The 57395-nt window shown below is 67.4% G+C and carries 52 protein-coding genes, 1 tRNA gene and 2 pseudogenes (1 of these 55 running past the window's edge); 29 read left to right on the forward strand and 26 right to left on the reverse strand.

Annotation, left to right across the window (positions count from 1 at the left end):
* Positions 1–767: the 3' portion of an MFS transporter gene (locus Pth03_RS03845; RefSeq protein ID WP_203942687.1), read on the forward strand. Its footprint begins 475 nt before the window's first position; 767 of the gene's 1242 nt are visible here — the last part of the coding sequence; its start codon lies off the left edge, out of view; it ends in the stop codon at positions 765–767.
* On the opposite strand, the gene Pth03_RS03850 is transcribed toward Pth03_RS03845, so the two are convergent.
* Together Pth03_RS03850 and Pth03_RS03855 are read right to left on the reverse strand one after the other, a co-directional pair.
* A complete protein-coding gene (locus Pth03_RS03850) occupies positions 764–2746 on the reverse strand; it encodes a tetratricopeptide repeat protein (RefSeq protein ID WP_203942688.1) in 1983 nt (660 codons plus the stop codon). The two genes, Pth03_RS03845 and Pth03_RS03850, sit on opposite strands and share 4 nt — an antisense overlap.
* 284 nt (positions 2747–3030) lie before the next feature.
* Positions 3031–3174, reverse strand: coding sequence for a hypothetical protein (locus tag Pth03_RS03855; RefSeq protein WP_203942689.1), 144 nt, complete (start codon positions 3172–3174; stop codon positions 3031–3033).
* Between the two features lie 203 nt (positions 3175–3377).
* On the opposite strand from Pth03_RS03855, the gene fxsT reads away from it, so the two are divergent.
* A complete protein-coding gene (gene fxsT, locus Pth03_RS03860) occupies positions 3378–5909 on the forward strand; it encodes an FxSxx-COOH system tetratricopeptide repeat protein (RefSeq protein WP_239118734.1) in 2532 nt (843 codons plus the stop codon).
* Between the two features lie 13 nt (positions 5910–5922).
* Here the strand turns inward: fxsT and Pth03_RS03865 are convergent, their stop codons facing one another.
* The 5 genes from Pth03_RS03865 to Pth03_RS03885 form a co-directional block, all read right to left on the reverse strand.
* Positions 5923–7266, reverse strand: a complete 1344-nt coding sequence (locus tag Pth03_RS03865) for an HEXXH motif domain-containing protein (protein ID WP_203942690.1) — start codon at positions 7264–7266, stop codon at positions 5923–5925.
* Complete coding sequence (locus tag Pth03_RS03870; RefSeq protein ID WP_239118735.1) at positions 7238–8494, reverse strand: FxsB family cyclophane-forming radical SAM/SPASM peptide maturase; 1257 nt, start codon at positions 8492–8494, stop codon at positions 7238–7240. The genes Pth03_RS03865 and Pth03_RS03870 overlap by 29 nt, the downstream gene beginning before the upstream one ends.
* Before the next feature lie 138 nt (positions 8495–8632).
* A complete protein-coding gene (locus Pth03_RS03875; protein WP_203942691.1) occupies positions 8633–11419 on the reverse strand; it encodes a hypothetical protein in 2787 nt (928 codons plus the stop codon).
* Positions 11412–12407 carry a P-loop NTPase family protein gene (locus tag Pth03_RS03880; protein WP_203942692.1) on the reverse strand — a complete coding sequence of 332 codons (996 nt, stop codon included), beginning with the start codon at positions 12405–12407 and terminating at the stop codon, positions 11412–11414. Before Pth03_RS03880 ends, Pth03_RS03875 begins: the two co-directional genes overlap by 8 nt.
* A 1-nt stretch (position 12408) precedes the next feature.
* Positions 12409–13665: a KAP family P-loop NTPase fold protein gene (locus Pth03_RS03885; RefSeq protein WP_203942693.1), complete on the reverse strand. Its 1257-nt coding sequence runs from the start codon at positions 13663–13665 to the stop codon at positions 12409–12411.
* Between the two features lie 328 nt (positions 13666–13993).
* Here Pth03_RS03885 and Pth03_RS03890 point away from each other — a divergent pair, with 328 nt between their 5' ends.
* The 4 genes from Pth03_RS03890 (at position 13994) to Pth03_RS03905 (ending at position 18591) form a co-directional block, all read left to right on the forward strand.
* On the forward strand, positions 13994–15586 hold the full coding sequence (locus Pth03_RS03890) for an alpha/beta hydrolase (RefSeq protein WP_239118736.1): 1593 nt from the start codon (positions 13994–13996) through the stop codon (positions 15584–15586).
* A 77-nt stretch (positions 15587–15663) separates the two neighbouring features.
* Positions 15664–15740: transfer RNA gene (locus Pth03_RS03895), tRNA-Thr, on the forward strand.
* Between the two features lie 174 nt (positions 15741–15914).
* Entirely contained in the window at positions 15915–16250 is a 336-nt protein-coding gene (locus Pth03_RS03900) for a hypothetical protein (protein WP_203942694.1), read from the forward strand.
* A gap of 718 nt (positions 16251–16968) precedes the next feature.
* Entirely contained in the window at positions 16969–18591 is a 1623-nt protein-coding gene (locus tag Pth03_RS03905) for a purple acid phosphatase family protein (RefSeq protein ID WP_203942695.1), read from the forward strand.
* A 491-nt stretch (positions 18592–19082) separates the two neighbouring features.
* On the opposite strand, the gene Pth03_RS03910 is transcribed toward Pth03_RS03905, so the two are convergent.
* Both Pth03_RS03910 and Pth03_RS03915 read right to left on the reverse strand, forming a co-directional pair.
* On the reverse strand, positions 19083–20801 hold the full coding sequence (locus Pth03_RS03910) for a hypothetical protein (protein ID WP_203942696.1): 1719 nt from the start codon (positions 20799–20801) through the stop codon (positions 19083–19085).
* Positions 20802–20880: 79 nt separating this feature from the next.
* Entirely contained in the window at positions 20881–21672 is a 792-nt protein-coding gene (locus tag Pth03_RS03915; RefSeq protein WP_203942697.1) for an alpha/beta fold hydrolase, read from the reverse strand.
* Positions 21673–21814: 142 nt separating this feature from the next.
* Here Pth03_RS03915 and Pth03_RS03920 point away from each other — a divergent pair.
* The 3 genes and pseudogenes from Pth03_RS03920 to Pth03_RS03925 all read left to right on the forward strand — a co-directional run.
* Positions 21815–22417: pseudogene (locus tag Pth03_RS03920) on the forward strand (helix-turn-helix transcriptional regulator); the annotation flags it as partial.
* 82 nt (positions 22418–22499) lie between these two features.
* Positions 22500–22679 (forward strand): MmyB family transcriptional regulator, encoded by a 180-nt coding sequence (locus Pth03_RS41970; RefSeq protein ID WP_275413021.1) that lies wholly within the window; start codon positions 22500–22502, stop codon positions 22677–22679.
* A gap of 221 nt (positions 22680–22900) precedes the next feature.
* Positions 22901–24157 carry a lipase/acyltransferase domain-containing protein gene (locus tag Pth03_RS03925; protein WP_203942698.1) on the forward strand — a complete coding sequence of 419 codons (1257 nt, stop codon included), beginning with the start codon at positions 22901–22903 and terminating at the stop codon, positions 24155–24157.
* Between the two features lie 72 nt (positions 24158–24229).
* On the opposite strand, the gene Pth03_RS03930 is transcribed toward Pth03_RS03925, so the two are convergent.
* Positions 24230–24469, reverse strand: coding sequence for a hypothetical protein (locus Pth03_RS03930; RefSeq protein WP_203942699.1), 240 nt, complete (start codon positions 24467–24469; stop codon positions 24230–24232).
* A gap of 117 nt (positions 24470–24586) precedes the next feature.
* Here Pth03_RS03930 and Pth03_RS03935 point away from each other — a divergent pair, with 117 nt between their 5' ends.
* A complete protein-coding gene (locus Pth03_RS03935) occupies positions 24587–26128 on the forward strand; it encodes a M28 family metallopeptidase (protein WP_203942700.1) in 1542 nt (513 codons plus the stop codon).
* A 498-nt stretch (positions 26129–26626) separates the two neighbouring features.
* The gene (locus Pth03_RS03940) at positions 26627–28048 is read left to right on the forward strand and encodes a pyridoxal phosphate-dependent decarboxylase family protein (protein ID WP_203942701.1); all 1422 of its coding nucleotides are present in this window, start codon (positions 26627–26629) and stop codon (positions 28046–28048) included.
* A 9-nt stretch (positions 28049–28057) separates the two neighbouring features.
* Here Pth03_RS03940 and Pth03_RS03945 read toward each other — a convergent pair whose 3' ends face one another.
* Entirely contained in the window at positions 28058–29218 is a 1161-nt protein-coding gene (locus tag Pth03_RS03945; RefSeq protein WP_203942702.1) for an MFS transporter, read from the reverse strand.
* A 188-nt stretch (positions 29219–29406) separates the two neighbouring features.
* Here Pth03_RS03945 and Pth03_RS03950 point away from each other — a divergent pair, with 188 nt between their 5' ends.
* The gene (locus tag Pth03_RS03950) at positions 29407–30024 is read left to right on the forward strand and encodes a suppressor of fused domain protein (protein WP_203942703.1); all 618 of its coding nucleotides are present in this window, start codon (positions 29407–29409) and stop codon (positions 30022–30024) included.
* 15 nt (positions 30025–30039) lie between these two features.
* On the opposite strand, the gene Pth03_RS03955 is transcribed toward Pth03_RS03950, so the two are convergent.
* Positions 30040–31095, reverse strand: coding sequence for an LLM class flavin-dependent oxidoreductase (locus Pth03_RS03955; protein ID WP_203942704.1), 1056 nt, complete (start codon positions 31093–31095; stop codon positions 30040–30042).
* A gap of 127 nt (positions 31096–31222) precedes the next feature.
* On the opposite strand from Pth03_RS03955, the gene Pth03_RS03960 reads away from it, so the two are divergent.
* The gene (locus Pth03_RS03960; protein WP_203942705.1) at positions 31223–32275 is read left to right on the forward strand and encodes an LLM class flavin-dependent oxidoreductase; all 1053 of its coding nucleotides are present in this window, start codon (positions 31223–31225) and stop codon (positions 32273–32275) included.
* Positions 32276–32297: 22 nt separating this feature from the next.
* On the opposite strand, the gene Pth03_RS03965 is transcribed toward Pth03_RS03960, so the two are convergent.
* The gene (locus tag Pth03_RS03965; protein ID WP_203942706.1) at positions 32298–32909 is read right to left on the reverse strand and encodes a TetR/AcrR family transcriptional regulator; all 612 of its coding nucleotides are present in this window, start codon (positions 32907–32909) and stop codon (positions 32298–32300) included.
* Between the two features lie 300 nt (positions 32910–33209).
* Between Pth03_RS03965 and Pth03_RS03970 the strand changes: the two genes are divergently transcribed.
* Positions 33210–33731 carry a cupin domain-containing protein gene (locus Pth03_RS03970; RefSeq protein ID WP_203942707.1) on the forward strand — a complete coding sequence of 174 codons (522 nt, stop codon included), beginning with the start codon at positions 33210–33212 and terminating at the stop codon, positions 33729–33731.
* A gap of 113 nt (positions 33732–33844) precedes the next feature.
* Here Pth03_RS03970 and Pth03_RS03975 read toward each other — a convergent pair whose 3' ends face one another.
* On the reverse strand, positions 33845–34432 hold the full coding sequence (locus Pth03_RS03975; RefSeq protein WP_203942708.1) for a CGNR zinc finger domain-containing protein: 588 nt from the start codon (positions 34430–34432) through the stop codon (positions 33845–33847).
* Between the two features lie 25 nt (positions 34433–34457).
* Positions 34458–35315 (reverse strand): MBL fold metallo-hydrolase, encoded by an 858-nt coding sequence (locus Pth03_RS03980; RefSeq protein ID WP_203942709.1) that lies wholly within the window; start codon positions 35313–35315, stop codon positions 34458–34460.
* A 117-nt stretch (positions 35316–35432) separates the two neighbouring features.
* On the opposite strand from Pth03_RS03980, the gene Pth03_RS03985 reads away from it, so the two are divergent.
* A complete protein-coding gene (locus tag Pth03_RS03985; protein ID WP_203942710.1) occupies positions 35433–36245 on the forward strand; it encodes a MerR family transcriptional regulator in 813 nt (270 codons plus the stop codon).
* 132 nt (positions 36246–36377) lie between these two features.
* Here Pth03_RS03985 and Pth03_RS03990 read toward each other — a convergent pair whose 3' ends face one another.
* The 5 genes from Pth03_RS03990 to Pth03_RS04010 all read right to left on the reverse strand — a co-directional run bounded on the left by Pth03_RS03990 (position 36378) and on the right by Pth03_RS04010 (position 39470).
* Complete coding sequence (locus tag Pth03_RS03990; RefSeq protein ID WP_203942711.1) at positions 36378–36677, reverse strand: hypothetical protein; 300 nt, start codon at positions 36675–36677, stop codon at positions 36378–36380.
* Positions 36678–36806: 129 nt separating this feature from the next.
* Entirely contained in the window at positions 36807–37109 is a 303-nt protein-coding gene (locus tag Pth03_RS03995) for a hypothetical protein (protein ID WP_203942712.1), read from the reverse strand.
* A gap of 48 nt (positions 37110–37157) precedes the next feature.
* Positions 37158–37892, reverse strand: a complete 735-nt coding sequence (locus tag Pth03_RS04000) for an SDR family oxidoreductase (RefSeq protein WP_203942713.1) — start codon at positions 37890–37892, stop codon at positions 37158–37160.
* A 149-nt stretch (positions 37893–38041) separates the two neighbouring features.
* Positions 38042–38869 (reverse strand): helix-turn-helix transcriptional regulator, encoded by an 828-nt coding sequence (locus Pth03_RS04005; RefSeq protein WP_203942714.1) that lies wholly within the window; start codon positions 38867–38869, stop codon positions 38042–38044.
* A gap of 265 nt (positions 38870–39134) precedes the next feature.
* A complete protein-coding gene (locus Pth03_RS04010; RefSeq protein ID WP_203942715.1) occupies positions 39135–39470 on the reverse strand; it encodes a hypothetical protein in 336 nt (111 codons plus the stop codon).
* Here Pth03_RS04010 and Pth03_RS04015 point away from each other — a divergent pair.
* The gene (locus Pth03_RS04015; RefSeq protein ID WP_203942716.1) at positions 39469–40185 is read left to right on the forward strand and encodes a hypothetical protein; all 717 of its coding nucleotides are present in this window, start codon (positions 39469–39471) and stop codon (positions 40183–40185) included. The genes Pth03_RS04010 and Pth03_RS04015 overlap by 2 nt on opposite strands.
* A gap of 26 nt (positions 40186–40211) precedes the next feature.
* Here the strand turns inward: Pth03_RS04015 and Pth03_RS42420 are convergent, their stop codons facing one another.
* From Pth03_RS42420 to Pth03_RS04030, 4 genes and pseudogenes are all read right to left on the reverse strand, one after another.
* Positions 40212–40679 (reverse strand): MmyB family transcriptional regulator, encoded by a 468-nt coding sequence (locus tag Pth03_RS42420; RefSeq protein WP_373318487.1) that lies wholly within the window; start codon positions 40677–40679, stop codon positions 40212–40214.
* Positions 40609–40776 (reverse strand): annotated as a pseudogene (locus Pth03_RS42425) (transcriptional regulator); the annotation flags it as partial. The pseudogene Pth03_RS42425 and the gene Pth03_RS42420, both read right to left, overlap by 71 nt.
* Before the next feature lie 53 nt (positions 40777–40829).
* Entirely contained in the window at positions 40830–41648 is an 819-nt protein-coding gene (locus Pth03_RS04025) for an N-formylglutamate amidohydrolase (RefSeq protein WP_203942717.1), read from the reverse strand.
* 55 nt (positions 41649–41703) lie between these two features.
* Positions 41704–42213: an NUDIX hydrolase gene (locus Pth03_RS04030; RefSeq protein WP_203942718.1), complete on the reverse strand. Its 510-nt coding sequence runs from the start codon at positions 42211–42213 to the stop codon at positions 41704–41706.
* A gap of 84 nt (positions 42214–42297) precedes the next feature.
* Between Pth03_RS04030 and Pth03_RS04035 the strand changes: the two genes are divergently transcribed.
* The 8 genes from Pth03_RS04035 (at position 42298) to Pth03_RS04070 (ending at position 49164) form a co-directional block, all read left to right on the forward strand.
* Entirely contained in the window at positions 42298–42900 is a 603-nt protein-coding gene (locus tag Pth03_RS04035; protein WP_203942719.1) for a hypothetical protein, read from the forward strand.
* A 115-nt stretch (positions 42901–43015) separates the two neighbouring features.
* The gene (locus Pth03_RS04040; protein WP_203942720.1) at positions 43016–44578 is read left to right on the forward strand and encodes a sensor histidine kinase; all 1563 of its coding nucleotides are present in this window, start codon (positions 43016–43018) and stop codon (positions 44576–44578) included.
* Positions 44569–45216 (forward strand): response regulator transcription factor, encoded by a 648-nt coding sequence (locus Pth03_RS04045; RefSeq protein WP_203942721.1) that lies wholly within the window; start codon positions 44569–44571, stop codon positions 45214–45216. The genes Pth03_RS04040 and Pth03_RS04045 overlap by 10 nt, the downstream gene beginning before the upstream one ends.
* Positions 45217–45349: 133 nt before the next feature.
* On the forward strand, positions 45350–45733 hold the full coding sequence (locus Pth03_RS04050) for a hypothetical protein (protein ID WP_203942722.1): 384 nt from the start codon (positions 45350–45352) through the stop codon (positions 45731–45733).
* A 186-nt stretch (positions 45734–45919) separates the two neighbouring features.
* Positions 45920–47002, forward strand: coding sequence for a GRAS family protein (locus tag Pth03_RS04055; RefSeq protein ID WP_203942723.1), 1083 nt, complete (start codon positions 45920–45922; stop codon positions 47000–47002).
* 161 nt (positions 47003–47163) lie between these two features.
* The gene (locus tag Pth03_RS04060; protein WP_203942724.1) at positions 47164–48135 is read left to right on the forward strand and encodes a hypothetical protein; all 972 of its coding nucleotides are present in this window, start codon (positions 47164–47166) and stop codon (positions 48133–48135) included.
* An 80-nt stretch (positions 48136–48215) separates the two neighbouring features.
* Positions 48216–48761 (forward strand): DinB family protein, encoded by a 546-nt coding sequence (locus Pth03_RS04065; RefSeq protein ID WP_203942725.1) that lies wholly within the window; start codon positions 48216–48218, stop codon positions 48759–48761.
* 16 nt (positions 48762–48777) lie between these two features.
* A complete protein-coding gene (locus tag Pth03_RS04070) occupies positions 48778–49164 on the forward strand; it encodes a VOC family protein (protein ID WP_203942726.1) in 387 nt (128 codons plus the stop codon).
* Between the two features lie 2 nt (positions 49165–49166).
* Here the strand turns inward: Pth03_RS04070 and Pth03_RS04075 are convergent, their stop codons facing one another.
* Positions 49167–49991: a helix-turn-helix transcriptional regulator gene (locus tag Pth03_RS04075; RefSeq protein WP_203942727.1), complete on the reverse strand. Its 825-nt coding sequence runs from the start codon at positions 49989–49991 to the stop codon at positions 49167–49169.
* Positions 49992–50110: 119 nt separating this feature from the next.
* Between Pth03_RS04075 and Pth03_RS04080 the strand changes: the two genes are divergently transcribed.
* On the forward strand, positions 50111–50830 hold the full coding sequence (locus Pth03_RS04080) for a GNAT family N-acetyltransferase (RefSeq protein WP_203942728.1): 720 nt from the start codon (positions 50111–50113) through the stop codon (positions 50828–50830).
* Between the two features lie 32 nt (positions 50831–50862).
* On the opposite strand, the gene Pth03_RS04085 is transcribed toward Pth03_RS04080, so the two are convergent.
* Positions 50863–51978, reverse strand: a complete 1116-nt coding sequence (locus Pth03_RS04085; RefSeq protein ID WP_203942729.1) for an alpha/beta hydrolase — start codon at positions 51976–51978, stop codon at positions 50863–50865.
* A 137-nt stretch (positions 51979–52115) separates the two neighbouring features.
* Here Pth03_RS04085 and Pth03_RS04090 point away from each other — a divergent pair, with 137 nt between their 5' ends.
* The 4 genes from Pth03_RS04090 to Pth03_RS04105 all read left to right on the forward strand — a co-directional run bounded on the left by Pth03_RS04090 (position 52116) and on the right by Pth03_RS04105 (position 57321).
* Positions 52116–52952 (forward strand): alpha/beta hydrolase, encoded by an 837-nt coding sequence (locus tag Pth03_RS04090; RefSeq protein ID WP_203942730.1) that lies wholly within the window; start codon positions 52116–52118, stop codon positions 52950–52952.
* A 163-nt stretch (positions 52953–53115) separates the two neighbouring features.
* Positions 53116–54729, forward strand: coding sequence for an ABC-F family ATP-binding cassette domain-containing protein (locus tag Pth03_RS04095; RefSeq protein WP_203942754.1), 1614 nt, complete (start codon positions 53116–53118; stop codon positions 54727–54729).
* Positions 54730–55370: 641 nt separating this feature from the next.
* Entirely contained in the window at positions 55371–56162 is a 792-nt protein-coding gene (locus tag Pth03_RS04100; protein WP_203942731.1) for a hypothetical protein, read from the forward strand.
* Between the two features lie 61 nt (positions 56163–56223).
* Positions 56224–57321, forward strand: a complete 1098-nt coding sequence (locus tag Pth03_RS04105) for a saccharopine dehydrogenase family protein (protein WP_203942732.1) — start codon at positions 56224–56226, stop codon at positions 57319–57321.
* Positions 57322–57395 lie beyond the last annotated feature (74 nt).

Raw genomic sequence — 57395 nt, forward strand, 5'->3', positions numbered from 1 at the left:
CCGCGCTGACGGGAAGGCCGCTCGGCGGCTATCTCGTCGGGTGCGGTCACCTTGTTCTGTTCCTGGTCAACGCCGTCCTCTTCTTCGGTTCCTGGGGCACCCTCCTCGGCATCAAACGGCCTTTGGCGCGTAAGGCGGAAACGCCGCTCTTCCACCAACTCTCCGACGGCTTGCGAATTCTGCTGAACCAGCCGTTTCTTCGCTCCGCGATTGCGCTGGTCACCGTCACCAACCTCATGGTCAACGCGACGATCATGATCTTCATCGCGGGTTCCAGTGGGTTGTCCTCAGCGACCGTCGGTCTCGTTCTCGCGGCCGGCGGAGTCGGAGGAGTGATCGGGTCGAGCGTGGCCGTGTACCGTCCACCGCCGCGATCCATGCTGATCATTCACATGTGGGTGTGGGTGGCCGCACTGCTGCTGGCCGCCGTCGGCTCGAATCTCGGCGAAAGACCGGTGTTCTTCGGCATGGCTTTGTTCGTCACCGGTTTCGTCGGAGCGCTCAGCAACGTGGTGATCCGGACGGCGGAGGTGCGCCACATCGCGTCAGAGATGCTCGCAAGGGTGGTGAGCGTCTCCCGGCTCTCCGCGCACGGAGCCGTCTGCCTGGCGGCCCCCCTGGGTGGTCTCCTGGTGGACGGCTACGGAGTGAACGGCGCGTCGTCGGTGCTGTTCGTCATCATGTTCGGCATAGCCGCGCTCAGCACGCTTCCCGTGTTGTTCAGGCGCGAACACGTCCCGGCGCTGCTGATGCACACAGGCGACTAACGCGTCTTGGTGAGCTGCCCCGCCCTCTCCCTGAGATGGAGGGGCAGCGGCAGGCTTGAGGCGTCGAGGGCACGTTGGGCGAGACCGGCCGCCGACGCCGCGTCGCCGACTGCTTCCTTGACGACGGCTGCATAAAGATAGAACGGCGCGTGGTCGGCCGCGTCGCGCAAGGACCCGTCAATCTCCGCTGAGGCCTCGTCAAGCCGGTTGAGCGCCGCCAGCGCCAGGGCGCGGGCTGCGCGGGCCGACGGCGACTGCAACGGCCGTAGTCTGTCCAGGTCGTTGAGCGCCTCCGTCATAAGGCCGAGACTCGCGTGAATCTCCCCTCGCGCTCGCAGCGCGCCTGCGGCGTTGCCCTCTCTCCCCAGTACGTCGTTGAGCACATGGAGAGCGGTCCTCGGGTGGCCGTCGTACCAGAGAGCCCAGGCCAATTCCACACGGACGGAGGGATTATGGGGCACGCGGCTGATCGCGGTGTTCAGTTCCTCGACGGCGGCCGACGGCTGTCCTTGGAGAAGGCGTATGCGGCCGATGGCGGTGAACAGCATCCCGACTCTGGTGGGGTCTCCCAGGGCCTCGAACAGGGACGCCGCCGCCTGGTAGTGGGCGATCGCCTCGTCGAATCTGTGTTGGGCGTGAAAGACGTCGCCGAGCAGAGTGGTGGCGGCGCCGGCGATTTCGAGGTCGCCGCCCCGATGGGCCAGCACTTTCCGCGCGTGCTTCGCCGAAGCCGGAAGGTCGCTGTAGCTCAGGGCCTGTTCGGCGGCATGCAGATGATCGACGGGTCCGAAACGGTCGGCCACCGGAAGCGAGGCGTGGAAATTCGCTCTCATCGGCTGTATGAGGCGGTCGTGCGAAAGTTCACACCAACGCACGTCGCCATGCGGATCAAGCCGGATGCTGAGTATGTGCTTGTCGGCCAGTGACCTCATCACGGAGTTCTGAACGCCTGCCGTCGTCCCTCTGCCCTGGCGTACGGTGCGACGCCTGCCGTCCATGACGAAGGTCTTCCGAATCCAGTCCTTGAGTTTGGCGGCGTCTCCATCAAGTTGGATCATGGCGACGTCTCCGATGACCTGATCGCAGAACTCCGCGAGGGCACGGTCCGCCCCGGCGAACGCCTCCAAGTCGCGGGCAGTGATCATTCGTCTGTCGTCGGGCAAAGAACGCCAGAGTGCGGAGCAGATCACCTGGAGATGAACCGGCTCGACGAGTTTCGCCTCGTAACCGGTTTCCCGGCCACAACCGTTGTTAACTGCGATCTTCCGAAGCTCCTCCACCAGGTCTCGTGCCAGTCCCGCGTCGAATGCTTTTCCCGTGTCGTTCAGCGGACCTGCGACAGCCTGGATCGCGCCGTTCACATCAAGCGGCTCGAGGGGGAACTTGTGCGCGTGTGTTCCCGTGAGCCGTGGCTCATAGGGAGCGATCGCGTCCAGGTATTCGTCGCGAATGGACAGCAGCAGACGCAGATGCGGATTCTCCGAGAGCGCCTGCGCCAGTTGGTCGATGAACCATTCCCGGTGAGGATCCCGTCGGGTGGATTCGGCGAACAGTTCCTCGGCCTGGTCGATGGCCAACAGGGTGACGGCCGGACGAGGACCGGGATCCCGGTAGGCCCGCCTCCGCCGGAAGAAATCCGGCAACGTCATGTGTGCCAGGCGGGTGGGGTCCTCCATCGGCGAACAGGACGTAAGGAGAGCCAGGACGTACGGATTGTGATCGGGCAACGCGGCGGAAGGGGCGAAGGTGCTGCGTGAAAGCCGGCCCAGGGGAAGAGCCTCGGTCGCCCGCGGATCCAGATGCGGCATGACGCCGGCCTGGAGAAGCGAGGTCTTCCCCGAGGCGGGCGGGCCGTAGAGGATCGTCAGTCTGTTCGTCCGCCAGGTTTCGGACAGGTCGAGTGATTCATCGTCGCGCGCGAAGAACTTGTGGCTTTCTTCGCGGCGGAAGGCCCGTGGACCCACGTAGGGTTCAAGCACGGCCTTTCGATGGATCTGCTCAGAAATCACGTGACCGGTCCTATCTGCCGATGGCAGCTCACCGTGGACCTTTGAAGTACCTTCCGGAAAATTGAAATGCATGAACTATATTCATGAATTCCCGCCACGGTTCACTCGGGGTTTCAGCGGCTCGGCGCGGTGCCGAACCGTTGCATTCATACACCGGTGGCGGCACGCCCGCCGGGGAACGCCTCGTTCGGGACCGTCCGCCACGGGGCTCGACGAGAACGCCGCACCGGCATCATGATGCGGACAGGCGTGCCTCAGATCGAGCTCTGGAAGCGGGCGATGGACTCGACGTCGTCGTGGAGAGACGCCCACAGGGCGTTCCGCAGCTGCGCGTTGTCGATTTTCTCGAGCGCCTGCAGAGACAGTCCTGTCACATCAATGCACGGAGACTCGGACATATGCCCTCCTCGTGTACTTGTGGCTGCCCGAAATCAGGATCTAACGTCGACCGATATTCACGACCACCATTAGCGGGGTTCGCTCAAGGTTCGGTGGTGGAATCCGGTCTTATTATGATTCTGTGATATTCATCGCCACCAGGCAACCTCTACGATGTTCACAGGTTGGACAAGCATGACGGCATGACGGAGTGGAGGTCAACGTGGAGCCTTATTCACAGGTGGCGAACTCGGTCCCGGCCAGGGAGCCCGCTATTTGGGAGGGCGTGCCGTCCCGCAATCCGAACTTCACCGGGCGCGATGAACTGCTGGTTCAGCTGCGGCAAAGTATGAACACTGTCACCGCCGTGGTCGCCCAACCGCAGACCCTGCAGGGTCTGGGTGGTGTGGGGAAGACGCAACTGGCCATCGAATACGCGTGGCAATACCGGTCACATTACGACCTGGTGTGGTGGATCTCCGCCGAGCAGCACATGCTCGTACCGTCGTCGTTGGCCGGGTTGGCGCGTCCGCTCGGGCTGCCCTCGGTGGCCGCCACCGGAGTGGAGCAGGCCACGCAGAACGTGCTCCGGGCGTTGCAGAGCGGTGTCCCTTACCGCCGATGGCTGGTGATCTTCGACAACGCCGAGGAACCCGATTTCATCCTCAAGCTGATTCCGCGTGGTCCCGGCCATGTCCTCATAACGTCGCGTAACTCAAGCTGGAGTGATCACGAATCCACCATCGAGGTCGACGTCTTCTCCCGGGTGGAAAGCGTGGCGTTCCTCCGGAAGCGGCTCGGACGCGAGGTCGAGGATTCCGAGGCTGAGCAGCTCGCCGAGAAACTCGGCGACCTGCCTTTGGCGCTGGAGCAGGCCGGCGCCTTGCAACGGCAGACCGCGATGTCCGTCGACGAATACGTGGACCTTCTGGACAAGCAGACGAACAGGCTTCTCAATCTGAACAAGCCCGCGTCGTACCCGCAGTCGATGACCGCCGCCTGGCGGTTGTCGGTCTCGCAGCTTGAGGATCGTCTTCCCGAGGCCGTCGATCTGCTCCGGTGTTGTGCGTTCTTCGGGCCCGAACCGATTCCCCGCGACGTGTTCCGCCGGGGGAACAAGGTGGTGGGCCCGCGGTTGGGCAAGATCCTCGCCGACCCCATCCTGCTGACCACGGCGCTGAGCACGCTGGAGCGCTTCGCGCTGGTGAAGGTCGAGCCCTCCAGCAGGACCCTCCAGGTGCACCGCCTCAATCAGGCGCTGCTGCGAGACGAGCTTTCTCCGCAGGAGCGCGAGGAGCTTCGGCATGAGGTACATCAGCTTCTCGCCGGCAGCGCGCCCGCTGACCCCGACGATCCGGCCATGTGGCCGAGATTCGAAGGCCTGGCCGCTCACGTCGGACCTTCCGGACTCGTGGAATCCACCGATCCGAATGTCCGCGCGTTCGCCCTCAACGTCGTCCGCTACCTGTACGTCAGCGGGAACTACCGGTCGGCGTTCACCCTCGTGCAGGAGCTGATCGAGGAGTGGACCAGGGCGAGCGGGGCACTGCATCTCGACGTGCTCGTCGCCCGCAAGCATCTCGGCAACATCCACAGGGAGCTCACCGAGTACGGCAAGGCCTACGAGGTCACCCGCGAGACCCTCGATCTCATGGGGGAGGTGCTCGGCCCGGACCACTCGGAGACCTTGTGGACGTCCGCCAGTTACGGCGCGACGCTCCGGGCGCGTGGCGAGTTCCTGCCGGCACGGCAACTCGACGAGCAACTCGTGGAGACGATCGGGCAGACCTTCGGCGACGACCGCCTGCGTGTATTGCGCGCCAAGAACAACCTCGCTCTCGACTATGCCTTGACCAGCGCCTACGACCAATCCAGAGACCTGCTCCAGGAGGTCTATCTCGACCTGAGCGACGCGGCCGTCCGCGTGCCGCAGACCACCTTGCTCCGCACGTGGAACAACATGGCCAGAGCCGTGCGGCTGAGCGGGCAGCCCGCGGAGGCGTGCGACCTCGGCACCGACATCTGCGCGTACGGCCGTGCGGAGCTGGGCCTGGAGAACATCGACACGCTACTCGCCCTGAAAGACCTGTCGGTCGCCCTGCGGCGGACCGGGAAGGTCGAGGACAGCCTGAAGCAGGCGTCGGACGCCCACTCCCGGCTGCAGCGCCTCTTCGGCGACGATCACGCGGACACCATGGCCGCGGCGATGACACTGTCGAATGTGCTGCGGGCCGCCGGCCAGCTCGATGAGGCATTCGGCATCGCCCAGCAGACGGTCCTTCGCTATCCCGCGGTCTTCGGCGCGGATCATCCGTTCACCCACGCATGCAACGTCGACCTCGCCCTGCTCCATCGTCTACGCGGTGAGGTGGCCGTGGCGAGGGAGATCGACGAGAAGGCGCTGGCCGGTCTGAGCGAACGCGTGAGCCGGAGCCATGATTACTCGCTCACCTGCGCGATCAACCTCCAGAACGACCTGGCCCTGCTGGGAGAGGCGGAGAAGGCGCGCGAACTGGGCGAGCAGACGTACCGGCATGCGCAGGTGTACTTCTCTCCGGACCACTTCATCAGCCTGGCCTGTGCCAACAACCTGTCGCATGATCTGAGGGCGACAGGTGACGAGGAGGAGGCCAAGCGGCTTCACGCCGAGACGATCGAACGCTATGAGCGGGCTTTGGGTCCCGAGCATCCCGATGCCGTCCTCGCCCTCAGAGGCGAACGGGTGAACACCGACTTCGACCCGCCACCCATCTGATGCCGGCGGCGTCTCACCGCCGCCGATCTGGACGGCCGGGTGCGGCCGTGGCGCCGTTGCGGCGGGTCCAGGCGTCGAGATGCGCCTCCGACTCCCGGCGGGCCGCGGCCGCCGCGGCCGGCTCGACCGGTTCCGCCTGCCACGCCTCGAGCGTGCGGTGCGTTTCGCCCACGAAGGCTTTGCCGGCGTCGGTGAGGCCGGCGCTGCCGAGGAGTGTCTCCGTCACCAGGTAGGCCGCCTCCCTCCAGCGGGCGAATTCGACCTGTGCCCGGAACGCGCTCTCTCCCCGTTGCCGGTGATGCTGGCGGCGCCAGAACCCCGCCACGCCGAGGAATGCGTACGCGCCGTGGATGAGGCCGTTGACCGGGCGCGGATCCGGGCGCCAGGGCGCGTAATAGCGCCGTCCGTCGTCGGGCAGGCTGAGCCGTACCACGTCGGTGAGCGCGTGCAGCTTGGCGTGCTGGAGCTCGTGAGCGAGTGTGGCCGCCAGCGTCAGACCGTCCAGCGGATCGGACAGGGCGATCGTGCCGAAGAGCTCACGGGACGACGCGCTCCGTTGCGTGGTCGACGAGGAGGTGATGGGGGTCAGCACCGAGATGATCGCGGCGGCTTCCTCCGCGACGCTCCAGTGTTCCGCCGTCAGGATGCGCCAGGCGTCGGCCAGGTGCGACTCCCAGGATTTGAGCTGACTCCCGGTCAACGGGCTTGGGGCCACGTCCTCCTGCGGCCATCGATACGGGTCGAGGTCGTCGATCAGCGGACTGAACTCGTCGGCGATGTGAACCCGGTGAATGGCGTGCCACAGCCCGGCGTCAGATGCCGAATCCATCCAGACGGTGGACCCGCCGACGTCGAGCCTGACGCTCCCTCCAGAGGATCGCACTGTGGCGTCGACAAGGCCGTGGACGCCGCCGGGAAGGGCGACCCGTCCCAGCCCGGGCAGGATGATCGTGCCCTCGTGCGCGGGTATGGAGGTGTGGCAGTCGACGCCGAGGGAGGCGGCGACCCCGACCGCGAGAGCCGCGAGCCGCCCGGGGTCCTCACCGGAACCGTCCTGACCCGAGAGCAACGACCGGCAGGTCCGCAGGGCCCACGCTCCTACGGCCGGATGGCACAGGAAGCGGTCCACGTCCTTCGGAGCGCGCTCTTCGATTTCCGACAAGAGCCCGTAGGCCTGCGCCGCCAACCCTGCGTGCGGGTGGCGGGCCGCTCGCGCCTCCTCGACGAGCGCCCGGATGAGGAGCCGGTGTTTGCTCCGCTGCGCCGCCGAGAGTTCCAGTACCGCCGATCTTCCTCCTCCACCGGCGGCCAGCCGAGAGAACGCCTGGTCAGATATTCGATGGGTGGAGAGGTTCATCGGTTCCCCTCAGCCGCGCGACGTCACGCGCGAATCTGTCGCGGATGTACGTGATGAGCCGGTACAGGTCGGGACAGTAGACGGAAGGCTCGGAGAATCCCGTGGTGGCGCGGTATCGATGCGCGTAGAGCCCTCCGCCGCAGACCGACTTGATATCGCATCGCCGGCATATCGGGGACAGGGCCCGGTCGCCGATCTGTCTCGCGACGATCGCCGGATGCACCATCGCGCGGTCGAGAGGGTCCCGGAGGAGGTGCAGGCTGGTCGCCGCCGCGCCGTGATAACTGGATTTCAGAATGTCCGACTGTTCGATGCTGCCGTCCGTCTCGATGACGACCATCCGGGCGGGGGACAGGCCGACCTTTTCTGTCTGCGATCCGCGACCGGTGAGCAGTCGCATGATCTGGCTGAACAGCCGAACGTCGGCGTGAACGGTGGCCGAGCCGTACCAGCGATCGAAGATGGGAATGAGCCAATCCGCGTACGGCGTGGCAGACGAGTCCGGATTGCGAAATGGCGGCGGCTCCGACCAGTTTCCATGGGGGAGGAGAAAGTCGATAGCAGGCGGGTCGAACGCGAGCAATGCCTCATAGGTGCGTATGGGGTCGTTGCGGATGTCGATCGTGCACAACAAACCACTGAACAAGTGGTGAAAGGGGCCTTCGGTGAGCCGGCGGAGGGATTCGCTCACCAGCGCGTGGCTTCCCTTGCCGTTCGCGAAGCGCCGGTGACGATCCTGGGCCTCCTCGTCGCCGTCCAGGCTCACTCCGATGCGGACACCCAGGCGGTCGAAAAGCCGCAAGTAGGCCTCGTCCAACTGGATGGCGTTGGTCTGGATGCTGACGTTGACGCGAGTGCCCGGGTCCACCGCGCCGCGGACTGCTCGCACGACGTGGGAGATGAGCTCCGGCCCGGCAAGGAGCGGCTCCCCGCCGTGCAGGATGATGTCGATTTCTGCTAGGTCGTGGAACCCGGCGTGCTCGGCGATTCTCTGGGCGACGCGGTCCACGACGGCCGGAGACATGCGTCGTGGCTGCGCCTTCCAACTTTGGTCCGCCATTTCGTATATGTAACAGTGGCGGCAGGCCAGGTCGCATCGACTATGGATCTTCAAGATGAACTGCTGGAATGCCAGAGGTTTCCAACCCGAAGCGAGGAGCTCGCTGACGTCAAGGGAATCGGGGAACATGAGCGTTGCGGGCGGCTCCGGATCGACGTTCCCTGGCAAGCGGCTACCTCTTACGTATCGTCGCCCCGTCGCGCCGGCACCTGTCGTGCACCTTCGATACCGCCGGGCGTGTTATGCACCGTTATCTATCTCACACGAGTTTCACCAACAGTCAAGTTTGTTGCCGAAATGTACTGATCAGTGCTCTTCGCGCCTGAAGATCAATTCCTCGAAGAAAAGATACAGTTCGTCGATCTCGCGTATTACCGGGAGTCGGTCATAGGTGCCGAGGCCGTCCTGGTTGAAGGGCGACAGCAGGTGGGCGGCGGACCGAAGCTCATTGAGCGGCATCTCCATGACCGTGGTGGGTCCCGGCCCCTCACGGAACGCTCGCGCCAGCGGGTGCCCTGTTCCGTGGAAACCGAGCGCCGCGAGGATCGTTTCGGCGGGCTGTCTCACCGGCGAACCTCCCCAAAGATCGCGCAGTTCGGGATTGGCGACGGCCAGGATGACGCGGATCGCGCCGGGAAGCTCTCTGAACAGCCGGCCGTCCATTGATTCCACCTCGGCCCTGCGCTGCCGGCGGGCGGCGAGGGACGCGACCTCCCGGATGCCCTCGCGCATGCCTTCACGCACGATCTTGACGGTCTCGTGGAAAGGCGTCTCCGACAGAGCCAGCCGGTCGGCCAGCGCCTGTCGCACGATCACGAGGGGCTCCCGGAACAGGGCGAAGACCAACTCGTCATGCCGGCCGTCCGGATCCGCGTTCACCGCGGCCACGTATCGGGCGACGGGGTCCTTCCCCCTGAGGCGCGGGACCGGACCGAGTTCTTTGGCCACCTGATCGAGATCGCGGAGGGAACGGGCCGCACGTGAACGCCGCGACCATAGGGGCAGGAAACGCTCCGCGGCCTGGACGGCCGCCACGGCCACGAGGCCGGAGCCCGCCAGGCCCAGGGTGACCGACCAGGCTCCCAGATGCCTGGTGAAGAACAGAGCGCCGATGACGGCCAACGCCAGCACGACTCCGGTCGCGCCCACCGCGGTCGAACGCCGTTCCCGGATCAGCCGCTTCGCGTCCGCCGCGAAGTCGGCCCAGTTCGAGTCCGCGCGGTCTTCGCGTACGGAATCGATGCGTTGTGTGAGCTCCCGGCGCTGCGCGGGCCAGTTGGAGGTGCGGCCGCGCGGCGTGGCCGTACTGCTGCCCTGCCTGTCGAGCTGGTCGGCCAACTGGGTGAGACTCTGGGTGAGCGCGCGCGACTCCGTGCGCCGCTCGGAGTCGAGAGACTCCAGATAGGCGAGCATCTGGCGCAGGGTCCCGTCGAGCTGGCGCCGGTCGTCGGCCGACTCCTTCGGCGGCTCGGAGGCGAGCCTGCCGACGAGGGCCATCAAGTCGCGAAGGAAGGTGCTCGGGTCCTCTGCGACGAGAACCTCATGTACGGCACCGCGCAGGAGAGACAGGACGGGGGGACTGGCGTATCCGGTGATCACCAGAGCGGTCAGCACGGGGCGCTCGCGGTCCTGGAGCCTTCTTCGCAGCGTGACCACCTCGGCCGCCTTGGTCGCCTCGTCGTCGAAGAAGACGGCCTCGGTCAGGCCGATGACGGCGCGAGGGCGCTCCGCGTCGGGGATCAGGAAACACAGTGGCTGGCCGGGAAGCTGTGAACGTTCGATGGCCAGCCCCGCCGACAGCAGCGCCTTCTCCACGGTGAGCGCCAGATTGCGCAGGGACAACGAACTGCGCTGCTGCGCCGATCCCTGGGCGACGACGGCGACGTCGATGATCTCCCGGGTCGGGGAGGCGATCTCGAAACACTCCCAGCAGAGCTGGAGCAGCCGGCGAATGTTGCCGCCGCTCCCTCGCAGCAGCTCGAAGACCGCGTCGTCCGTGAAAGGCCAGATGGCACCCCGGTCGGAGTCGCCGCCGATCATGTCACGGCCGAGAGACCGAGCCGGATGGAGGTACGTGCGCACGACCAGGCGCGCCTCGCCGGGATCGAGCGGCAACAGCTGGAAGGCGTTACGCCCGAGACGTTGCCTCAGGTCGACCGGGATGCAGTCCCACCCGGCGTCGCTGCACACCAGCATGAGCATGCCGTTCTCGCGGGAGATGACCTCCGCCAGGCCCTGGAGCAGGCCGATGTTGGCCGGGACGGGCTCGCCGTCGTTGAGGATGAACTTCTCGCACTGGTCCAGAACGAGCATGAATGCCCGGTCCGCGCGAGTCACCAGCGTGGCCAGCAACTGCAGGCCGTACCTGCACATCTCGGGATCGTTGATCTGGGAGCTGACGCCGAGCGCCCGCGCCGCGGCGGGTTCGATCTCCCGGCCGCAGAGCCAGTCGTAGGCGTGCGTGGAGAACTCCGGCCGCAGAAGGAACGAAAGCGCCCGTTGAAAATGCACGCCGTTGCCGGCCACGGCCGCGATCTGGCGGGCTTGGGCTTCCAGAACCTCGCCGGCCTCGACCTGGTGCGCGCTGAAAAGCTCGAGCACCCGGGCGGGGTCCCTCCTGACCTCGCTCATGACCTCGCCCTGCCATCCGGGCCCGACGTCTTCCGCGGCACGGTCGCCCGCGAGCGCCCCGAGATAGCGAAGGCTCAGGTCGGTGAAGGTCGGCTGGGACACCTGAGAGACGAGCCGGCGATATTCGGCGACGAAGTCGGACTCCTGCAGCCGGAGATACAGCTGGACCGGAGCGGAGGAGGAATCGTCATGGTCGGCCGCACGGGCCATCATGTAGCGGACGGCGTGCGTCTTCCCCGAGCCGTGCGCACCCCGCAGGCACGCGAGGGTGCCGTCGCGAGAGACCGGTGACGTGAAGGCCTCGACGTAGTTCGTGGCCAGTTCGACGACCCGGCGGACGCCCGGCAGGAGCGCGGTCGGATTGTGCTTCTCCCAGCCACGGAGATAGCCCGGCAGCGAGGTCTCTTCCGCGCTGGAGACGCCCCGGGCCGGAAACGGGTTGCGTCCCGGATAATCAGCCATTGGGATCGTCCAATCTCGCCCAGTTCTCCCCCTGCCACATTTTCGTCTGCAACCAGTCCTCGTGGAGGCGAAGCTCTGCCGTCGGCCAGGGCTCGGCGTCGTGATACTCGCTGAGCCGGAAATCGAGCAGCATCGCGAGATATCGCATGGCCTGGCCGATCGTGTATCGGCGCCGGGTGAAGGCGGACTCCACGCCCCCGGGGTCGAAAGGCGACGGTTGCGTGCCGTTCCATCGCTTTAAGGCCAGCATTGAGATCTGTGCCGGTGTCAAAGCCTCAAGGTGGATCACATGGCCGAGTTTGGCGAACTCCTGCTTGTCGGACTCGGTCAGCTGCGGGGTGCCGGCGTGGTCATAGGCGTCCACGGTGAGGACCATGACCGCCTGTGTGTTCTCGAACACGCGCGGGGCCAAGGCAAGCAACTCTTTGGTGGCCACTCCCTCATAGTGAATCCCCAATCCGCTTCCTCGTGTGGCCACATCGCTGGAAACCAGTTCCGCGATCTCCTGCAGGTCGTAGTCGCTCAGCGGCCCGCTCGCCTGGCTCCTGCTCAGGTCACGGAAACTCGTCTTCAGGTCGTCCGATATCTCGATGTGCCTGCGTTTCATGTTGTTCCGCAGTGACAGGAGGGTGTCGGTCAGCTGCCGATACGGGTCGTGCGTCATCGTCGTCCGCGGAGAGCGATGGACGCAGAGGTTGTCACCCTCTTGCCCCGGCCACCGTCGATCCTGGTAGGAGCGCATCACATGGTTGGACAGCGACGTTCTGCCACTGCCGCCCGCTCCGATGATCAGGAAAAAGGCCGGACGGCCCTCCCGTACCGCCCGATCGACGGCCGCCTCTATTCCCGCGAGCTGGATGAACCCTTCGAGTTCGAGCAGCAGATCCTGGTCGGACGAGTCGGTCAGCGCGTCCAGCGGCCTGTTGACGTACGGATTCTTTTTATCCGGAAGTCCGTAGAGCTCGTATCGGACGTTGTCCGGCGGCATTTCAGCCTCCGATCATCGTCAGGTAGAGGGGTAGGTCGTCGGCGGCCGCGTCGAACGCGGAATCGGCGAAGAGAGGTACGAAGAAGTCATACTTGCCGCGATATCCGCGAGTCAGCTCCTGGATTTCCTTCGCCTCCGTCTTGAAGCGGTCCTGGAATCCCTTCAGAACATCGGTGACCAGCTTCTCCTGGTAGACGAGTTCAAGCGCACACAGGAGCGCGGGTCTGCGCACCACGTCGGCGAACAGGTCCGGGCTTTGCACGCGGAGCACGACCAGGCGGACAACGAGGTCGTGCTGTAAGGATTCGAGGCCGGGGGTCGAGGCGATGATCGCCTCGGTCACCGTCAGAAGATTGAGGACGCGCTTGATCTTCCGGGGGTTGGCCGCGACCACGCGTTCGAGCGTCTTCACGTGAGGTTTCACCAGTTCGGCCGTGGTGGCCGACAGGATGAAGTTGCTTATCTCCGTGGTGGCGAGAGGGAAGAGATGAAGCGGCAGCTGGATCATCTTGTCGAGGTATTCGTCGCCGATGACCGCCTGATAGGGCTCAGGAAAGCCGAACGGACGGTATTTCACGGAGATGCCGCGATCGACGACTTCCTTGGCGAGGGCGATCATCACGAAGACGTTCCGTAGATCAAGGAAGAGTTTGACGGACTCGAGGAGATCGATGATCTGGTCGGGCTCGCACCGGTCCAGGTCGTCGATGAAGAAGACGATCTTCTTTCCCTGCTCCGCCAGGGCGTCCGCCTCATCCTGCAGGGCTTTGCGCAGCCGGCTCGTCTGGCTGTCGACCAGTCCACGCGTTTCCGCGTACTGCTGGGAAAGCTTGCCGATCTTCTCCATGCTGACGGACGCGACGTTGAGCCTGTGCAGCATCTCGTCGGCTGCGAGATTGAGGAGGATGGCTCCTAGACGCCGTACCGTCTCCGTGAAGCGGTGTCCGGGGTCTTCGTTCAGCCGGTTGCGCAGCGCGCTCAGCAGCGGCAGCAACATCTCCGGCTCACGGCGGTGGACCCAGGGGTTGAAATGGACCCGCACGAATTCGTCCGGATGTTTGTCGGCCAGTCGCTCGTCGACCATTCCGAGTAATGTGGACTTCCCGCTTCCCCATGCACCGAAAATGCCGATGGTGAATGGTGTCTCGGTCTTCGGGTTGGTGAGGACGGAGACGAGCGGGTCGACGTACCTCCGGAACTTCAGAAGGTCGCTCCGCCAACTGACGGGGGCGTCCGACAGCACCGCGATGTCACGCATGATCCCTCCCGTATGAGGATGCACCGCTGATCCGTTAGGAGCACGGTGGTTATGCAAATGTGACTACACGCGTGATCTGCGTTCTGGGCGCGAGCGTCTTGCCATGCGGTCATCGACGCTGGAGATTTTGCGGACGGCGCACCACCGCGCGGGTCACCCTATGGTTGTCATGTGGTGTTTGGCGGCGGTGGAGTGCTCCGGTGGGACCGGTCGGCTCACATGCGCATGATTCGTCAGAGACGGCGCTGAACAAATACGTGGGGAAGCGGCAGTTATGCGATCAGTGAGTCAGCCGACCGAGACCGTGTGGTCCCTTGAGGGGCCCAAGATGACGACGGGGCGGGGATTCCGGGGTCTCATACCGCAGTGGGGAGGCGCTGCCAGAGGAGCAGCGGCCGCCGTCACGGCGGGAATCGTCGCCATGGTGCTGGCGGCCGGCTGCACCACGGACGAATCGCCCGCTGGGCAGAACGCTCCCGTGCAGAAAGGCGATCAGGCGGCGAGTGCGCCCGATCAGGCACTTCAGCCCTTCTACAGCCAGAAGCCCGCCTGGGCCGGCTGCGGCGACGGCTTCCAATGCGCGAAGGTGAAGGTTCCGCTCGACTACGCCAAGCCGTCGGGGGAGCAGATCGAGATCAGCGCGATTCGGTTGCCCGCGACCGGGAAGCGCCTGGGATCGTTGCTGATCAACCCGGGCGGGCCCGGCGGATCGGGCATCCAGTACGCGCGGGCCGCACGGTCGATCGTGAGCGACGACGTGCGCTCCCGGTTCGACATCGTCGGCTTCGACCCGCGGGGCGTGGGGGAGTCGTCTCCGGTCAGGTGCCTGTCCACCCGGGAGTTGGACGCCTACGTCGCCCTGGACGCCAGCCCGGACCATCCTCAGGAGATCGCGGACCAGCAGAAGCTCTCCCGAGGGTTCGCCGACGGCTGCGAGGCCCAGTCGGGCCGCCTGCTCCCGTACGTCGGCACGGTGAACGCGGCACGGGACATGGACGTGTTGCGGGCGGTCGTCGGGGACTCCGGGCTCACCTATCTGGGCAAGTCGTACGGCACCTATCTCGGCGCGATCTACGCGAACCTGTTCCCGAAGAACGTGCGGGCGCTGGTGCTCGACGGCGCCGTCGACCCGGCGGTGTCGTCGATCAAGGCCAACGAGGTGCAGGCCGAAGGATTCGAGGTCGCGCTCAAGGCCTTCGCGGAAGACTGCCTGAGCGGCCCGAACTGCCCGTTCGCCGGCCGTACGGTGGACGGGGTGCTGGGGGAGATCTCGGACCTGATGACGCAGGCCGACCGGCAGCCCCTGCGCAACGGCCTCGGCGACGGACGGGTGATCAACGAGTCCATCGTGGTGCTCGGCATCGCCGCTCCCCTCTACGACCACAACGCGTGGCCGCGGCTCCGACTGGCGCTCGGGCAGGCGCTCAAGGGGGACGGAACCGACCTTCTTCGCATGGCGGACATCCTCGTCGATAGGCAGCCTGACGGGACCTACTCCAATCAGACCGAGTCGAACATGGCGATCAACTGCGTGGACCACGCGTTCCCCAAGGGGGCCGAGGCCTACGAGAAGGCGGCGGACGCCGCAGCGAAGGTCGCGCCCCATTTCGGATCTTTCGTGATGTGGGGCTCGTTCCCTTGCTCGTACTGGCCCGTGAAGCCGACGGGAGACGACAAGCCCGTCACGGCCGAGGGGGCGCCGCCGATCCTCGTCGTGGGCACCGTGCGCGACCCCGCCACGCCGTACGCGTGGGCGAAGGGGCTGGCCTCGGAGCTGAAGTCGGGCCTCCTGCTCGGGTATGACGGCGACGGGCACACCGCCTACCGCACGGGCTCCACCTGCGTCGACGCCGCGGTCGACGACTACCTGATCGCTCTGAAGACGCCCAAGAACGGCACCGTTTGCCCGGAAGCCGGATAATCTCCGGCGGCAGGGACATCAGGGGTGCGCGAGAACCCCTGTAGAACCTGTAGACTTGCCGTGCCGTTCTGCGGCGCGCCGCCTTAGCTCAGTCGGCCAGAGCACTTCACTCGTAATGAAGGGGTCAAGGGTTCGATTCCCTTAGGCGGCTCCAGTTCAGAGGCCCTCATGGTGATCATGGGGGCCTCTTGGGTGTCTATCTGAGTGACTACCCTTTTCGCCGATTCAGCACCACCGCAACGATTCGTCAAACCCCTCACGCGCGTAGGTTCGACGCGTGACCAACTGAGTGAATTGCGGCAGCGCTGCTTTGTGTATCGTGCACGCTGTGACTGCCGGACAGCACCCGCACCTGGTGGATGTGTTTCCCGACCTCACCGCTGACATCATCGCGCTGCTGCGAGTCCAGAACGAGAACGACCCCCTGGCGGACGCGGTGGAAGACCTGCTGTTCTACGGCGTGTGCACCTGTAGCGCCACATGCACCAACCTCTTGACCGCTCCACCGGGTTCGTCGAGTTCCTGGATGGTGGAGTTGGAACGCGACGGCGAGTCCGTCATCTGGCTGAGCTTGAACCCGACCGCGACGGCCATCACCGACATCGAGGTACTCGACGGACGTGACCTCGGCCCAGCGAGTCGCAGAGGGGATGTCTCTGCGTGACGAACTGCGTGACAACGCCAACGGACGACGCTGGACAGTGGCGGAAGATGATGGACGCTCAACGCAGGTTGGCAACGTAGCCGGGCAGTTCCGGCGTCCCTGTTCCCCGATAAGGAAGAGGTTCCTAGGGAGCGTTCGGCTGGCTTGGGCGGTTCCCCATCCGGCTGCCCTCTCCGGCGGGACGATCAGGCCTGTGGCCATGTCAGTTGGGGCAGCACCAGGCCTACGGGGGGAGTTGCCGGGGCATGGCCGGGGCTCCGTCCGCGCCTTGCGGTACGTGGGTGGTTGCGCAGGGCCGTCCCGCCAGCCGACGACCCTGGCAAGCCGAGCAGACCCCCGCCCGGCCCGCCAGCGTCAGAACGTGCGTCAAGGTCCGCTTGACGTGGCGGACCGGGCGGCGGCCCGCTCCCCGGAGGGCGGGTCGGCGGCAGACGGGATGGCAGCCAGGTCTGCGGGTTGGGTTCGCATCCCCTCCCGCCTTATCAACGGCACGGATGTTGCGAGCGTCAGTGGCCATCGGTAATGGCCCAGGGCGTGGCCTGTGCTGCTGTCCGTTGCTGTGACTGCCATCTGTCGTTCATGCCTGCGTAGCCGTGTTAATCAGCCTGCTCCCTAACATCTGCGACGTGCGCCGCTGGCCTCCCGCGGCCCTCTCGGGCTCGGACTGCTGCCATCCCTCGGTGCTCGATTAGCCTCCGACAACTGATAGGCCACGGGAATGTCCGAAGAACAAAAGCAGACTCGAATCTCGCGCCGCAACGCGCTCGGCGTGTTCGGGGCGGCAGCCTCTGGTGTCGCGGCCGGGCCGATGCTGCTCGGTGCACGTGCCGCCGAGGCCGAGGCGTACCCGGCCTCGTCGGCGGTACGAAGCCTCAGGAACGGCTCGGGCTCCACGCCGGTCCAGGGCCTGCACCTCCAGTTCGGTGGCGACCCGCGCAGCCAGATGGTGGTCTCGTGGATCACCGATGAGGAGGTGAAGAACCCGCGGGTCGTCTACGGCACGCTCAACGGAGGCTTCGGGTCCACGGCGTCCGCGGTCACGAAGTCCTACACCGACGGACACTCGGGCAAGACCGTCTGGGCGCACCACGCGCTGCTGAGCAAGCTCAAGTCCGACACCGACTACCTCTATGCCGCCCAGCACGACGGCGCGACGCCGGACGCGGGCACGTTCCACACAGCGCCGTCGGGTCGAGCGCCGTTCACGTTCACCAGCTTCGGCGACCAGGGTTCGCCGACGGTGACGTGGAAGAACGGTTCGAACCCGGTCGACGCCTCGGGCCGCGACTTCGAGCCCAACGCCACTCCGGCCGCCGGTGACATCGTCACGGGCGTGGAGAAGGTCGGTCCGCTGTTCCACCTGCTCAACGGCGACCTGTGCTACGCGAACAGCGGCCCCGACCGGGTTCGCACATGGAACCACTACCTGACCAACAACAGCCGCTCGGCGCGGTTCCGTCCGTGGATGCCGTGCGCCGGCAACCACGAGATCGAGGCCGGAAACGGCGTGCTCGGCTTCGACGCGTTCCAGACCTACTTCGAGCTGCCCTCGACCGAGACCGACCCCGAGCTGGACAACCTCTGGTATGCCTTCACGGTGGGCGCGGTCCGGGTCATCGCCCTGCAGAACGACGAGATCGCGCTGCAGGAGGGTGGCGACATCTACAACCGCGGCTACTCCGGCGGTCGTCAGCTCGCCTGGCTGGAGAAGGAGCTCAAGGCGGCTCGTGCCTCCAAGGACATCGACTGGATCGTTGTCTGCATGCACCAGGTGATGATCAGCTCCGCGACCGCGGCGAACGGCCCCGACCTGGCGCTGCGTGCGGCGTACGGCCCGCTGTTCGACAAGTACGGCGTCGACCTGGTCGTGTGCGGCCACGAGCACGACTACGAGCGCTCGCTGGCCGTCCGTGGTGTCGTGCCGGGCAGCGCAACCCTCACGCCCAACCCGAGCCAGAGCGCCACCGACGTCGTCGAGAGCGAGTTCGGTACCACGCACATGGTCCTCGGCGGCGGCGGCGTCTCCGGCGTCACCAACACCAGCTTCACGATGGACGACTTCGACGGCCACGGCCACCACTCGGCGTACGTCCAGACGGAGCACGTCGGCAAGTTCAACTCGGTCAAGGAGCAGGAGGCCGCGGTCTGGATCGGTGTCCGCGACGACATGCACCCCTACGGCTTCGCCGAGTTCGCCGTCGACCCGGGCCGCCACCCGGGCGACATGACCCGGATCTATGTCACCTATTACAACGTGATCACCCCGACAGGTGAGCTGAAGGTGTTCGAGCAGTTCACGCTGCAGCGCCGGCGCAGCGACGGCGGCAACCGCCACCACTAACCCCTTCGCCAGCAGCCTCAATCGTCGGACCCCCCAGGGGCCGGGACCACGTCCCGGCCCCTGCTCGACAGTCGAAGAGATCGCAGCTGACGCCCTCGTCCGGGGTGGCAGGTTCGGCGAACCGCCGGTGCGGCGTTGAACACCAGTTGGTGGCTAGCGGCGGGCTGCGTGCTGATCGAGTCGCGCAAGAAGCGGGTGACCAACTGGGTGACAATCGGGACGGACACCAGCGGACGAGCGGGGACCGTGGTGGACGGTTCCGGCAGTTCAATCCCTATGAGGTGCCAGGCCAGAGGGCTGCGTTGGTTGCCTCGTAATGAAGGGGTCAAGGGTTCGATTCCCTTAGGCGGCTCCAGTTCAGAGGCCCTCCCGGAAAATCCGGGAGGGCCTTTTGCATGACGTAATGCAACGCGATACAGCAATGCCACGGACCACAGGGGGGACGGTCGGGCGTCCCCCCTTGCGGCGGCTCGATACCGGGTTGATCGTCCTCAGCGGACGTCGACGTAGTCCCCGGCGCTCGAGGTGGTCAGGTACGTGCTGCTGCCGTTGTACTTGGCCATCCAGGTGCCGTCCCGGCTGGCCTTGAATCCCTTGTGCCACTTGCCGTTGCGATCGGAGCGGGCGGCGCCCATGTAGGACCAGGTCTTCGACCCGTACGGCCGGAAGTAGACGCGTACGCTCTGGCCGCTCAGTGGGAGCCAGGACGAGGTGTGGCGCTTCAGGACTCCACTCACTGTGATGGTCTTCCCCTTGCGGACCGGCTCCGGTGCCGCGTTGAGCGACGAGATGGCCGTACGGTATTTCACCGTCGCGTGGGCGGAGGCGCTGACAGTGTTGAAATCGCGGTCATAGTTGATGTAGTGCAGCCTCCAGTAGCCGGATGACATGGCGGTCGCGTACACCTTTACCTGCCCGTTTACCTGACCGTTGGTAACGGGGTGGCCTGCCTGCCAGGACCAGGACTTCCGGTCCTTTGAGAACTCCAAATCCAGCCAGCCGGTCGTCACCGGAACCATCGCTCCGGTGGCGGTGCGCTTGGTCAGGAGGGCACTTGCGGTGATCTGCGTGCCCTTGCCGACCGGGTTCGGGGACACCGTGAACCGGCTGAGGGACGTGCGGTAGAAGGAGGGGATGACTTCGTCGAAGCTTCCATTGCTCGACGCATAAGGGCCGAGGACTGACTTTCCGTCCCGCGTCAGGTAGGGGAGCGGGGAGAAATACACAAACCACTGGGTGGCCTGCGGCACGACCACCGCAATGGAGTAGTTCCCGTCCGGTCCTGTGCGCGCCGTCGTGACGAGAGTGTCCTTCCTTGTATCGGAGTCGTAGGCGGAGATTTTGACGTTCTGATCCGGAACGCCGGTCCACTGCCCATCGGCCGTCTTGCGTTCGAGTCGGCCGGTGACCTTGACGGTGTCGCCGATGACCTTCGGCAGGGAGGAGAAGCCGATGGACACCCGGGTCTGCTGGGGGCGCACCTTGAGATGGCTCAGCGCGGACTTGGCCCGCATGTACAGCGAGTCTCCGGAGTAGCTCGCATAGGCGTCACTCTCAAGCATGTTCGTGCTCTCGGGCCCGATGTACAGGCGGGCAGGGCTGGAGAACCTTCCATCCGAGTCGGTCGTCGTGTTGCCGACGCAGGCGCCGTCGAGGCCCAGGCAGATCGTTACGCCCGGCACCCCGCGCTCGCTGCCGTCCCTGTCCTCGTAGACCAGTCGCCCGGTGTACGTCACGGTGTCGTGGTCGACGTCCACGGTGGACGGCGAAATGGTGAACCCGCTGAACCGCGTCACACCGTGTTTGTCAAGGCGGCCGGCGGGCTTGCTGGTGACGGTCGCACCGGAGGCGTCGGTGGCTTCGACGTCGATGTAGGTGACACCCATCTCGAGCGTCACCGGCTGGGAGGTGCGCCAGACGCCGTCGGTCGCGGTCCCGCTGACCAGTTCGAAGTCTTCGACCGTCGCGAACGGCTCCTTGCTGCCGTACAGCCGCAGCCTCGCTGTGATCTTGGTGATGTCGCTGTCCGAGGCCGCACTCACCTCGATCTGTGTGCTCCACCCCGCCGTGGTGGCCCTCGCGAACCGGATCGTCAGCGCCTCGGCGGAGGCCGGGTGAGCGACGACGGTCAGCATGGCGGCGAGTGCGACGCCTAAGAAGAGGGCGAACGGCGCCCGCCAGGAGATGACATGTTTCAGCTGTTTCGGCACAGATATGAGACTTCCAACGGACGATCAAGGTTTACCCGCAACGGGCCGAAGACGACCGCGGGAGTCCGCCCGTGAGGCGTCACAGAATGAAGCCGCGGACCAGCTCGACGAACTCGTCGGTCTTCTCGAAGAGGACGACGTGGCCGGCGTCCAGTTCGGCATAGGTGCTGCCGGGGATCGCGGCGTGCAGCTGGAGGCTGTGTTCCACCGGGACGGTGGCGTCCTGGGAGCAGCCCACGACCAGGGTCTCGGCCTCGATCCGTGGCAGCAGGGGGCCGACGTCCACTCGCAGGTCAAGGTCGATATGGCGCGGGGTGCCCGGCGTGGGGGGCAGGAGAGGCACCAGCTTCTCGACCTCGTCACGGCCGATCGCGTTGAGGAATCCCCGGCTGAACCCGGTCAGCGTGATCAGGCGGCTGAACGCCTCGGTGCCCGCGGCTCCCAGGTGATGCAGCACGGTGAACAGGTTGCGCAGGTACTCGTCGCCGTCCGTCGCGACCCATCCGGCGACCAGGACGAGCCGGCGCACCAGGTCGGGGCGGAGGGCCGCGACGGCCGTGGCGACGGGGGAGCCGAGGGAGAACCCGACGAGATCCACAGGCCCGGTCCCATTGTGCTCGATCACCGCGATGACCTGCCCGGCCAGGCCCTCCACGGTGAGCGGCGCCTCGTCGTCGACGGTCAGGTCGGTGCCGGACAGGTTGGGCGTGATCACTGTCCGCCGATCGGCGAACCTGGGGGCGATCTGCCCCCAGGTCATCTCCGCGCAGGCCGAACCGCTGCCGTGCACCAGGACGAGGCCGGGGCCGGAGCCGGTACGCGAGTAGTGGACGGCCGCGTTCCCCACATTGATGGTGGTTCCGCTGGTCATGGTCGTGTCTCCTTCGTTTGGCGTCGTTGTGCACCGCACACTGTGCCGCCGTCGTGGAGAGGGGAGCAGAGCCCGCTGTTGCCTGGGATCGGCGGTCCCTGGCTAGGGTCTCCCGCGGCCTGGCACCATGGCCGGTATGCCGATGGACCGTCGCGAGCTCGCAGATTTCCTGCGCAGATGCCGCGAACGGCTGAGCCCGGAGGAGGTCGGCCTCGTCCGAGGGCCCCGGCGCCGCACGCCTGGGCTGCGGCGCGAGGAGGTGTCCCAGCTCGCCGGAATGTCGGCCGACTACTACATCCGCCTGGAGCAGGCCCGCGCCCCCCCCCAGCCGTCCACGCAGATCCTTGCCCCGCTCACCCGCGCGCTACGGCTGGACGAAGACGAGCGAGACCACCTCTACCTGCTCGCCGGGCACCGCCCGCCGACCGGCCCCCAGGCGGGCGACCACGTACGGCCCGGCCTGCTCCACCTGCTCGACCAGCTCACCGACACCCCGGCGCAGGTGCTGAGCGACCTCGGCGACGTGCTCGCGCAGAACGCGATGGCCCAGGCGCTGCTGGGCGGGGTGTGCACCGTATCCGAGCACGGCCGCAACCTGATCTGGCGCTGGTTCACGGATCCAGAGGCACGCGCCGCCTACCCACCGGAGGAGCACGGCCACTACAGCCGCATGCACGTGGCAGACCTGCGCGCGGCCGTCGCCCACCGGTCGAACGACCCGGTGGCGGCCCGCCTGGTCCAGCGACTGCGCGAGGCGAGCGAGGAATTCGGCGCTCTGTGGGATCTGCACGAGGTGGGTGTCCGCCGGCCGCACCCGGGTCCGGCTCGTGCACCCGCTCATCGGGCCGATCGAGCTGGAGTGCGAGACGTTGTTCACTGCGGACGCGGACCAGCGCCTGGTCGTGTTCACCGCGCCGCCGGGCACCGATCACGTCACCCATCTCGGCCTGCTGCGCGTTCTCGGCAGTGAGCGATTCGGCATCGTCACGGCAGCCGGCGACCGATGAGAAGCCGGACTCGGTTACCAGGCCCGCCAAGCGGCCTGGCAGATCAGGCGCCGAGCGCTCTTAGCTGCGTCGGCACAGACATGAGGCTTCCAACGGGCGATCAAGGTTTACCTGCAACGGCCGGATCACCGCCTCACACACACGAACTTTCAGACAGTCCCAACTGCCCTGCCTGCTGCCCACGGGTATGGCAGTGGATACCAATCGCTTGGGGGGCTCCGATGCTCGATGGTCGCTGGATTCACGGTGTGCTGACGGCGTTGGTGCCGCTGGGGCTGTTCGCTGGACCGCTCGAGCCGCCGTCACCGCAGGCGATGCCGCCGGTGGTGCTGTTCCCCGCATTCCATTTCACCAAGCTCCAGGTCACCGTGCGCGGCCAGACGACGGCGTCCGAATGCCCGCGGTCGGGCGCCTTCCAGGACTGGTTCCGCAACGACCGGCCGAGCAGGACCTTCAGCCAGGTCTGCCAAGACCGGCTGCTCACTCTCCGCTACCGGGACGATCCGTCGCTGCCGATGCCGGCGCGCTTCTCCGAGCAGTCCGGTGTCACCGTCCAGATCATCGATTACGGCCGCACGGACAGCTCCCCGTATTATGAGGCGCTGTACCGCAGGCTCGAGGCCGCCGGATATGTGCGCGACAAGAACATCCGGGTAGCCGGGTACGACGCTCGGCTCACCCCCGACATGGGCGGCTTCCTCCAGCGCACCCGCGGCCTCATCGAGGACGCCTACCACGACAACGGCAACCGGCCGGTGCATCTGGTCGGCCACTCCAACGGGCCGCTCTACGCCCAGTACCTCCTCACCCACACCAGTCAGGCGTGGCGGGACAAATACATCCACGGTTTCACCCCGATCGCGGGCAATATGCCGGGGCAGGGCCTGCTATACCCCTTCATGTTCACCGGGCAGAACATCCAGGATTTCAGCTACCCCACGACCAGGGAGAACGCACGGAGCAGCGCGCAGATGTACCAGAGCGCCCCCTCCACCTACATGAGCGCCGCCGATCCGGCGATCTTCGGCGACCGCGAGGTCGTCATCCGCGACTTCTCAACGAACCGCTCCTACACCCCGCGCGACTACCCTCGCCTATTCGCCGATGCCAGGCTGCGGACGGTCGGGGAGATCGCCGCTTACTACACCGGCTTCGTCCGGTTCGCCGACCCGAAATCGTTCCCCAAGGTGGACGTCTACGCGGAGAAAGGCTCCGGCCTTCCGACGGTCGTCGGGGCGCGACTGGCGAACCTGAGCACCGGGCAGATCGCCGATCCCAGTGGATTCCTCCAGCGCGACGGCGATGGCAACCAGGAGGACATCACCAACGATGCCATCCTGGCCTGGCGGGCGATGCGCTGCCACCACTTCAGCCTGACCGACAACCCGGGCGTGAATCACGTCGCGCTACCCGGCGACCCCGCTCTGCTCGACCGCCTGGTCGCCAACCTGAGTAGTCCGCGTACCCGCTGCCCGTAGGGTCGCCGGCGGTACGGCCCCGCATCATGCGCGTGTCGCGTCCAGGGGTCGCGGTACAGGGGCATGAAACGCCTACACCACTCCAGCGGACGCGACCGTGCCGTCAACTCGTTCACGATGTCCAAGCGCCGCAATGGCGGATGAGCTCAGGTCTACTTGGCTGCGTTGAAGCGGCTCGGTTGTCATCCGAATCGAATCAACGGCATCCGAATTGATGCTCACTTCTTCCCCCTCAACGCCGATGGTGAATGTGCCGGAAAACCGGAGCGATACGGATATCCGAAAATCTTTGATTTGCGGCACGTGCAGCACGTTCTAAGTCTGTGATGCAACAGATATATGCCTTGATCTCCCCATCGGCCGGATTGATGAATACGTTGCGGGCTACGTGTGCATTTTTTCCGCGGTTCAACGTCCCGAGGAGTAAGTATGCGTTCCCGCCTGCGTAGGGGCATGCTCGGCGCGATCACCGCCGTAGCCGTGACCCTGTCACCGCTCGCGTTATCGGGTACGGCCAGTGCCCACTCCAACAACAACTCCGTTCGCAAGCTCGTCAAGGCGGTCTCCGGCAAGAACGTCAAGAAGCACCTCCAGGCATTTCAGGCCATCGCCGACCACAACGGCGGCACCCGCGTGTCCGGAACCCCCGGCTTCGACGCCTCACGTGACTACGTGGCCCGCAAGCTGCGCGCCGCCGGATACGACGTGACGATCCAGCCGTTCGAGTTCACCTTCGACGGCTACAAGACGCCACCCGTGCTGAAGCGGACGAGTTCGGCGCCGAAGACGTACACGTACGGGTTCTTCGGCGACTATGTGGCGATGGCCGAGTCGCCCTCAGGGGCGGTCAGCGGCACCGTCCAGGGCGTGGACCTCGTGCTGCCGCCGGGCCCCGCGGCCAACTCCTCGAGTTCGGGGTGTGAGGCGAGCGACTTCGCCGGGTTCGTCGCCGGCAACGTCGCGCTGATGCAGCGCGGCACCTGCAACTTCCGCGTGAAGGTGGACAACGCCATCGCGGCGGGTGCTTCGGCGGCGATCGTGTTCAACGAGGGGCAGCCGGGCCGTACGGAGGTCGACCTCAACCCGACGCTCGGCGGCCCCGGCGTGACGATCCCGTCGTTCTTCACCAGCTTCGAGGCCGGACAGGAGCTGGCCGCCGCGGGCACCGCGGTCACGATGAACTGGGACCCGATCGTCGAGACCCGGACCACCTACAACGTGATAGCCCAGAGCAAGAAGGGCAACCGGGACAACGTCGTCATGCTCGGCGCGCACCTGGACAGCGTCCAGGAGGGGCCCGGCATCAACGACAACGGCTCGGGCAGCGCCGGCACCCTTGAGGTGGCGCTGCAGTTCGCCAAGACCAAGCCGAAGAACCAGATGCGCTTCGCCTTCTGGGGAGCTGAGGAGTTCGGCCTCCTTGGATCCGAGCACTACGTCGCCTCGCTGACAGCGGAGGAGCGGGCGAAGATCGCCCTCTATCTCAACTTCGACATGATCGCCTCGCCGAACCACACGTTCGGGATCTACGACGGCGACGGTGACGCGTTCGGCACCGCCGGTCCTCCCGGCTCCGATGCGATCGAGGAGGACTTCGAGAAGTTCTTCGCCGGTCGTGGGCTGCCGTTCACGGCGACGGCGTTCACCGGACGCTCGGACTACGGGCCGTTCATCGCGGCCGGGATCCCGGCAGGCGGCCTGTTCACCGGGGCTGAGGTCCTCAAGACCGAGCAGGAGGCCCAGATCTTCGGCGGTACGGCGGGCATCCCGCTCGACCCCTGCTACCACAGCGCCTGTGACACGATCGCCAACATCAACGACAAGGCGCTGGACGTGAACTCCGACGCCATCGCGACCCTGGCCGCGACGTACGCCTTCGACATCGGGACGATCGGCGCCGGCGCCCCGGCCGCCGCGAAGAGCGCCGCGCGGACCGCGCATGCGCACAAGCCGGCGGACTCGATGAGCTGATCTTTCATCACGGCGCCCGCACCCGCGTGGTGCGGGCGCCGTCCCCTTGCCAGGGACGGGGGATTGGGCTGGACGACACCTTCATGCGGGCATTGCCCCACACGCTGCGCGACACAGCAGCACCGGTCGGGACCCAGGTGCGCACTGCTCTTGCTCGCGCCTGCGTCGTCGGTGATCCCGGCTCGCCGAAGCCGCATGCCAGATCGTGTCCATCGTCTATTGAGGCACCACCACCTCGTCGACCGTCTACCGCGTTGCGAGCGGGATCTCGGGGTAGTCGAAGGGCATGGCGGGCTGACCCCGCCTGGACGACCCAGGCACGCCCGGTTCGCTGATCGCCGAGGACAGCCTGGACGGCGGCGACCTCGTCGGGATCGGCCGGCAGCAGCCCATGAGCGAGTACGGCCGTGCGCGCCGGTGCGAGGACGGGCGTGTCCACCAGCCCCGGCGGCCGGGGCCGCGTGGACTACCAGTCGATGCGTGAGAGGAGAGTCGTCAATGGATGAGCTGCGCAGGGCCGGCCGGGCGGCCGCCGACCTCGCCGCCGATCACCTCGCCGGCATCATGGACAACCCTGTCTGGCGGCCGGTGCGCGGCGCCGACCACGACTGGCTGACCCGCCAGGATCTTCCCGCCGCCGGCCGCCCGCTCGACGACCTGGTTCACGATGTGCGAACGCGGATCCTGCCCTATCCCATGGGCAACGGGCATCCAAGGTTCTTCGGATGGGTGAACTCTCCGCCGTCGCCTGCGGGCGTCGTCGTGTCGTCGCTGGCCGCCGCGCTGAATCCGAGCTGCGCGGGAGGGGATCATGCCGGCGCGCTGTTGGAGCACTCCGTCGTACGGTGGCTCGCGGAGCTCGTCGGTTACCCGCACCGCCCCGGCGGTGGGCTGCTGACCAGCGGCGCCTCGATGGCCACCATCATCGCCGTCGCGTCAGCCCGCCAGCGTGCCGCCCGCCGCGACGGCTGGGACGTACGCGAGGACGGTCTGTCCGGTCATCCGCCGATGGTGATGTACGTGTCGGCGGAGGCACACGGCTGCCTGCGAAAGGCCGCCGAACTACTCGGGCTCGGCAGTCGGCACCTGCGTGTGGTCCGGGTCGACGACACGTTCCGCCTCGACGTGAACGCACTGCGCACTGCGATCGCCGAAGACCTCGCCATGGGACTGCGACCGTTCTGCGTAGCCGCGAGCGCGGGCACGGTCAACACCGGTGCGATCGACTCGCTCGACGAGATCGCCGACATCGCCGCGGAACACGGGCTGTGGTTTCACGTCGACGGCGCCTATGGCGCGCCGGCCGTCCTCGCCAGACAGACCGCGCCCGCCTTCGCAGGCTGGGAGCGGGCGGACTCGGTGGTGCTGGACCCGCACAAATGGCTCGGGGTCCCAGTCGACTGCGGGTGCGTCCTGCTCCGCGACCCGGCCTTCGCCCGCGACGCGTTCAGCCTCGTACCGGCGTACCTGCGCGACGACGAGGCCGGGGATCTCGGCTGGTTCGCCGAGTACGGCCCGGAGCAGACCCGGCAGTTCCGCTCCCTGCGGGCCTGGGCGACGATGGCGCACCTCGGCCGCGAGGGAATCGTCCGGCTCGTCGAGCACACCATGAGTCTCGCGCGCCGACTAGCCGTTCTCATCGAGGATTCGGACGACTTCGAGCTGCTCGCTCCGGTCACGACATCCATCACCGCGTTCCGGTACCGCCCGCGCCCGGAGCTCGGGCCAGACCCGCTTGACGCGCTCAACCGAGCGATCCCGGCCGCGGTCCGGCGGCGTGGGCGGGCATTCCTCACGGGTACGCGGCTGGCCGGTGCGGAAGCGATGCGCGCCTGTTTCCTCAACCCGGCGACGACCGAACAGGATCTCGCCGTGCTTCTCGCCGAGATTCGCGCCGCGGCAGCGGAGTTGTCCGGGTGAACGAATCATTCACGTCGGCCCGACATGTTCGTAAGCGAGTCCGGCTTGGCCGGCCTTGTACAACGCGAGCGGCACGAGCAGAAAGGCCGCGCCCGCGGCCAAGAAGGCGCCGGCTCCTGCGGCGGCCACGAAGGTGCCGGCCAGTGCGGCCAGCGGGGGGACAGCCGGCTGGGCCACGCCCCACGACGACCCGTGGAATGCGAACCAGCGTGGCCGGTCGAGTTCCGGGGCGGCATCGGCGACAGTCGACTGCCAGCGACCCAGCAATACGCTGTTGACCGCGGTGCAGGCCAGATAGGCGGCGACGGTCAGCGAAACGCTCGTGGTCAGCGCCATGGTCAGTGCCAGCCCCGCCAGTAGCAGCGTGCCCACGCCGAGGATGGCCCCATGCGTACGGCCCGCCAGCAGACGCCGGACCACCCTGAGCGTCAGTGGCGCCAGGATGGCGGCGGCCGCCAGAGCCAGGCCGGGCAGCCATGCCGGTGCGCCGCGCTCCAACAGCGCCAGCGGCAGGTACATCATCACCGCGAGATAGCCGACCGCGAAAGCGGTTCCCGCCACCGTCAGGCGGATCAACGCCGCAGGTGGCCGCCAGCGCCCATCGCCCCTTACCCGGTGGGCGCCGCGCGCGTGGTCGTCGCCGGGCAACAACGCCACCGCCACGCCTGCCGCCGCCAGACAGGTCAGCGCGTCGGCGACCACCAGCCATCGCACACCGAATGGCAGCAGCAGCGCCGCCAGCAGCCCCGCGATCGCCCCGGCGGCCGTGATCGCCACTCCCATCACCGCGAAGGTCGCATGGCGCTGCTCGCCGACGCTTGCCCGGGCCAGGAACTCCTGCGAGGCCGGCTCATAGACCTCGAACGCCAGCCCGACCAGTGCGATCGCGACCAGTATGGGGACCGGGCCGTGCGCCACCGCCAGCGCGATCAGCGCCAGCCCGGTCCCGGCCAACCCGGCGGCGAGCACGCCCCGAGGCGAGAAGCGATCGAGCAGAAACGCCCCGGCCCACCGCGAGGCCAGCGCCGTGACGCCGAATACCGCTAACGCCACCGGAGCAAGCTCGGGTCCGGCCAGAACCGCGAGGAACGACAGCGCATACGCGCCGAGTGCGTTGAGAACGCGCACCCACACCAGCGCCCTGACGGGCGCCGGCAACGATCTGAGCACGTGATCCCCCTGCATACGCCAACGAAGGGCGTCATCCTCGCACGCGCCACTGACAATGTGTTTCGCCCTGGCCACCGGCCGACCCGGCCGCTAGACCGGCCGCCGAGGCCAGGTTCATCGCCTTTGCATGGTCATGACAGGATCTGGCTCCAGATCGCGGAGACGGCAGGAACCCGGAGAATACGGTCATGACTGAGGTTGATACCGACCAGCAGGATGAGGATGAGGATGAGGATGAGGCTCCGGGGTGGGACGCGATCGAAGCCGCGGTTGCCCGGATAGTCCCTCCCCAACAGCCTTTGCACTGGGGAACCGACACACTGCCCGGCCAGGACGGCATCTATGGGCTGAGCGCCTACCGGACGTCCTCGCACTGGCTACTGGTCACGTTCGGGCTGTCCGAGCTGTTCGGCAAGGACAGCGATGATCCGGAGGTCAGCGGCTGGGGGTTCGAGCTGACCATGCGCGTGCCGGCCACCGACGAGCAGCCACCGCCCTGGGCGCTCCGCCTTCTGCAACAGCTCGGACGCTATGTGTTCAGCGCCGGGCGGCCGTTCGCCGGCGGGCACCGCATGGACCCGGGCGGGCCGATCACGGGTGCACCCGACTCGCGTTTGACCGCCCTGGCGTTCGCCCGCGACCCCGAACTCGGCACCATCGACACTCCCAACGGACAGGTGGAATTCCTGACCGTCGTCGGGATGACCGCCGATGAGCTGGCTCGGATGAAGGAGACCAGTACGGACCAGGTGCTGGGAGAGTTCGCGATCGCCTCGCCCCTCCTGGTCACCGACGTGCGCCGCTAGAGCGGCCGCCTCTGCTCATGCCATGAGTTCGCGGACTCGAGGGATGACCTCTGTGCCGTAGAGCTCGATGTTGGTCATGAGCGTCTCGTGCGAGAGCGGGCCCATGCCGTACTTCAGGTCGAAGCGGGTCGCGCCGAGCACCGGGAGGTTCGCCGCGATCTTCTGCGCCACGGTCTCCGGCGATCCGACGTAGAGCGCCCCGTGCGGCCCGACCTCGTACTGGAAGGACGCCCTGGTCGGGATGGCGAATCCGCGCTGCTTGCTGACGCGGCTGATCAACTCCCGGTAGTTCGGCCAGAACTCCTCGAGCGCCTGCTCGTCGGTGGCGGCGACGTGCCCGGGCGCGTGCACGCCGACCGGCAGCGGGGGACGGCCGAACTTCTCCAGGGCCTGCTGGAAGAGCTGTGAAAACGGCGCGAAGCGTGCGGGCTGTCCACCGATGATCGCGAGCATCAGCGAGTATCCGTACCGCGCGGCGCGGACGACCGACTGGGGGCTGCCGCCGACGCCGATCCACGCGGGGAAGGGGCCGTTCTCCAGGTGCGGCACGACGTCCTGGTCGACGAGCGGGGCGCGCTTTCTGCCGTGCCAGGTGACCGGTCCGCCTTTGAGCAGTTCGGCGAAGAGTTGCGCCTTCTCCTCGAAGAGCTCCTCGTAGTCGGAGAGGTCGTAGCCGAAGAGCGGAAAGGAGTCGATGCTGGAGCCTCGGCCCAGGATGACCTCCGCCCGGCCGTCGGAGACGGCGTTGAGCGTGGAGTAACGCTGGAACACCCGGACGGGGTCGTCGGAGCTCAGGACCGTGACGGCCGAGCCGAGCCGGATGCGGGTCGTGCGCGCGGCGATCGCGCTGAGCACCACGTCGCCGGCCGACAGCGGGAAGTCGTCGGTGTGGTGCTCACCGATCCCGAAATAGTCGATGCCGAGTTGGTCGGCGAAGACGCCCTCCTCCACGAGGTTCCGGATCGTCTGCGCGTGGGAGAGCGGGCGGCCGTCCTGGTCGCTGGTGCGGTCGCCAAAGGTGTCGAGGCCGAGGACGAGGGGGAGCTGCCCCGATGCCGGTTCGGTGGTCATGTCAGGTCTCGCGTTCTGTTGCCGGAGTGCATGACCCGACTCGCTCGCTCATGACTCACATCCAACTAATTGACGCGTCAACCATATCGCATACGATTGACGCGTCAATTAGTTGGAGGAGATGGCGATGGCTGCCGAACAGGGAGAACGCCCGATCGTGATCGGCGTCGACAGCTTCGGAGACATGACCCTCGGCAGCGACGGCGCCCTGCTCAGCCAGCCGGAGAACCTGCGCGAGCTCGTCGCGGAGGGGGTGCTCGCGGAGGAGTCGGGCCTCGATTTCTTCGGCCTGGGCGAGCATCACATCGAGGAGATGCCGCTGCCCGCCCCCGACCTGGTCCTCGCCGCGGTCGCGGCCCGCACCTCGCGGATCCATCTCGGCTCCGCGGTGACGGTCCTAAGCTCGGACGACCCGGTACGCGTCTTCCAGCGGTACGCGACCCTTGACGCCCTTTCCTCCGGGCGCGCCGAAGTCATCCTGGGCCGCGGATCGAGTACCGAGTCGTTCCCGTTGTTCGGGTTCGACCTCGCCGACTACGAGCGCCTTTTCGAGGAGAAGCTCGAACTGTTCGCCCAGGTGCGTACCGAGAAGCCCGTCACCTGGTCAGGCACCACGCGGGCCTCCCTCCCTGGGCTGCAGGTCTACCCGCGCACCGCCGGAGGAGCGCTGCCGACCTGGGTGGGCGTCGGCGGCAGCCCGGCGTCCGTCGTACGCGCCGCGCGGTACGGGTTTCCGGTGATGCTCGCGATCATCGGCGGCAACCCGATGCGCTTCACCCGGCTGTCCACGCTCTACCGCCAGGCAACCGCGCGAGAGGGCCTCGCCCCCCTGCCCATCGGCGTGCACTCCCCGGGGCACGTCGCGGCCACCGATGAGCAGGCGAAGGAGGAGTACTGGCCCACGTACGAGACGTTCATGCTGGAGGCGCGCCGGCAGCGCGGCTTCCCGGCGATCACCCGCGAATACTTCGAGCACGAGGTCGAATACGGCTCCCTCTACGTCGGCTCTCCCGAGACCGTCGCCCGGCGCATCATCAAGACCATGACCGCCCTGGACGCCACCCGCTTCGACCTCAAGTACGGCATGGGCCCGATGCCGCACGACGTCATCATGGAGAACCTCCGCCTTTTCGGCACCGAGGTCGCCCCGCGCGTGCGCGAGCAGTTCAAGCGGCGGTAGCCGTCCGGCATCCGGCCTGTCGCTACGAATCCGACGGCAGCACTGCCGGGAGCAGGCCTCGGAGGACCACCTCCGCCAGGGACGTGGTCAACTGCTCCCACTCCGCAGCCGGTAGAAGCGGCGCACGGCCGAGGCGGCGGGCCAGCGGTCCACGGGTCAGAACGATCGCGGGGCCGCTGATGGCGGTGAACATGATGTCCATCGACAATCTCGGCATTCGCCCCGACTCCATGAGCCGGCGGGAGATCGGCTCGAGTTTTTCCAGAAAAGCGTTCGTGTATTTGCTGTGCAGGTAGTCGAGGCGATTTGATTCGAGCACCGACTCCTCGGAGATGATCCGGTGCATTTGAGGGCTTCTCGCGGCGATGGTATAGAAGGCCTTGATGACGATCCCGAACTTCTCGGCGTCGTCCGCATCTACCGCGAAGGCGTCCTCAAGCGGCTTCTGCAGGCCTTGCATTTCGTAGTCGACGACCGCGCGCCAGAAATTCTCCTTCGAGCCGAATCGGTCGTTGATGAAATTGTGGCTGACGCCGAGGCGCTTGGCGAGCTCCCGTACCGAGGCGCCCTGATATCCCAATTCGGCGAAGGCGTCCAGGCCTCGCCGAAGAATTTCGGCATCGCTGAGCTCCACCTGGGGCGGCCTCGTCCGGACAGGTCGCCCCGGCTCCTGGTTCGGCAGAGTCACGGCCGGCCTCTTTTCTTCCCTCATGGAGCATGCCGCGGGTGACCTCGACCACAGCCGCGCTCGGGCCTGTCAGCCTTTACCCAAGAGTAACCAGTGCCAGGGGGTCCCCTGTCCACTCGCGGAGCTCGGACGCTGAGCGACCGACACGCTTGACAGCTGTCAGACCATCGATAGTCTGACAGGCGTCAGACGACGCCGAGGTCGTGCCTGAGCTCTGGCGTCTTCGTAATTCGTCAGGAGACCCCATTGAGTATCCCCATTCCGCAGATCGCCCCCGACGACCCTCGCTGGACAAAACGCGGTGCCATTTATGTGCCCGCGGGCGACGGCATCACCAAATGGATCGCCGGTGACGTCTACACGGTGAAGGTGCACGCGAAGAATACGGGCGGCAGGCTCGGGTTCATCGAGGCTTCCGTTCCGCCCGGGACCGGTCCGGTGGCCCATGTACACAACAGGGACAGCGAGGCCTTCTATATAGTCGACGGCGAGCTCGAATTCCTCAACGGCGACGAGACCATCGCGGCTCGCTCGGGGGATTTCCTCTACGTGCCGCCGGGAGTGCGGCATCGTTTCAAGAACAATGGCCTCCACACCACGAAGCTGCTGTTCCTGTTCACCCCGGGCGGGCTGGAGGAGACCTTCATCCAGGGCGGTGACGACCCGGTCCCGGGGGTGCCGGTGCCGCAGTGGGACATGGAGCATTTCGCACAGTACGCAGAGCGGACGAGCCACCTCGACCTGGCAACGGACATCCTTCCGGAGTAAGTCCGTCCCGGGTACGGCCGCTCACAGGGCGGCGGTTCTCGCGGGACAAGCGCGAACCGCCGTCTCGGGTAGGCAAGGGGCGGAGCGGGCCACGTGCCCTGCCGTACGGATGTTCATTCGGCGCGCCGCCGTTCCCGATGGGCGTGCAGGTTGGCCAGGTTGCCGCATGAGCGGACGGAGTGCCAGACGCCGCTGACATTGCGCGAACGGTCGTAGAAGGCGACCCGGCAGCGGGGATTGCGACAGGTCTTGAGACGGTGCCTGGTGCCGGCCTGCTGTCCCTCGAAGAGGGCCGCCAGAGCCAGCACGACCAGCGCACGCCGATCGCTTTCCTGTGGCTGAAGCCGGACGGATCCGTCCGCGCCGAGCTGGAGCATGGCCGCGCCGGCGTGCGTTGCCGGCTCCACGGGTCCGGTCTCGGACGCGGCCTCGTGGGCTCGGGCGCTCATGTCGCGCAGGTCGTCCCGGAAGGCCCTCAGCTCCTGCAGTCCGTCGGCGTCGAGCACCGTCTCCACGGCGGGCAAGCCGGTGACCGCGGACCATTCCGCTGTGGCATCGCTCACCCACGCCTGGGCGCTCTCCATGTCGGCGAGGAGATCGGGATCCTGTGCGGTCGCGGCGGTGTTGAGCAGATCCTGGACCAGCGCCAGAGCCCCTGGCGCGGGCACCAGCTCGAATCGGCTCGTCGCGGACCACGGCATGCGGACACCACCTCGTATGAATCGCTCATCTGCCCAGCAGCCCGAGTGCTCCGTACCAGACCGGGCCTTGGTTGAGCCGGTCCGGGTAGAGCTCGATCATCCGGTCGAAGAAATCCTGGGCGGTGGGCTTTTCGTCGAGGAGTCGGATCGCGTCCTGGAGGTACCGCCGGGTTTCGCCAAGGATAGCCGGATCGTCGGGGAGGTCCTTGTTCTTGTGGCCGGCGACGACGGCGCGCGGCTGGAGCTCGGCGACGCGGTCGATGGCCTTGAGCCATTCGTGCAGGCCGCCCTCACCGCCTTCCAGGATGTACTGATGCACGCCGTTGTAGGCGACGTCGCCGGCCACCACCAGGCCGATGGACGGCACGTGCAGCACCGAGGTCTTGTCCGTGTCCGTGTGACCGGTCTCCACTGCCCGTACGACCTGGCCCTCCAGGAGGAACCCCTCCGCGGGGATCGGTTGTGCCAGGACAGGAGTTTCCGGAATCTGGCCCGGGAAGATCCGGTCCCACAACTGCTCGCGCCCCTCGCCGGCCTGCTGGTGCATGACCTCGATCGTGCCCTCGGTGGCGTAGACGGTCGCGCCGGGGAATCGCTTGACGAGTTCCGACGTGCCGAACCAGTGGTCGCCGTGGCCGTGGGTGACATAGATGTACGCCAGGCGTTTGCCGGATCGCTCGACCCAGGCGGCGACCTTCTCGGTCTGCGCGAGGGTGAAGGGCGGGTCGACCAGGAGCGCGTCCTCTTCTCCGAAGATCAATGTGGTCGACAACGGCGACCACGAGATGGGGTCGCCGTTCGGCATGCGCTGGTCACCGGCTCGGCGAGGCCCGTCCGAGACGAAGACGTCATAGGACAGCGGAAGAGAGGCGGCTGCGGACATGGAGTCTCCTTGAATGCGGACCTGTTGAAAGAACCATAGCAGCTTTACCTATTTCACCCCGATGGGGCGTGACATGGTTGACCCTGACGCTGTGTGAGGCCGTAGACAGGGAGCGACATGTTCAGCATTGGAGACTTCGCTCGCCTTGGCCGGGTGTCCGTACGCATGCTGCGGCACTACGACGCGCTCGGACTGCTCCGGCCCGCCCGGGTCGACCAGTTCACCGGCTACCGCTACTACGAGGCGGGGCAACTGTCCCGGCTCAACCGCCTGATCGCCCTCAAGGACCTCGGGCTCAGCCTCGAACAGGTGGGGCTGATCCTCGAGGAAAAGGTCGGTCCGGAGGAGTTGTACGGCATGCTGCGGCTCCGCCGCGCGGAGTTGGAGGCTCAGGTGGCCGACGACACCGCGAGGCTGGCCAGGGTTGAGGCGAGGCTCCGGATGATCGAAACGGAGGGCATCATGCCTGTGGACATCGTGATCAAGAGGGTTCCCGCGGTCCGCCTCGCCGAGCTGAGCGCCATCGCGCCGAGCTACGAGTCGGCCGAAATCGGCCCCGTGATCCAGCCGTTGTACGCGGAGCTGACCAAGCGGCTCGACGAGGCCGGGCTGGCCATCACGGGCCCGGCGGTCGCGTATTACGAGCAGGTTTCCGAGGGTGTGCGGGTGCACGCCGGTGCCCCGGTGAACGCGGAGCAGGGCAAGACCTACGACTTCGAGATCGTCGACCTGACAGAGATCGAGCAGGCGGCCACGGTCATCCACCACGGGCCCATGGACAACGTGGACGCCACGTATCAGCTGCTCGCCCAGTGGATCGAGGACAACGACTACCGCAGCTCCGGCGTCGCCCGCGAGCTCTACCTCCAGTACGGCGAGGGCGCCCCGGAGACCTGGGTGACCGAGTTGCAGGAGGCCGTCACGCGATAGCCGTACAACCGTCGGCCGGCCAACGTGAGGACGCGCAGGTCGGGCGGCACTCGATCGTGTTCTGGCGGCCGGCTAGTGCCGTACACGGTCCCCGGTTTGGGAGTGTTCGGCTCCGTGGATGGCGCCTCAGAGTCACCCGTGCGTCGAGAGGGCGCCTCGGCCGGGGAGGCCGGGGGCGTCCTCCTCGCCGAACGTGATCACCACGTACCTGCCGTTGGCATAGCTGACCACGGGTCGCTGGAGCATCTCACCCACCCTGTGGGCGACCCCCTGGAACAACTCCACCATCTCCGGGGTGTCGGCGCTCACCCTGAACCGGCCGCTGGCGGCGAGGTGCTCGGCGACGAGGGGAACGAAGGCCGCTTCGGCTCGGACCTTCTCGTCCACGCTGAGGGGGGTACGCCGGGGAGCGGGCGGCGTGCTGAGGGTCATCACTGGTCTCCTTGTGGTCGCCGTTCGGTCCAGCATGCCATCGTCTTCCTCGAGCCACTACCGAGCAGTCGGCTTCGCCGAACCGGATACGCGCCGCGTCAGTTCTGGACCGCGCGCCCGACCGGGCTCTCATTCGATGTGCTGCACCACGGTGGTGAGGCGCCAGTCGACCGTGTCGTGGTCGATGGTCGCGTGAACCGGGGAGTGGCCCATCTCTCCAACGATGCCGGCGGCCCCCGACTGGGCATGGGCCATGGTGTCGTAGGCCACGATGTCGATGATCGTGCCGTCGGAGGTTTCGAGAATGCGGCGCCATAGGAACCCGGGCCGGCGCCGCAGATAGTCGTTGATGTCCTTGTTCGCGGCAACGAAATCGGCCGTGTTGAGGCCCTCGGCGGGCCTGAGGGTCGTCACTTCGAGGGTCTCGGCCATGGGCATTCCTTTCGAGCAGGGGCGCGGTGACGGCGGTGAGAGGGGCGGTCAGCCCTGCGCCGTGGGGCGGACGACGACCTCGTTGACGTCGACGTTCTCCGGCTGGGCGATCGCATAGGCGATGGCGTCGGCGACCGCGGACGCAGGGATGGCCAACTGCTCGGACGCCGCCCTGGCGGCGCCTTGCGCGACCGGGTCGCCGCCACGGTCGGTGAGCTCCGACTGGGTGAAACCGGGGCTGACGACCGTGACGCGGACACGGTCGTTCTCCTGCCGAAGTCCCTCGGACAGCGCGCGTACCGCGTACTTGGTAGCGCAGTAGACCGCCGCGGTCGGGTCGACGCGGTGCGCGGATGTGGAGGCCACGTTGATCACATGTCCCGTGCCTTGAGCGCGCATCCCGGGCAGGACGGCGGCGATGCCGTGGAGAGTGCCGCGCAGGTTGACGTCGATCATCTGGTCCCACTCGTCGATGCGCAGCGCGTCGATCCGCGACAGCGGCATCACACCGGCGTTGTTGACCAGCACATCGATCCGCCCGTAGCGCTCGCGGGCCGCGGCGGCGAAGGCGCGCATGCTCTCCAGGCTGGTCACGTCCAACTCCTGGAAATCGGCGGAGCCTCCGGCGGCCCGGAGGCCGGCGACGAGGGTCTCGAGCCGGTCGGTACGGCGGGCGCCGACGAAGACGTGGTGTCCGTCGGCTGCGAGCCGCTGTGCGGTGGCCTCGCCTATTCCGCTGCTCGCTCCCGTGACGAGAACGGTCTTGGGCGTGGAGGGGTTCATGGATTCTCCCGTTTCGGTGCTGTGCCGTATCGGCCGGGTTTCCAGCGTGGAGGGGCGGCACCAGAGGGAGAAGGCCGTGACTTCCTGGGTGTGCGACACCCAGGAAGTTGCCGTACGGCCAGCCGGTGACCTGCTGAGGGAGAAGGAACTCAGGGCGTCGCGTGCACGGAGGCCAGGTGGGCGACCGCCTCCGCGCTCCGGGTGCCGGGCTCCGGAGTGCCGACCAGCAACTGCTGCCCGGGAACGTCCCGGACGTCGAAGATCTGGTAGTTCAACTCGATCCTCCCGGCCTCGGGATGCACGAACACTTTGAACATGCGGTTCAGGCCCCTCACCGTCTGGTCCTCCCACAAGGACCGGAAATCCGGCGACGACTGCCGGAGCTCGTCCACGAGGCGTTCGATCTCCGGGTCACCGGGGAAGCAGCCGGCGTTGAGGCGCAACGCGTGGACCACGTTCTCCCTGAGAACCGGCCAGTCGGCGAACACGGTGCGCGCCTGCGGGTGGTGGAACAGGATGCGGACCATGTTGGTCATCCCGGAGAACGGCGAAAGGAGCGTGGCGGCGAGGTTGTTGGCGGCGAGCACGTCGAAAGCCGGGCTGAGCACGTAGGCGGCCGATGCGGGAAAGGTGTCGAGCATGTGCAGCAGCGTCGGATGCACCGGCTCTCGCGGATTCCGGGGCGCGAGGCGAGGGTGGAGTCCGGCCAGCCGGAAAAGGTGGCCCCGTGCGTCGGCGTCGAGCCTGAGCGCCTGGCCGATGGCCGACAGAATGCTCGGGGACGGGTTGCGTTCGCGGCCCTGCTCCAGCCGCGCGTAGTAGTCCACGCTCACGCCGGCCAGCACGGCGACCTCCTCGCGCCGCAGCCCGGCGACCCTGCGATCACCCCCGGACGGCAGGCCGACGTCCGCCGGATCGATCCGGGCGCGGTGGGCGCGCAGGAACTCTCCGAGCTGGTTGTTCACGGGCGCGGGCATGCTGACCAGCGTAAACCTTCGCTGCCGCCTCCTTTCGCGGCCATTCGGCCAAGGGATCTGCAGGTCGTCACCGTACGGCGGGCCTCAGGGCGCCCATCGGGCTCCTCGGCACGGCGACGGCGTGGCGTGCCGAGTCACGGTAGATGATCGCGATTGGCGGTGGCCGCTGTCCGCGGGCCCCCGTTCGGGTACCCGTATCTGCCGCCGACGGTTTGATCCTTCAGGCGGCTCCGGCTCTGACCCACGATTACGGTGAAAAGAATCATCAGCGAAGTTCACTTTGATGTTCTTCCAACCTGCTGACAGAACGCCAAGAGAAATACGGACAAAGCGAATAGATGATCAGTAAGTCGAAGTGTCGGCCGTCCTCGAAGCCTGAGATCGGCAGGCGCACTCTGGTAATCGTCGCAACGACTGTCTTGACGGCGGTGAGCGGATGCGCTGCTGAGGGTGACAAGACCTCCGCGGGATCGGCATAGAGTGCGGCCGTTTGGAAGCTTCCCGACGCGCCGTATCCGAACGTCCGCGACCAAATGAACGGACTTTTCGCCGGATACAGCACCAGGCAGGCCGCGATCGAAGAGCTGTCGTGGCGTTGCATGAGAGACAAGGGCTTGAAATACGTCAAGCAGCCGCCGTTGAAGAAGGACGTGAACCCGACGATGGGCAAGCCGGATTACGGGTTGAGCGTCGCGGAGCCCCGTAATGACGCATACGGGACTCAGGCCAACCTGCACGACGGCTCCGGGGCAGGTGAGGATCCCTATCGCGACCAGACCGATGCCGAGCGTCAGAAGTGGGGCGACGCCTACTTCGGGCCGTCGTCGGCGGTGAAGATACGGGTGACGTTGCCTAACGGCAGTGAGGTGGAGACGTCCGCGGAGGGGTGCCTGGCAGAGTCGCAGAAGCAGATCTTCGGCTCCATCGAGCAGATGCTCAAGTCGGAGAATTTCGCGGGGAACCTTCCTATCGAGGCCAGGAAGAGGGCGAACGCTGACCCGGCCATACGCTCCCTGAACGCCTCGTGGACGGCGTGCATGGCCAAGTGGGGTTACTCAGATCTGGCGGATCCGAGTGCGGCGCGGGCGAAGGCCAGCGATTTCTATAACGGCGCCGGTGGGGGTTTCGCGGCCGAGGTCAAGCTGGCGGTCGCCGACGCTTCATGCGAGAAGAGCCTCGGCTACGCGTCGGCGCGCAAGCGCCTTGAAGACCGCTATTACCCCGCCACGCTTATGCACTTCGAACCCGAGGTGACCGCGGTTCAGCAGTTCAACTCGGCAGCCCTCGATCGAGCCCAGAAGATTCTGGCTTCATGATCGACGAGTCTCCAGGCGGCTGATGATCATCTGCTAGTGGAGGCGAGCCAGCCCAGTTCGGCCAGAGCGTGCGCGGACGGGCTGTCAGGGTCGGGCTGCCCGATGACGAGTGTCTGGCCGGGAGCGCTGTTGACGTTGAACGCTTCGAAATGAAGCGTCAGGTCACCGACATAACGGTGGCGTATGTGGACGGTTTCGTGACTCCTGATTCGCACATCGTGACGAGCCCATAGCCGGCGGAAGTTCTCGCTCGCGAGCGAGAACTCATCGACCAGTTCGAGCAGGAAGGGGTCGTCGCAGTCTGCTCCCGCCATGGCGCGAAGGTGGGCCACAAACGAAAACGCCTCCCGTTCCCAGTCGGCAGAGTTGGAGGGCTCCGGCCAGAGCGTCGAGCACCTGATCCGATGGGTTACGTTCTCTGCCCTGTTCCAGCCGGGTGTAGTAGTCGACGCTGACGCCGGCCAGGAGTGCCACCTCGTTGCGGCGCAACCCAGGGGTCCGGCGACGGTCGTCGCCACTCGGCAGCCCTACCTGATCAACTCCCACGACCTGACGCCGAGCGCGAAGGAACTCACCAAGAGGGCTTTTCATATCGGACAGACTAGGGAAGTTAATGCCAAACCGGTGCAAAAGTGCCCTGGGGGTCACCGATGCGCGGCGGGCGACAACGTGTCGACGAGATCGGCCAGGGCCGTGGCGAGGCGGTCGGCGTTCTCGGTGGGCGGCCCGCCCGGCTCGCTCATGTAGATGTCGCGGCGAATCTCGATCATGAGCGCGGTGACCGCGGGCTGCTGCCGGTAGTGCTTGAGAGGCACATAACAGCCGGCGAAGGGGGTGTCCTGGTCGATGTCACCGAGTCCGGCGAACGCGTCGCGGGCGGCGCGCACCAACTCGGGCGGGGTGTGGAACTCGTCCGTGCCGAGGCAGATCGAGGGGCGTGGGCCGTCCCCGTGCAGCTCGTACGGCAATGCCCGGCTGGGGTAGGAGTGCACGTCGATGACGACGGCCCGGCCGGTGGCGGCCAGCCGCGCGTCGACCAGGTCGGTCATGGCGTCGGCGTACGGGCGGTAATGCCGAGCCAGCAGCTCCTGGTCGCGAGCCTCGTCGTCGAGGCGAAGCCGTTGTCCGTGGGACGTGCGGGTGTAGACGGCGCCCATGCCGACGGCGCTCATCTCCTCACGCGCGTCGGGAAAACGTTCGGGATCCACGACCAGGCGTGAATAGCTGTTCTCCAGCAGCCACGGGGCGTGGGTGGCAAAGGCCGCAGCCCGGGAGGCGATGAGCCCGGTATGCGCGTCGGTCATGTGGTCGAGCTCGGCGGCCAGGGCGTCGTCGTCGAGCAGGATGCTCTGCCGGGCGGCGGCGCTCAGGGCGCGGGAGCCGTGCGGGACGTGCAGGACCACGGAGGAGGTCGTCGCCCCCGCCAGCACGCGATAGACCGGTTCGACGGCTTTCTCCGACATGCCACTCCCTCCCGCGTCAGACACTTCTCTCCCCGCCGAAGCCGGTCGGCGGTCTCTAGTCCAGATCCGGATGATGCCAGGGGAAGCCGACGGGCTCGTCCGGGACGTCGCCGGCCAGCAGGCGTTCCATGAATCCGGCGAGTCCGGGCGGGAAGACCTGTTCGTCGGTGGTCTGGAGCTCGGGCAGCGACCACCAGCGGAAGCGGTCGACCAGCGAACGCTCGCGGTCTTCCATGCCTGAGGTGTCGACCTTGAATTCCCGTACGCGGAGGAAGAAGTAGGAGTCGAGGGCGAGGAACAGCCGGCCGTCGGACGCCTTCCAGTAGCCCGAAGCGGTGGCCACGACAGGACCGATCTCGTCCGGATCCGCCGAATGCCCGGTTTCCTCGCGAAGCTCGCGAGCCGCCGCGTGGTGGAGGGGCTCGCCGTCGTTGACGCCGCCGCCGGGGGTGAACCATGCGTATTCATCGGCGTTGATCAACCCGAGGCCGCGATAGAGCAGCACCCGATCCTGTTCGTCGACCAGCAGGATCCTCGCGGACGGTCGGACGATGGCATCGGGCATACCGGTGATCATATGCTTCGCGCTGGCGACGCTGTCGGGGACGCGAAGGCGCCCAGCCAGTTCTCGTGACCGTTGAGGAGAGGCATGCCGAGCCGGACCAGACATAAGGCCGCCTGGGCGGTCGTCGTACTGCTTCTCGCCGTCGGGGGCGCGGTTCTGCTGGTCCCGCGGCTGTCGAAACCGGATCTGGCGGGCACCGCCCGTGAACAGGTCGTCACCGTCGACCCTCCGACGCGTACGGTGCTCATGGAGGCCGCCGACCACTTCCTGGAGACGGACCCCGGCCGCAACGAGCACAACTTCCTGGCCGCCGAGAAGCCGGACCTGCGTCCCCGGGTCTTCTGCCGAGAAGAGCTCATCGAGGTGCGCCGGAAGGATCCACAGCTGCTGGTCGGGCTCATGGCCTGGTGCGAGGAACTGGCCCGCTCGGGCGGCACGCTCACCCTCGGCAGCGGATATGCCGTCCCGCTGCTCCTGACGATGGAATCGGTGGGCGGGCGTTACGCCGTACGGGACGTCGAAGAGCCGCTGGACGGCGAAGCGAACATACCGACGACGCGGGCGATGTTCTCCCCTGAAGGCGCGCCCCGGGCGATCGAGTTGGCGAGCGCGGGGTCGGACATGAAAGGGGTCCGCGCGGAGGCGCGCAAGGCCTTCGGACTGCCGCCGGACGCTCCGATCTCCTGACCGGGCTACTCGCACAGGCGCGTGCCGTCCCGGCCATGGCAGCGGGAGTTAGGCTCGAAGCGCCACCCCCGGCGGTCGATCGGAGGCAGGTCTGATCTTCGCTGTCACCGACTCCATGGATCTGTTCTCCAGCGAGATCGTCACTCGCGTCACAACGATCGGCGTCAGCGTGGCCTTCGCCGGCGCGGGACTGGTCGCCGTCCGTGTACGGCCCCGCAACCGGGTCGGCCCGCTGATGATCGTCGTGGGCGTGGTGTGGCTCCTCTCCAAGCTCGCGCCCCCGCCGGCCGGTACGGCATTGGCGGCCGTGTGGGCCGGAGTGCTCGCGCACCTGATCGTGGCGTTCCCGACCGGGCGGCTGGGCGGGCCCGCTCAGCGAGCCGTCGTGGTGGTCGCATATCTCAGCGCCGCCGTCGTGTCGGCGCTCGCCCTGACCGACCAGGCGTCCGCGACCGTGCGAGGCGTCGCGACGTTCGCGTCCGTGCTCATCGGCTGTGCCGTACTGGGCCTGCAGGTGATCCGCTGGCGGGGCAGCACTGTGGCGCAACGCCGGGCGCTGGGCCCCGTGCTCGCCGCCGCCGTGGTGGCGGTGACGCTGTTCGTCACGCTGAAGCCCGCGGTCATCGCCGGGGTCGCGGCGCAGCACCTGACACCCGTCGTGCACGTGGCCCTCGCCGCCGTGCCGCTGGGCTACCTGGCCGCCCTCCTGCGACGGAGGGCCGACCGGGGCCGGGTCGCCGAACTGGTCGTCCACCTCACCCACACGTTTCCGCCCGTGACCATCCGGCAGGCCCTGGCGGAGACGCTGCACGATCCGGCCCTGGAAGTCGGGTACTGGACGCCGGAATCCGCGCGGTACGTGAACGTGGAGGGCCAGGCCGTGTCTGACGAAGGCGACCGGGTGGCGACGCGCATCGACCACAACGGAGCCCCGCTGGCACTGCTCCTGCACGATCCGGTCCTGCTGGACGATCCGGAGTTGCTGGAGGCGACGTGCGCCGCCGCCGCGCTGGCCCTCTCGAACGAACGCCTGACCGCCGACCTGCGGGCGCGCCTGCGCCAGCTCGCCGATTCCCGCAGCCAGGTGCTCCGGGCGGCCGAGACGGAACGACGGCGGCTGGAACGTGACCTCCATGACGGCGTGCAGCAACGGCTCCTGTCCATCCCCATGTCCCTCGGCCTGGCCGAGTCGGCGCTCCCCACGCATCCGGAACGGGCCCGGGAGCTCGTCGGCGAGGCGAAGGCCACGACGCTGGCCGTCCTCGGCGAGTTGCGAGCCCTGTCACAGGGCATCCACCCTCCGACGCTGACCGAACGCGGCCTGGACGGCGCCGTCCGTGAGCTGGTCGCGCTCGCGCCGGTGCCCGTACGGCTGTCGCTCGAGATCTCCACGCCGGTGCCGGACGAGATCGAGACGACGGCCTACTACGTGGTGGCCGAGGCGCTGGCCAACATCAACAAGCACGCCGACGCCCGGTGCGCGCACGTGCGCGTCGGGCAAGAGGGCGGGCACCTGCTGGTCGAGGTGTGCGACGACGGCCGAGGCGGGGCGCGCCCCACGGACGGCTCCGGATTGCGCGGCCTGGCCGACCGGGTCGCGGCCGCCGGCGGAACCTTCTCCCTGGAGAGCCCACCCGGTGAGGGCACCCGGATCCGGGCGGTGTTGCCGTGCAGGTAGTCATCGCCGAAGACAACATGTTGTTGCGCGAGGGGCTCGTCCGGCTGCTGACCGAGGGCGGCCTCACTGTTGCGGCGGCCGTCGCGGATTCCGTGACGCTGCTGACCGAGGTGGCGCGGCACCGCCCCGACGTCGCCGTGGTGGACATCCGCCTGCCGCCCACCCAGACCGACGAAGGCCTGCGGGCGGCCAGGGAGATCCGCCGCCGCCACCCCGGCACCGGAGTGCTGGTGTTGTCCCAGTACGTCCGGGTCAGTTATACGGTCGAGCTGCTCGACGGGGGAGCCCGGGGCGTCGGATACCTGCTCAAGGACAGGGTGTCCGACCTCGCGGAGTTCACGGCGGCGGTCCGGCAGGTGGGCGGTGGCGGCTCGGCCTTCGACTCTGCCGTCATCGACCTGCTGGTCGGCCGGCACGACCGCGCCGACGACCCGCTGCGCGCCCTCACCGACCGCGAACGCGAGGTCCTCGGCCTGATGGCCGAAGGCCGCACCAACCAGGCCATCGCGGAACGCGTCGGCATCGCCGAGCGCACCGTCGAGAAGCACTGCACGAACATCTTCGCCAAGCTCGGGCTGCCCGCGAGAGCCGACGACCATCGCCGCGTCCTGGCCGTCCTGCGCTACCTCAACTCATAGCGCTCGTGGTGTGGTCAGCCACACCATGCGGGTGCGGCTCGTACGGTCAGGCGTGAGTGGAGGCCTGCTTCTCGCGCCCGCGCCCTCGCCGGAGACTGGGACCGCCGATGAACCCCGAGGACAGGAGCCGGCGATGCCCGCTGCAAGAGCCCAGCGCAACGCGATGACGACGGCCAGGATCGTGGCGCTCGCCCTCGTCGCCGTGATGGCCGTCTACTTCATCACCTCGGATGCCATACGGTCCGGCAACCCCTTTCTGGTGCCCGACGCACTCCTCACCGCCTTGCTGGCCGTCTCAGCGGCTTTCCGGGGACGCCTTGCCGTACCTGTGATGATCTTCTCCTTCGCCTGGGCGGCGGCCGTCTGGACGGTGTCGCTCTGCACCTACATCACGCGCGGGGCGTTCGAGGACGGGGCGAACCACCTCGCCCTGATCATCCCCAGCGTCGGGGTCGCCGGCCTGCTGGCCGTCGTCTCGGCCGCGTCGGATCGCGCCAATGAGGCAGAGCGGGTCTGAGGACGCTCCGGCCACGACGAACCCCGGCCCCAACCGGTTCCCAGACGTTCACAGGTCGATTCCAAGAGCGCCGTCCCACCATGGGCTGGCGAGGAGGAGGCGAGGGGAGCGCACTGCGGAGTCGTCCTCCCGCGACAAGGGACCGCCGCACCGGGCGGCCGTCACGAACTCGAAAAGGGGGCCGACGTGAGCACTCACGCATTCGAAATGTTGTGCAACGCCGTAGAGGAGACGCACGCGGACCGGGCCGACACCGCCCGGCGCTGGCTGGACAAGTTACGCGGGCTCATCGACCCGGAGAGCGCGGGCGACGGCTTCCTCTACCTGCTCTACCACGACGCGTTGGCCCGCAGGATCGGCGATGACCAGGACGAGCGGGACAACCTCTACCTGCGTCGTTTCGAGCGGCCGCAGATCGAGCTGTTCGATCTGGTGGCCGAGCATCTGCCGGTGGTGGCGCTGGCGGGCCGCATCGGCGGGGCGCTGCTCGCCCAGCACCTGGCCGGGCGAGAGACGGCCACCCTGCTGTCGGTGGGCATCGGCTCGGGCTTCCAGGAGGCGGCGCTGCTGACCGCACTCGCGAACCAAGGCAAGGCGCCCGGACGGCTCACCGTGATCGGGGTGGATCCCGCCGCGGCGAGCCTCCGCCAGGCCGAGCGATCTCTCCGCGACACCGGCGTCACGCTGGACTTCCACGGCATCCCGCGCGTCGCCGAGCAGATGACCGGCCACGACTGGGATCTGGTGCGACGGGCGCCTCGCCCGCTGGTCATGAACGCCGCGTTCGCACTGCACCACCTGCGCGACTCCGCCGCCGGCGTGGACGAGAGAGACGCGTTCTTCGCGCGGCTGCGCGACGTGGAGCCGGACGCCGTGGTGTTGTGCGAGCCCGACTCCGACCATCACCGGGTGCCGCTGCCCGAGCGGTTCCGCAACTCGTGGGAGCACTTCCACTTCGTCTTCCGGCTCATCGACGCGCTGGACGTCTCGGTCGCCGACCGCAACGCGATGAAGTTGTTCTTCCGGCGTGAGGTGGCCGACATCGTGGGCACGGCCGACGACGAGGAGCGCTACGAACGGCACGAGCCGACCGAACGCTGGCTGGGGCGGCTCCGCGAGGCCGGTTTCCAGCCGACGTCCGCTCCCGTCCGGTCACTGCCGGACAGCGCCCACCCCGCGTTCGTCCGCCGCGATCCCGACAGCGTGCGCATCGGATTCGACGGCGAGTCGCTCGTGTCCGTCATCCACGCCGTGCCCGCCCACCGATGACACCAAATCGGGCCGTTCGTCCTTAGGGACTGGTTCATCGGGTCGTCGAGTCGAGTTCGCGCGGACGAACATCACGACGACCAAAGTCTCCACGGGGCTGAGGAGGCGTCTCGAGCACACCCATCGGTGCGCGGCCCTGGCGCCTCCTGACCATCCGCCCCTTGGAGGAAATGATGATCGCCCGAGTCAAGATCGCTACCGGTGTGGCGGCGTCGATCGCCGTCGGAGCCCTTGCCCTGAGCATGGTCACACCCGCCCAGGCATCTCAGCCGGCGCAGGTGCGCTCCGCCGCCGGCGCGGCGGCCGTCGCCGTGCCGCCGACCTTCACCGCCACCCTTGCCAGGTCGTACGACACCTTCGACGCCAACCAGGCCGTCGCCGTCGACAAGAAGTACTTCTACGTGGTCGACAACCGTAAGATCACCAAGCACGACAAGGCGACCGGCAAGCCTTTGCTGCAGTTCGTGTCCGACTCCTCCGGCCCGATCATTCACATGGACAGCGGCGTCGTGGTCGGCGACAAGCTGTACGCGGCGCACTCCAACTACGACCAGTCGCCGATGGAGAGCTCGATCGAGGTGTTCGACACCAAGACGATGCGGCACATCGACACGTACAGCTTCGGCATCTACCGCGGCTCGCTGACCTGGCTGGACCGTCACGACGGCGCATGGTGGGCGGGCTTCGCCAACTACGACCAGGTGCCCGACGGCGAGACCGAGCCGTACGGTGGGACCGACAACACCCAGATCGTCAAGATGGACGACGACTTCCAGGTCGTCGAGTCGTGGAACATCCCGAAGACGATCCTCGACCGCTTCAAGCCGATGAGCAACTCCGGTGGATCGTGGGGCCCCGACGGCCGCCTCTGGCTCACCGGTCACGACCTCGGCGAGGCCTACGTCATGAAGCTGCCGTCCGCGGGCGCCGAGCTCCAGTGGGTCGCCACCGTCACCCTGCCGAGCGTCGAGGGCCAGGGCATCGCCTGGGACCGTTCGGGCGGCACGCCCAAGCTCTGGGCGATCAAGCGGTCCACCTCGCAGGCGCTGAGCTTCACCGTTCCGTTCCGCTCGATCGGTGACCCGGAGACCCAGACCTGGCAGGTCTTCGGCCCGGGCCATTTCCAGCAGTAGCGTCCGTGAGCCGGGCCCCTCCCCTTCGGGAGGGGTCCGGCGAGTTGACGCCGCGGGGGCGGGAGGGGGACAACAGTGTCATGGCCGGCATCGGTGACTCGCTGGAGAAGGCGTTCGACTTCGTCTGGGGCCGCTTCATCGGCCGCCTGGAGGGTCTGAGCGACGACGAGTATTTCTGGGAGCCCGTCCCGGACTGCTGGTCGGTTCGCCAGGACGCCGGCGGACGGTGGCGGATCGACGGCGACGGGGGCGGCGCGACGGGGAAGCCCGTGCCCGAGCCCGCACCCTTCACCACCATCGCCTGGCGCATCGGGCACATCGGCCTGACGTTCATCGGCTTCGGCGACCGGCTGTTCGCCGACGGGAAGATCACCATTGACGACGTGGACTTCCCGGGCTCGGCGCGGGACGCGTCGGCCTTCCTGGACGGCGCGTACCGCGACTGGCGGGAGGGGATCGCGCGGATCGACGAGCAGCGCTGGTGGAGCCCCATCGGTCCGGCGTTCGGTCCCTACGCCAAGGATTCGACGGTGGACCTGGCGGTGCACGTCTTCGACGAGATCGTCCATCACGGCGGGGAGGTCGGCGTCCTGCGCGACCTCTACCTGCGCCGTGACGTGCTCTGACGACAGGGAGAGCCCGATGGCCCGCATCAAGGACGTCGTGGTCGACTGCCGGCATCCCGCTTCGGTCGCGCGTTTCTGGGCGGCGGCTCTGGACTGCTATGCGGTCGCACCGTACGACGAGGCGGAACTGGAGCGGCTGAGAAACCTGGGCGTCGACGATCCCGAGGACGACCCCACCGTGTTGGTGGAGGCGGGGCCGGGCGTCACGCCGCGGTTCTTCTTCGTGCTGATCGCGGAGCCCAAGACCGTGAAGAACCGGCTGCATCTCGACCTTGACTGCGATGACCTCGACGCCGAGACCGAGCGGCTGGTGGCACTCGGCGCGAGCGTGCAGGCCGTACACGACGGCTGGACGGTCCTGACAGACCCGGAGGGCAACGAGTTCTGCCTCTGGCGTCCCTGAGTTCAGACAGGTCTGAGCGCGACGGCCCGCCCCAAATGGGCCAGGGCGCGTTCGGAGGTGCTCTCCGGCTCGGCGCCCATCACGACGAGCTGCTGGCAGGGCGCGCTGTTCACCGTGAACACGTCCCAGGTGACGGTGACCGGGCCGACGTCGTGGTGGATGAAGCGTTTGACCTCGTTGCGCCTGTTCCACACGTCGTGGCGTGCCCACAAGGTACGGAAGTCGTCGCTTTGCGCCGACAGGTCCTCGACGAGCTGGCGAAGACCCGGGTCGCCGGGGGCACGCCCGAGCGCGGCCCGCAGTTCGCCCACCTTGTAGGTGGCCGCCTGCTCCCAGTCGACATAGAAATGCCTCGACTCCGGGCTGAAGATCAGGTTCAGGCAGTTGTCCTGGCCCGGTTGGCCTTCGTAGAGCTTGTCGGCGAGCCGGTTCGTGGCCAGCACGTTGAGCCCGCGGCCGATCAGGAAGGCCGGATTGTTGTGCCATCCACTCATGAGCTGCAGCAGCGTGGGATGGGCCCGCTGCCGTTCCGCCCCGTCAGGCGGACGCGGCGGTGTATGCACGAGATCGAACAGGTATTCGGCGGCGTCGTCGTCGAGGCGCAGCGCGTCCGCGATAGAGGCCAGGACCTGGGGAGAGGGACGTTGCTCGCGCCCCTGCTCCAGCCGGATGTAGTAGTCGATGCTGACGCCGGCGAGCATCGCCAGCTCTTCGCGGCGCAACCCCGGGGTGCGGCGGCGGCCGATGTCCGGAAGGCCGACATCCTCGACAGCCGTCGCTTGGCGCCGGGCGCGCAGATACTCGCCGAGAACGGTGCCGTTAGCCATTTGCCCAGGTTATTGCGTATCTCGTTAGAAGTGGGTGGGTGTGTTTCTCCTATGTTCACCGTAGACAGGCCGTGGAAATCGGGTTGCCCCGGCTCCCGGCGGTGCGCCAACCTCCAGAGGTGGCGGACAGGCAGAGCATCACAAACGGCGACGGCACCCCCGTGATCAGTTACGAGGAGGGCGTGCGCGATGGCTTGCCGTGGGCGGACAATCTGGAGGTCCACGCGCCGGGCGCGGCCGACCTGGTCATGTCACGCCTGCGCGGGTGGATCGTCTCGGCGCCGGAGGAACTGTCCGGCGAGCTGATCGCCCGGGGCGCCCGGCTCGTCCGGCACGCGCATGTCATGACGTGCGACCTGGCAGGAAGGGCGGCCTCCGGGGTCCTTCCCCCGAGCGGCTTCCGGTTCGTGCCGTGCGACCGCGCGCCGGAGGAGGTGTTCCCGGCTTGGCTGGCGGCCTACCCGCCCGGCCATCCCGATCACCGGCGCAGAGACGCGGACGACGGTCTGCGCGAGGAGCTGACTCCGCTGATGCGGGGAGAGAAGCTGGGCACGCTGCATCCGAGCAGCACCCTCGCCGTCGACGCTGAGGACAAGGTGGTCGCCGGAGTGCTGATCAACGACTGGCAGGGCACGGCGTGGATCTCCGAGGTCTTCCGCCATCCGGACACCTCGCCCTCCGGGCTCGGCGCCGCGGTGCTCGCCACCGCGCTGGACAAGGCCGCCGCGGACGGGTTGCCCGCCGTCGGGCTCGCGGTCACCCACACCAATCCGGCCAGGCGGGTCTACGAGCGGCTCGGGTTCACGGTGGTGCAGACCTCGGTGACGGTCACCGTCTGAGCCGCCACGCGCCGGCCGCCCGGTTCGTGCGGCTAGAGCCTGCCCAGGAACTCCTGCACCGCCTGCTCGTACTGCTCGGGGTCGACATTCCACGAGCCGGTGTGGCCGCCGCCCTTGGTTTTGACGAGCGTGACGATGTCCGGCCTGGCCTCGGCGAACTCCAACGCCGGCTCGACGGGCACGGTGGCGTCGTCGGAGTCGGCGAACACCAGGGCGGGCACCGAGAAGCCGGCGGCGTGCCGTACGTGGTCGAGTTCGTCGAACGACAGGCCGGTGCGCCGTTCGACGACCCAGTAGGCGACCGAGACGAGGAAGGGCGGCACCCCCATGTCGCGCCCGCCCTTGGCGATGGGCGAGCGCCAGTCGAGCACGGGGCTGTCGAGGATCATCCCCTTGATGGGCTCCTTGGGGAGGTTCCGTACGGTCATCGGCACGATGCCGCCGCCCATCGACCAGCCGTAGAGCACGAACGCGGTCGCGCCCTGGGTCTTGGCGTACGCCATGGCGGCCGCCACGTCCTCCCATTCGGTCGCCCCCAGGTGGAGCTTGCCGTCCGGGCCCTCGGGAGCGCCTTCGTCGTTGCGGTAGGTGATGCCGAGCACCGGCATGCCGAGCCGGTGGAAGACCGGCAACATGCGCAACGCCTCCGCGGCGTTCCCGTTGCGCCCGTGGACGGCGATGACCCATGTGGACGACGTGCCCTCCGACCGCCAGGCGGGGAAGTCGCCGAGGGGGGAGGGGACCTTCACCTCCTGGTACGGCACGCCGACGGCGGAGGGAGGGACGCGCCCCCACACGGAACGGTCGAGGTAGCCGCGGACGCCGACACGCAGTGTTCCCCGAGACACCTTCTCGACCCGCCGCGTCACGGTGCCGGAGCCGGTGGAGAGCACCGGGCCGAGCTGGGCGTTTCCGTCCGCCCAGGTCAAGCCGTAGGTTCCCGGCGCGGCGGTGTCGGTGCCGCCCTTGAGGGTGACCGTCTCGCCCTCGACCGCGACGACCTCGAGCGGGTAGTCGTGGGAATGGAGGGGGTCGATGACCAGACCGGAGTAGTACCACCCGGAGCCGCCCAGCGCGATCGCGGCAAGGAGGGCGCCTCCCGCGCCGGCCCACTGGAGGCGCCGGCGCCATCGGGGGTTGTCGCGCATGGCCCAGAATCTAGCGCGAAATAATCACAGGTAGGAGCATCCATCGCGATGTGCGGTGTGACGTCTGATACGCCGGATCTGGATGTCCCGAAAAGTTACTGATTGCCAATCCGCGTCCGGCACGTAATGTTCGGCTCATGACCACTACGCATGATCTTCAGCAGGTCGAGGAAGCCAACGCGACCGGCCGGACGCCGGTCGTCTTCGTCCACGGCCTGTGGCTGTTGCCGAGCAGCTGGGACCGGTGGGGGGAGCTGTTCGCCGAGGCCGGTTTCGCCCCCGTGGCCCTGGGTTGGCCCGACGACCCCGAGACGGTCGAGGAGGCCAACGCCCACCCCGAGGTGCTCGCCGGCAAGACGGTCGGCCAGGTCGCCGACCACATCGCCGATTTGATAGCGAAGCTGGACAAGCAGCCGGTGATCGTCGGGCACTCCTTCGGCGGCCTGCTGACCCAGATACTCGCCGGTCGCGGTCTGTCGGCCGCCTCGGTGGCGATCGACCCCGCGCCGTTCCGCGGCGTGCTCCCGCTGCCGATCTCTGCGCTGCGTTCGGCCTCGCCGGTGCTGAGCAACCCGGCCAACCGGCACCGCGCGGTTCCGCTGACCTTCGACCAGTTCCGTTACGCCTTCGCCAACGCCGTGAGCGAGGACGAGGCCAAGGAGCTGTACGAGACCTTCGCCGTGCCCGCCCCCGGCGCGCCCCTGTTCCAGGCCGCGGTCGCCAACCTCAACCCCTGGACCGAGGTCAAGGTGGACTCCGACAACCCCGACCGCGGGCCGCTGCTGATCATCTCGGGGGAGAAGGACCACACCGTGCCCTGGGCGATCGCCAACGCCTCTTACAAGCAGCAGAAGGACAACCCGGGCATCACCGAGATCGTCGAGATCCCCGGGCGCGGACACGCCCTGACCATCGACAGCGGTTGGCGCGAGGTCGCCCAGACCGCCCTGACCTTCGTCCAGCGTTTCGTCTGATCGATTTTCTGGTTCATGCGCCGGCCACGGCCTGCCGTACGGCCGTGGCCGCGTTAACGAGTGGTGACGCGGGCCGGTGGCTGTCTACGCTTCGCGGGTGTCCTCCACCTTCGACTGGCCCGGCGCCCGCGGCCACAGCGTGCAAGTGAGCCATCTGACGCATGTGCTCCCCGACGGCAGGCCGCTGCTCAACGACGTGTCGTTCCGGATCGGCGAGGGTGCCAAGGCGGCTCTGGTCGGGCCCAACGGCGCGGGCAAGACGACGCTGATCCGCCTGATCGCGGGCGATCTCCAGCCGATCGAGGGATCGGTGTCACACGCCGGCGGCCTCGGCGTCATGCGGCAGTTCATCGGCAGCCTGGGCGGCAGGGGGGAAGGCTCCGCGCAGGAGGACGGGCGTGACAGCCGTACGGTGCAGGACCTGCTGCTCAGCGTCGCGCCGGTGCGCGTCAGGCAGGCCGCCGAGCGGCTCAGCGACGCCGAGCTCGTCATGATGGAGCGCGACGACGAGAAGACCCAGATGCGCTACGCCCAGGCGATCACCGACTATACGGACGCCGGAGGCTACGACATCGAGGTGCTCTGGGACGCCTGTACGATCGCCGCCCTTGGCATGCCATACGACCGCGTGAAATATCGGGATCTGCACACGTTGTCGGGCGGCGAGCAGAAACGGCTCGCGCTGGAGGCGCTGCTGCGCGGCCCGGACCAGACGCTGCTGCTGGACGAGCCCGACAACTACCTCGACGTGCCCGGCAAGATGTGGCTCGAACAAGCGCTCAGGGAGACCCCCAAGACCGTCCTGCTGGTCTCGCACGATCGGCAGCTGCTGGCCAACGCGGTGGACCGCATCGTGACAGTCGAGTCCGGAAATGTCTGGATTCATGGGGGTGGCTTCGCCACCTATGCGGAAGCCCGCAAGGAACGCAACGAACGGCTTGACGAGCTGCGCAGGCGCTGGGACGAGGAACACGCCAAGCTGAAGCGCCTGGTCGTGATGCTCAAACAGAAGGCCACGTACAACGACGGCATGGCTCCGGCCTACCACGCGGCCCAGACGCGGCTGCGCCGCTTCGAGGAGGCCGGCCCGCCCGAGCTCGCCCCGAAGGACCAGCTCATCAGCATGCGACTGCGCGGCGGCCGTACGGCCAAGCGCGCGGTGATCTGCGAGAACCTCGAGCTGACCGGCCTGATGAAGCCCTTCGACCTGGAGGTCTGGTACGGCGAGCGCGTGGCCGTGCTCGGCTCCAACGGCTCGGGCAAGTCCCACTTCCTGCGTCTGATCGCGGGGGAGGACGTCAGGCACACGGGAGTGGCGAGACTGGGCGCTCGAGTGGTGCCGGGACATTTCGCCCAGACTCATGCCCGGCCCGAACTGCTCGGCCGCACCCCGTGCGAGATCGTCATGACCGAGCACGCCCGCCTGAAGAACGAGGCCATGAAGATCCTCGCCCGATACGAGCTGGCGGGCGGGATCGCCGAGCAACGGTTCGAGACGCTGTCGGGAGGCCAGCAGGCCAGGCTCCAGATCCTGCTGCTCGAACTGTCGGGCGCGACCCTGCTGCTGCTCGACGAGCCGACCGACAACCTCGACCTCGCCAGCGCGGAGGCGTTGCAGGCGGGGTTGGACGCCTTCGACGGCACCGTGCTCGCCGTGACCCACGATCGCTGGTTCGCCGCCGACTTCGACCGATACCTGGTGTTCGGCGCCGACGGCCGCGTGTACGAGTCCCCCACCCCCGTATGGGACGAAACCCGAGTAAACCGCCCCCGCTAAAACCTGTATTGCTTGTGGTGACCAAACCCCCTTGTGGCGACCAAACCCCCTTGTGGTGATCATGCAGAAGTTCGCGCGAGGGGTGCATGACCAGCACTTACTCTGCTCGTGATCATGCAGAAGTTCGGGAAAGGGCCTCCCTGCCTGCGGGTTCGCGTTCCGTGATCATGCAGTAGTTCGCTCGTGACGCCGCTGACCAGCATGATTCCCGTTCGTGATCATGCACTGGTGGCTGTTCGTCGGCGCTCGGCATGCCACGGACTCATGCTGGTTCGCATATGAACGCTCGGTTCGCGTGCTGGGTTCGAGCGAGTGGATGTACGGCGTGCACACGGATTTGGCCGGCTGTCGTGGTGTTCTTGCTTGCCTGGCCGTACAAACTGCATGATCACGGAACGCGAACCCGCAGGCAGGGAGGCCCTTTCCCGAACTTCTGCATGATCATGAACAGAAAAGCCCCAGGTCGCCGCCTAATCCTCGAACTTCTGCATGATCACCACATGGGGAGGGGCAGGTCACGTGGCCTGCCCGCGAACTTCTGCATGATCACGCGCAAAGGGGGGCGGGGGGTGGTGTCAAAAATACGGATGGGTTGCGCGTGTCATCGGGCTGGGCTGTTCTTTCCGGGTTAAGACGGCTGAGTGACGCGATGCACACAAATCACGATCGCACTCGCCCTCACCGGACTGGTGACCGCGGCGTGCACCGGTGACGACAAATCTGACGGTCTTCGACCGCTTGCGCTGAAGGAGCAGGCCTCCTCGGTTGCGAAGTCGGGCACCGGCTACGTGGTGAGCTGGGCCGGCGTGCTCAAGAACGCCAACCGCTGGCATTTCGGCGAGAACGCGGTCGCGGTGATCACCGCGACCGACGCCGCGGGCAAGCAAGTGGTCCACATGGAGCAGCCGCTCGACGCGGTCGCTCCCGGCGCGTCGCTGCCCTTCTCCGGCCAGGTCACGACGAGCGCCAAGCCGGTACGGGTGAAGATCGACTACCGGCCGGCCACCTGGCGCCCGTCGTCGCGGATGCCGTCGGCCTTCCTGGCGTTCCCGACGACCGACGTCGCGACGGACCGGCTGCCCGGCGACTCCTACCTCGTCACCGGCTACGTCACCGACCCCTTCCTGAAGGCGGCGGACGGCCTTGCGGTCACCGCGATGCTCCGCAACGCCGCCGGCAAGCTGATGGGCGGAGGAACGGCCTATGTCGACGACGTCCGCTCGGGCGACAAGCGCAGGTTCGTCATCACGGTCCCAGGCGTGAACGGAGCCGTCTCCAAGACCGACGTCCTGGTCACCACCTGGGGCGCGACGTCCAAGCCGTACGAGGAACTCGCCGTCGCGGGCGCTGTGCCGATTCACACGGTCGCGCCGACGACGGATCCGTTCCCCAAGGACCGCGGATACCAGGCGATCACGGACAGGCGTCAGTGAGCCGACGATGCGGCGCGACCCGCTGGGGATCTTGAAATCGGAGGCAGGTTACCGTAACGGCATGACGAGCCCTAGGATCGTGGTCTTCGGAGCCACCGGGTTCACCGGGAGGCTGACCGTCGAGGCCCTGCTCGCGATGGGGGCCCGGCCGGCGCTCGCGGGTCGCGACCGGGCCAGGCTCGACGCGCTCGTCGCCGATCTGGGGGTCGAACTGCCGACGGAGGTCGCCGACGCCAGGCGGCCGGAGTCGCTGCGCCGCATCGTCCGCCCAGGCGACGTCTTGGTCTCCACCGTCGGGCCGTTCGTGCGCTGGGGCGAGGCCGCCGTGACCGCCGCCACCGATGCCGGCGCCGTTTATCTCGACTCATGCGGCGAACCGATGTTCATCAAGCGGATCTTCCAGAGGTACGGCCCGGCCGCCGCGACCCGGGGTGCGGCCCTGGTGACCGCCTTCGGAGTCGATTACGTGCCCGGCAACCTCGCCGCGACCTTGGCGCTGCGCAAGGCGGGCTCCGAGGCGGTGCGGGTCGACGTCGGGTATTTCTTCAACGGCAACATCGTCAAGCGGGCCAGCGCCGGCAGCCGCGCCTCCGCGCTCGGCGTTCTCCTCGACCCGATGTACGGCTTTCGCGAGGGCCGCATCATCCGGGAGCACGGACGCACACGGCAGTTCCGGGTGGGTGGCCGGCGGCGCTACGGCGTCTCGGTGGGCGCCTCCGAGCACTTCACGCTCCCGCCCGCCCATCGCGGGCTTCGCGAGGTGAATGTCTACCTCGGCTGGTTCGGCGGTCTCACCCGGACGGCGGGCGTGCTGGCCAGGGCGGCACCTGTGATCGCCACGCTGCCGGGGGCCAGGAAGACGACGCGGGCGCTTGCCGACAGGACGCTCCGTACGGGCGACCGGGCGGGCCAGGCGCACACCCGTCTGTCCTCCCAGATCGTCGCCGAGTCCTATGACGCGACCGGACGCCTGCTGGCGTCGGTCCGTCTCGACGGAGGCGACCCCTACGACTTCACCGCCCGCATCCTCGCCTGGGCCGCCACCACCGCCCTGGCCGAGGGAGTCAAGGGAACGGGTGCACTCGGCCCCGTCGACGCGTTCGGGCTGGACCCGCTCGTCCAGGGATGCGCGGCAGCCGGGTGCCGCGAGGTGCCGTAAAGCACACGCTCTGAGTGAGGCGGCCATGAAGACCAGCCTCGGAGCACGGGGCGCCGGATTCACGAGCTGCCTTG

Source organism: Planotetraspora thailandica (genome assembly GCF_016863335.1).
In the GTDB taxonomy this organism is placed as follows: Bacteria; Actinomycetota; Actinomycetes; order Streptosporangiales; family Streptosporangiaceae; genus Planotetraspora; species Planotetraspora thailandica.

Bases quoted from the DNA above. Each gene is read 5' to 3' on its own strand.
- Pth03_RS03890 (WP_239118736.1), top strand. From the start codon at position 13,994: ATGACGACGGGGCGGGGATTCCGGGGTCTCATACCGCAGTGGGGAGGC.
- Pth03_RS04065 (WP_203942725.1), top strand. From the start codon at position 48,216: ATGGCCGGCATCGGTGACTCGCTGGAGAAGGCGTTCGACTTCGTCTGG.
- Pth03_RS04025 (WP_203942717.1), bottom strand. From the start codon at position 41,648: ATGTCGGAGAAAGCCGTCGAACCGGTCTATCGCGTGCTGGCGGGGGCG.
- Pth03_RS03955 (WP_203942704.1), bottom strand. From the start codon at position 31,095: ATGACCACCGAACCGGCATCGGGGCAGCTCCCCCTCGTCCTCGGCCTC.
- Pth03_RS03925 (WP_203942698.1), top strand. From the start codon at position 22,901: ATGCTCGATGGTCGCTGGATTCACGGTGTGCTGACGGCGTTGGTGCCG.
- Pth03_RS03880 (WP_203942692.1), bottom strand. From the start codon at position 12,407: ATGCCGCCGGACAACGTCCGATACGAGCTCTACGGACTTCCGGATAAA.
- Pth03_RS03905 (WP_203942695.1), top strand. From the start codon at position 16,969: ATGTCCGAAGAACAAAAGCAGACTCGAATCTCGCGCCGCAACGCGCTC.
- Pth03_RS04090 (WP_203942730.1), top strand. From the start codon at position 52,116: ATGACCACTACGCATGATCTTCAGCAGGTCGAGGAAGCCAACGCGACC.
- Pth03_RS03855 (WP_203942689.1), bottom strand. From the start codon at position 3,174: ATGTCCGAGTCTCCGTGCATTGATGTGACAGGACTGTCTCTGCAGGCG.
- Pth03_RS04030 (WP_203942718.1), bottom strand. From the start codon at position 42,213: ATGCCCGATGCCATCGTCCGACCGTCCGCGAGGATCCTGCTGGTCGAC.
- Pth03_RS04035 (WP_203942719.1), top strand. From the start codon at position 42,298: ATGCCGAGCCGGACCAGACATAAGGCCGCCTGGGCGGTCGTCGTACTG.
- Pth03_RS04000 (WP_203942713.1), bottom strand. From the start codon at position 37,892: ATGAACCCCTCCACGCCCAAGACCGTTCTCGTCACGGGAGCGAGCAGC.
- Pth03_RS04010 (WP_203942715.1), bottom strand. From the start codon at position 39,470: ATGCAACGCCACGACAGCTCTTCGATCGCGGCCTGCCTGGTGCTGTAT.
- Pth03_RS04085 (WP_203942729.1), bottom strand. From the start codon at position 51,978: ATGCGCGACAACCCCCGATGGCGCCGGCGCCTCCAGTGGGCCGGCGCG.
- Pth03_RS03975 (WP_203942708.1), bottom strand. From the start codon at position 34,432: ATGCCGTGGTCCGCGACGAGCCGATTCGAGCTGGTGCCCGCGCCAGGG.
- Pth03_RS03995 (WP_203942712.1), bottom strand. From the start codon at position 37,109: ATGGCCGAGACCCTCGAAGTGACGACCCTCAGGCCCGCCGAGGGCCTC.
- Pth03_RS03985 (WP_203942710.1), top strand. From the start codon at position 35,433: ATGTTCAGCATTGGAGACTTCGCTCGCCTTGGCCGGGTGTCCGTACGC.
- Pth03_RS03990 (WP_203942711.1), bottom strand. From the start codon at position 36,677: ATGACCCTCAGCACGCCGCCCGCTCCCCGGCGTACCCCCCTCAGCGTG.
- Pth03_RS03950 (WP_203942703.1), top strand. From the start codon at position 29,407: ATGACTGAGGTTGATACCGACCAGCAGGATGAGGATGAGGATGAGGAT.
- Pth03_RS03980 (WP_203942709.1), bottom strand. From the start codon at position 35,315: ATGTCCGCAGCCGCCTCTCTTCCGCTGTCCTATGACGTCTTCGTCTCG.
- Pth03_RS03940 (WP_203942701.1), top strand. From the start codon at position 26,627: ATGGATGAGCTGCGCAGGGCCGGCCGGGCGGCCGCCGACCTCGCCGCC.
- Pth03_RS03875 (WP_203942691.1), bottom strand. From the start codon at position 11,419: ATGGCTGATTATCCGGGACGCAACCCGTTTCCGGCCCGGGGCGTCTCC.
- Pth03_RS04040 (WP_203942720.1), top strand. From the start codon at position 43,016: ATGGATCTGTTCTCCAGCGAGATCGTCACTCGCGTCACAACGATCGGC.
- Pth03_RS03865 (WP_203942690.1), bottom strand. From the start codon at position 7,266: ATGAACCTCTCCACCCATCGAATATCTGACCAGGCGTTCTCTCGGCTG.
- Pth03_RS04070 (WP_203942726.1), top strand. From the start codon at position 48,778: ATGGCCCGCATCAAGGACGTCGTGGTCGACTGCCGGCATCCCGCTTCG.
- Pth03_RS04075 (WP_203942727.1), bottom strand. From the start codon at position 49,991: ATGGCTAACGGCACCGTTCTCGGCGAGTATCTGCGCGCCCGGCGCCAA.
- Pth03_RS04050 (WP_203942722.1), top strand. From the start codon at position 45,350: ATGCCCGCTGCAAGAGCCCAGCGCAACGCGATGACGACGGCCAGGATC.
- Pth03_RS03960 (WP_203942705.1), top strand. From the start codon at position 31,223: ATGGCTGCCGAACAGGGAGAACGCCCGATCGTGATCGGCGTCGACAGC.
- Pth03_RS04015 (WP_203942716.1), top strand. From the start codon at position 39,469: ATGAGAGACAAGGGCTTGAAATACGTCAAGCAGCCGCCGTTGAAGAAG.
- Pth03_RS04105 (WP_203942732.1), top strand. From the start codon at position 56,224: ATGACGAGCCCTAGGATCGTGGTCTTCGGAGCCACCGGGTTCACCGGG.
- Pth03_RS03935 (WP_203942700.1), top strand. From the start codon at position 24,587: ATGCGTTCCCGCCTGCGTAGGGGCATGCTCGGCGCGATCACCGCCGTA.
- Pth03_RS04005 (WP_203942714.1), bottom strand. From the start codon at position 38,869: ATGCCCGCGCCCGTGAACAACCAGCTCGGAGAGTTCCTGCGCGCCCAC.
- Pth03_RS03915 (WP_203942697.1), bottom strand. From the start codon at position 21,672: ATGACCAGCGGAACCACCATCAATGTGGGGAACGCGGCCGTCCACTAC.
- Pth03_RS03885 (WP_203942693.1), bottom strand. From the start codon at position 13,665: ATGCGTGACATCGCGGTGCTGTCGGACGCCCCCGTCAGTTGGCGGAGC.